At 55.4% G+C, this 54900-nt stretch carries 58 protein-coding genes and 1 tRNA gene (2 of these 59 cut by a window edge); 28 read left to right on the plus strand and 31 right to left on the minus strand.

Going from position 1 to position 54900, the window contains the following annotated elements; all coding sequences use genetic code 11:
- On the plus strand, positions 1-378 hold the 3' end of the coding sequence (locus tag P1U45_RS07115; protein WP_301058416.1) for a carboxylesterase family protein. Its footprint begins 1068 nt before the window's first position; the window shows 378 of its 1446 coding nt (coding positions 1069-1446); its start codon lies off the left edge, out of view; its stop codon occupies positions 376-378.
- 74 nt (positions 379-452) lie between these two features.
- Here the strand turns inward: P1U45_RS07115 and P1U45_RS07120 are convergent, their stop codons facing one another.
- The gene (locus P1U45_RS07120; protein WP_301058417.1) at positions 453-827 is read right to left on the minus strand and encodes a response regulator; all 375 of its coding nucleotides are present in this window, start codon (positions 825-827) and stop codon (positions 453-455) included.
- Between the two features lie 105 nt (positions 828-932).
- On the opposite strand from P1U45_RS07120, the gene P1U45_RS07125 reads away from it, so the two are divergent.
- The 4 genes from P1U45_RS07125 (at position 933) to P1U45_RS07140 (ending at position 5284) form a co-directional block, all read left to right on the plus strand.
- A complete protein-coding gene (locus tag P1U45_RS07125; RefSeq protein ID WP_301058418.1) occupies positions 933-2531 on the plus strand; it encodes a HAMP domain-containing sensor histidine kinase in 1599 nt (532 codons plus the stop codon).
- Positions 2532-2551: 20 nt separating this feature from the next.
- Positions 2552-2956, plus strand: a complete 405-nt coding sequence (locus P1U45_RS07130; RefSeq protein WP_301058419.1) for a response regulator — start codon at positions 2552-2554, stop codon at positions 2954-2956.
- A 190-nt stretch (positions 2957-3146) separates the two neighbouring features.
- On the plus strand, positions 3147-4256 hold the full coding sequence (locus P1U45_RS07135; RefSeq protein WP_301058420.1) for a hypothetical protein: 1110 nt from the start codon (positions 3147-3149) through the stop codon (positions 4254-4256).
- Positions 4253-5284 carry a phosphotransferase gene (locus P1U45_RS07140; protein WP_301058421.1) on the plus strand — a complete coding sequence of 344 codons (1032 nt, stop codon included), beginning with the start codon at positions 4253-4255 and terminating at the stop codon, positions 5282-5284. Before P1U45_RS07135 ends, P1U45_RS07140 begins: the two co-directional genes overlap by 4 nt.
- Positions 5285-5335: 51 nt before the next feature.
- On the opposite strand, the gene P1U45_RS07145 is transcribed toward P1U45_RS07140, so the two are convergent.
- On the minus strand, positions 5336-7642 hold the full coding sequence (locus tag P1U45_RS07145) for an autotransporter outer membrane beta-barrel domain-containing protein (RefSeq protein WP_301058422.1): 2307 nt from the start codon (positions 7640-7642) through the stop codon (positions 5336-5338).
- 196 nt (positions 7643-7838) lie between these two features.
- Between P1U45_RS07145 and P1U45_RS07150 the strand changes: the two genes are divergently transcribed.
- Complete coding sequence (locus P1U45_RS07150) at positions 7839-7982, plus strand: hypothetical protein (protein WP_301058424.1); 144 nt, start codon at positions 7839-7841, stop codon at positions 7980-7982.
- Positions 7983-8396: 414 nt separating this feature from the next.
- On the opposite strand, the gene P1U45_RS07155 is transcribed toward P1U45_RS07150, so the two are convergent.
- The 5 genes from P1U45_RS07155 to rpoH form a co-directional block, all read right to left on the minus strand.
- Positions 8397-8471 (minus strand) — tRNA-Val (locus P1U45_RS07155).
- Between the two features lie 95 nt (positions 8472-8566).
- A complete protein-coding gene (locus P1U45_RS07160; RefSeq protein WP_301058425.1) occupies positions 8567-9379 on the minus strand; it encodes an RNA methyltransferase in 813 nt (270 codons plus the stop codon).
- Positions 9380-9425: 46 nt separating this feature from the next.
- Complete coding sequence (locus tag P1U45_RS07165) at positions 9426-9761, minus strand: RcnB family protein (protein WP_301058426.1); 336 nt, start codon at positions 9759-9761, stop codon at positions 9426-9428.
- 75 nt (positions 9762-9836) lie between these two features.
- Entirely contained in the window at positions 9837-10031 is a 195-nt protein-coding gene (locus P1U45_RS07170) for a hypothetical protein (RefSeq protein WP_301058427.1), read from the minus strand.
- Between the two features lie 71 nt (positions 10032-10102).
- Entirely contained in the window at positions 10103-10993 is an 891-nt protein-coding gene (gene rpoH / locus P1U45_RS07175; protein ID WP_293610166.1) for an RNA polymerase sigma factor RpoH, read from the minus strand.
- Between the two features lie 433 nt (positions 10994-11426).
- Between rpoH and P1U45_RS07180 the strand changes: the two genes are divergently transcribed.
- Positions 11427-13649: a nitrate- and nitrite sensing domain-containing protein gene (locus P1U45_RS07180; RefSeq protein WP_301058428.1), complete on the plus strand. Its 2223-nt coding sequence runs from the start codon at positions 11427-11429 to the stop codon at positions 13647-13649.
- A gap of 59 nt (positions 13650-13708) precedes the next feature.
- Here the strand turns inward: P1U45_RS07180 and P1U45_RS07185 are convergent, their stop codons facing one another.
- Positions 13709-14287 (minus strand): superoxide dismutase family protein, encoded by a 579-nt coding sequence (locus P1U45_RS07185; protein WP_301058429.1) that lies wholly within the window; start codon positions 14285-14287, stop codon positions 13709-13711.
- A gap of 153 nt (positions 14288-14440) precedes the next feature.
- Here P1U45_RS07185 and P1U45_RS07190 point away from each other — a divergent pair, with 153 nt between their 5' ends.
- Positions 14441-14878, plus strand: coding sequence for a hypothetical protein (locus P1U45_RS07190; protein ID WP_301058430.1), 438 nt, complete (start codon positions 14441-14443; stop codon positions 14876-14878).
- Between the two features lie 2 nt (positions 14879-14880).
- Here P1U45_RS07190 and P1U45_RS07195 read toward each other — a convergent pair whose 3' ends face one another.
- Positions 14881-15939, minus strand: coding sequence for an RluA family pseudouridine synthase (locus P1U45_RS07195; RefSeq protein WP_301058431.1), 1059 nt, complete (start codon positions 15937-15939; stop codon positions 14881-14883).
- A gap of 58 nt (positions 15940-15997) precedes the next feature.
- Entirely contained in the window at positions 15998-16615 is a 618-nt protein-coding gene (locus P1U45_RS07200) for a TetR-like C-terminal domain-containing protein (RefSeq protein ID WP_293619329.1), read from the minus strand.
- 280 nt (positions 16616-16895) lie between these two features.
- Between P1U45_RS07200 and P1U45_RS07205 the strand changes: the two genes are divergently transcribed.
- The 3 genes from P1U45_RS07205 to P1U45_RS07215 all read left to right on the plus strand — a co-directional run bounded on the left by P1U45_RS07205 (position 16896) and on the right by P1U45_RS07215 (position 20539).
- Entirely contained in the window at positions 16896-18023 is a 1128-nt protein-coding gene (locus P1U45_RS07205; RefSeq protein WP_301058432.1) for a hypothetical protein, read from the plus strand.
- An 85-nt stretch (positions 18024-18108) separates the two neighbouring features.
- Positions 18109-19845: an alkaline phosphatase D family protein gene (locus tag P1U45_RS07210; RefSeq protein WP_301058433.1), complete on the plus strand. Its 1737-nt coding sequence runs from the start codon at positions 18109-18111 to the stop codon at positions 19843-19845.
- A gap of 34 nt (positions 19846-19879) precedes the next feature.
- Positions 19880-20539, plus strand: a complete 660-nt coding sequence (locus tag P1U45_RS07215; RefSeq protein WP_301058434.1) for an RluA family pseudouridine synthase — start codon at positions 19880-19882, stop codon at positions 20537-20539.
- Positions 20540-20586: 47 nt separating this feature from the next.
- On the opposite strand, the gene P1U45_RS07220 is transcribed toward P1U45_RS07215, so the two are convergent.
- The 3 genes from P1U45_RS07220 to folE all read right to left on the minus strand — a co-directional run bounded on the left by P1U45_RS07220 (position 20587) and on the right by folE (position 22002).
- Positions 20587-20817, minus strand: coding sequence for a dodecin family protein (locus P1U45_RS07220; RefSeq protein ID WP_301058435.1), 231 nt, complete (start codon positions 20815-20817; stop codon positions 20587-20589).
- A gap of 159 nt (positions 20818-20976) precedes the next feature.
- Complete coding sequence (hisI, locus tag P1U45_RS07225; RefSeq protein ID WP_301058436.1) at positions 20977-21366, minus strand: phosphoribosyl-AMP cyclohydrolase; 390 nt, start codon at positions 21364-21366, stop codon at positions 20977-20979.
- A 21-nt stretch (positions 21367-21387) separates the two neighbouring features.
- Positions 21388-22002 (minus strand): GTP cyclohydrolase I FolE, encoded by a 615-nt coding sequence (folE, locus tag P1U45_RS07230; protein WP_027441516.1) that lies wholly within the window; start codon positions 22000-22002, stop codon positions 21388-21390.
- A gap of 263 nt (positions 22003-22265) precedes the next feature.
- Between folE and P1U45_RS07235 the strand changes: the two genes are divergently transcribed.
- Positions 22266-22907 carry a hypothetical protein gene (locus P1U45_RS07235; protein ID WP_301058437.1) on the plus strand — a complete coding sequence of 214 codons (642 nt, stop codon included), beginning with the start codon at positions 22266-22268 and terminating at the stop codon, positions 22905-22907.
- A 57-nt stretch (positions 22908-22964) separates the two neighbouring features.
- Complete coding sequence (locus P1U45_RS07240; RefSeq protein ID WP_301058438.1) at positions 22965-24305, plus strand: DUF2254 domain-containing protein; 1341 nt, start codon at positions 22965-22967, stop codon at positions 24303-24305.
- A gap of 54 nt (positions 24306-24359) precedes the next feature.
- On the opposite strand, the gene P1U45_RS07245 is transcribed toward P1U45_RS07240, so the two are convergent.
- The gene (locus P1U45_RS07245; protein ID WP_301058439.1) at positions 24360-24731 is read right to left on the minus strand and encodes an RcnB family protein; all 372 of its coding nucleotides are present in this window, start codon (positions 24729-24731) and stop codon (positions 24360-24362) included.
- A gap of 89 nt (positions 24732-24820) precedes the next feature.
- The gene (locus P1U45_RS07250; protein ID WP_301058440.1) at positions 24821-25486 is read right to left on the minus strand and encodes a hypothetical protein; all 666 of its coding nucleotides are present in this window, start codon (positions 25484-25486) and stop codon (positions 24821-24823) included.
- Positions 25487-25698: 212 nt separating this feature from the next.
- Between P1U45_RS07250 and P1U45_RS07255 the strand changes: the two genes are divergently transcribed.
- A complete protein-coding gene (locus P1U45_RS07255) occupies positions 25699-27462 on the plus strand; it encodes an ATP-binding protein (RefSeq protein ID WP_301058441.1) in 1764 nt (587 codons plus the stop codon).
- Positions 27463-27521: 59 nt separating this feature from the next.
- Here P1U45_RS07255 and P1U45_RS07260 read toward each other — a convergent pair whose 3' ends face one another.
- From P1U45_RS07260 to P1U45_RS07275, 4 genes are all read right to left on the minus strand, one after another.
- The gene (locus P1U45_RS07260) at positions 27522-28277 is read right to left on the minus strand and encodes an SDR family NAD(P)-dependent oxidoreductase (RefSeq protein WP_301058442.1); all 756 of its coding nucleotides are present in this window, start codon (positions 28275-28277) and stop codon (positions 27522-27524) included.
- Positions 28278-28486: 209 nt separating this feature from the next.
- The gene (locus tag P1U45_RS07265) at positions 28487-29092 is read right to left on the minus strand and encodes a tail fiber protein (protein WP_293610182.1); all 606 of its coding nucleotides are present in this window, start codon (positions 29090-29092) and stop codon (positions 28487-28489) included.
- A gap of 24 nt (positions 29093-29116) precedes the next feature.
- Positions 29117-29725 carry a tail fiber protein gene (locus tag P1U45_RS07270; RefSeq protein ID WP_301058443.1) on the minus strand — a complete coding sequence of 203 codons (609 nt, stop codon included), beginning with the start codon at positions 29723-29725 and terminating at the stop codon, positions 29117-29119.
- A gap of 40 nt (positions 29726-29765) precedes the next feature.
- Positions 29766-30374, minus strand: coding sequence for a tail fiber protein (locus P1U45_RS07275; protein WP_301058445.1), 609 nt, complete (start codon positions 30372-30374; stop codon positions 29766-29768).
- 217 nt (positions 30375-30591) lie between these two features.
- Between P1U45_RS07275 and P1U45_RS07280 the strand changes: the two genes are divergently transcribed.
- On the plus strand, positions 30592-32067 hold the full coding sequence (locus tag P1U45_RS07280) for a dicarboxylate/amino acid:cation symporter (protein ID WP_301058447.1): 1476 nt from the start codon (positions 30592-30594) through the stop codon (positions 32065-32067).
- Between the two features lie 51 nt (positions 32068-32118).
- Here the strand turns inward: P1U45_RS07280 and P1U45_RS07285 are convergent, their stop codons facing one another.
- Positions 32119-33828: a flotillin domain-containing protein gene (locus P1U45_RS07285; RefSeq protein WP_301058448.1), complete on the minus strand. Its 1710-nt coding sequence runs from the start codon at positions 33826-33828 to the stop codon at positions 32119-32121.
- A gap of 27 nt (positions 33829-33855) precedes the next feature.
- The gene (locus P1U45_RS07290) at positions 33856-34530 is read right to left on the minus strand and encodes a YqiJ family protein (RefSeq protein ID WP_301058449.1); all 675 of its coding nucleotides are present in this window, start codon (positions 34528-34530) and stop codon (positions 33856-33858) included.
- A 547-nt stretch (positions 34531-35077) separates the two neighbouring features.
- Here P1U45_RS07290 and P1U45_RS07295 point away from each other — a divergent pair.
- Together P1U45_RS07295 and cysS are read left to right on the plus strand one after the other, a co-directional pair.
- Complete coding sequence (locus P1U45_RS07295; protein WP_301058450.1) at positions 35078-36757, plus strand: reverse transcriptase domain-containing protein; 1680 nt, start codon at positions 35078-35080, stop codon at positions 36755-36757.
- A 37-nt stretch (positions 36758-36794) separates the two neighbouring features.
- On the plus strand, positions 36795-38183 hold the full coding sequence (gene cysS / locus P1U45_RS07300) for a cysteine--tRNA ligase (protein WP_301058451.1): 1389 nt from the start codon (positions 36795-36797) through the stop codon (positions 38181-38183).
- 82 nt (positions 38184-38265) lie between these two features.
- On the opposite strand, the gene P1U45_RS07305 is transcribed toward cysS, so the two are convergent.
- Entirely contained in the window at positions 38266-38430 is a 165-nt protein-coding gene (locus P1U45_RS07305; RefSeq protein ID WP_301058452.1) for a hypothetical protein, read from the minus strand.
- Between the two features lie 98 nt (positions 38431-38528).
- Positions 38529-38699 (minus strand): hypothetical protein, encoded by a 171-nt coding sequence (locus P1U45_RS07310; RefSeq protein WP_301058453.1) that lies wholly within the window; start codon positions 38697-38699, stop codon positions 38529-38531.
- Positions 38700-38847: 148 nt separating this feature from the next.
- On the opposite strand from P1U45_RS07310, the gene P1U45_RS07315 reads away from it, so the two are divergent.
- A complete protein-coding gene (locus tag P1U45_RS07315) occupies positions 38848-39396 on the plus strand; it encodes a phosphoglycerate mutase family protein (protein ID WP_301058454.1) in 549 nt (182 codons plus the stop codon).
- 145 nt (positions 39397-39541) lie between these two features.
- Positions 39542-40891, plus strand: coding sequence for an aminotransferase class III-fold pyridoxal phosphate-dependent enzyme (locus P1U45_RS07320; protein WP_301058455.1), 1350 nt, complete (start codon positions 39542-39544; stop codon positions 40889-40891).
- On the opposite strand, the gene P1U45_RS07325 is transcribed toward P1U45_RS07320, so the two are convergent.
- Genes P1U45_RS07325 through P1U45_RS07335 form a run of 3 tightly spaced genes read right to left on the minus strand, consistent with a single transcriptional unit; the run spans position 40888 to position 43471 of the window.
- Positions 40888-41046 carry a hypothetical protein gene (locus P1U45_RS07325; protein ID WP_022694269.1) on the minus strand — a complete coding sequence of 53 codons (159 nt, stop codon included), beginning with the start codon at positions 41044-41046 and terminating at the stop codon, positions 40888-40890. The genes P1U45_RS07320 and P1U45_RS07325 overlap by 4 nt on opposite strands.
- Positions 41039-42076 carry a cytochrome d ubiquinol oxidase subunit II gene (gene cydB / locus P1U45_RS07330; RefSeq protein ID WP_301058456.1) on the minus strand — a complete coding sequence of 346 codons (1038 nt, stop codon included), beginning with the start codon at positions 42074-42076 and terminating at the stop codon, positions 41039-41041. Before cydB ends, P1U45_RS07325 begins: the two co-directional genes overlap by 8 nt.
- 3 nt (positions 42077-42079) lie before the next feature.
- Positions 42080-43471, minus strand: a complete 1392-nt coding sequence (locus P1U45_RS07335; RefSeq protein ID WP_301058458.1) for a cytochrome ubiquinol oxidase subunit I — start codon at positions 43469-43471, stop codon at positions 42080-42082.
- 171 nt (positions 43472-43642) lie between these two features.
- Between P1U45_RS07335 and P1U45_RS07340 the strand changes: the two genes are divergently transcribed.
- The 3 genes from P1U45_RS07340 (at position 43643) to P1U45_RS07350 (ending at position 45654) form a co-directional block, all read left to right on the plus strand.
- Positions 43643-44086: a MarR family transcriptional regulator gene (locus P1U45_RS07340; RefSeq protein ID WP_301058459.1), complete on the plus strand. Its 444-nt coding sequence runs from the start codon at positions 43643-43645 to the stop codon at positions 44084-44086.
- Positions 44087-44142: 56 nt separating this feature from the next.
- The gene (locus P1U45_RS07345; RefSeq protein WP_301058460.1) at positions 44143-44754 is read left to right on the plus strand and encodes an exopolysaccharide biosynthesis protein; all 612 of its coding nucleotides are present in this window, start codon (positions 44143-44145) and stop codon (positions 44752-44754) included.
- 123 nt (positions 44755-44877) lie between these two features.
- On the plus strand, positions 44878-45654 hold the full coding sequence (locus P1U45_RS07350; RefSeq protein ID WP_301058461.1) for a siderophore-interacting protein: 777 nt from the start codon (positions 44878-44880) through the stop codon (positions 45652-45654).
- A gap of 37 nt (positions 45655-45691) precedes the next feature.
- On the opposite strand, the gene P1U45_RS07355 is transcribed toward P1U45_RS07350, so the two are convergent.
- Positions 45692-46516, minus strand: coding sequence for a DUF2306 domain-containing protein (locus tag P1U45_RS07355; RefSeq protein WP_301058462.1), 825 nt, complete (start codon positions 46514-46516; stop codon positions 45692-45694).
- Between the two features lie 132 nt (positions 46517-46648).
- Between P1U45_RS07355 and P1U45_RS07360 the strand changes: the two genes are divergently transcribed.
- Entirely contained in the window at positions 46649-47695 is a 1047-nt protein-coding gene (locus tag P1U45_RS07360; protein WP_301058463.1) for a helix-turn-helix domain-containing protein, read from the plus strand.
- Here P1U45_RS07360 and P1U45_RS07365 read toward each other — a convergent pair.
- A complete protein-coding gene (locus P1U45_RS07365) occupies positions 47688-49127 on the minus strand; it encodes an AMP nucleosidase (protein WP_301058464.1) in 1440 nt (479 codons plus the stop codon). The two genes, P1U45_RS07360 and P1U45_RS07365, sit on opposite strands and share 8 nt — an antisense overlap.
- A gap of 109 nt (positions 49128-49236) precedes the next feature.
- Between P1U45_RS07365 and rfbC the strand changes: the two genes are divergently transcribed.
- On the plus strand, positions 49237-49815 hold the full coding sequence (rfbC, locus tag P1U45_RS07370; RefSeq protein ID WP_301058465.1) for a dTDP-4-dehydrorhamnose 3,5-epimerase: 579 nt from the start codon (positions 49237-49239) through the stop codon (positions 49813-49815).
- On the opposite strand, the gene P1U45_RS07375 is transcribed toward rfbC, so the two are convergent.
- Positions 49797-50738: a sterol desaturase family protein gene (locus P1U45_RS07375; protein ID WP_301058466.1), complete on the minus strand. Its 942-nt coding sequence runs from the start codon at positions 50736-50738 to the stop codon at positions 49797-49799. The genes rfbC and P1U45_RS07375 overlap by 19 nt on opposite strands.
- Positions 50739-50921: 183 nt before the next feature.
- Between P1U45_RS07375 and cysQ the strand changes: the two genes are divergently transcribed.
- From cysQ to P1U45_RS07390, 3 genes are read left to right on the plus strand one after another with little or no spacing between them, the layout of a single operon-like run.
- Positions 50922-51749, plus strand: a complete 828-nt coding sequence (gene cysQ / locus P1U45_RS07380) for a 3'(2'),5'-bisphosphate nucleotidase CysQ (RefSeq protein WP_301058467.1) — start codon at positions 50922-50924, stop codon at positions 51747-51749.
- Between the two features lie 44 nt (positions 51750-51793).
- On the plus strand, positions 51794-52747 hold the full coding sequence (locus P1U45_RS07385) for an acetyl-CoA carboxylase carboxyltransferase subunit alpha (RefSeq protein WP_293610206.1): 954 nt from the start codon (positions 51794-51796) through the stop codon (positions 52745-52747).
- 6 nt (positions 52748-52753) lie between these two features.
- Positions 52754-53233: a YchJ family protein gene (locus tag P1U45_RS07390; RefSeq protein ID WP_301058468.1), complete on the plus strand. Its 480-nt coding sequence runs from the start codon at positions 52754-52756 to the stop codon at positions 53231-53233.
- A gap of 6 nt (positions 53234-53239) precedes the next feature.
- Here the strand turns inward: P1U45_RS07390 and P1U45_RS07395 are convergent, their stop codons facing one another.
- Together P1U45_RS07395 and P1U45_RS07400 are read right to left on the minus strand one after the other, a co-directional pair.
- Complete coding sequence (locus P1U45_RS07395; RefSeq protein WP_301058469.1) at positions 53240-53908, minus strand: glutathione S-transferase; 669 nt, start codon at positions 53906-53908, stop codon at positions 53240-53242.
- Between the two features lie 67 nt (positions 53909-53975).
- Positions 53976-54695 (minus strand): VOC family protein, encoded by a 720-nt coding sequence (locus P1U45_RS07400; protein ID WP_301058470.1) that lies wholly within the window; start codon positions 54693-54695, stop codon positions 53976-53978.
- Between the two features lie 76 nt (positions 54696-54771).
- Here P1U45_RS07400 and P1U45_RS07405 point away from each other — a divergent pair, with 76 nt between their 5' ends.
- On the plus strand, positions 54772-54900 hold the 5' end (the start) of the coding sequence (locus P1U45_RS07405) for a DUF3137 domain-containing protein (protein ID WP_301058471.1). It continues 1002 nt past the right edge of the window; only the first 129 of its 1131 coding nucleotides appear in the window; its start codon is at positions 54772-54774; its stop codon lies beyond the right edge, outside the window.

Raw genomic sequence — 54900 nt, forward strand, 5'->3', positions numbered from 1 at the left:
TACAACTTCACCCAGCTGCCAATGGGCTGGCGTGAGGAAGAGGGTTGTGTGGCCTTTCACGGTCTGGAGCTGACCTATGTGTTTGGCGCTGTGCCAACCGGTCTGCACTCTGCAACCACCCAGTTCCTTGCGGGCACGGGCGGATGCACGACCCGCGTGCCGGAGCATGATGCGCAAGACCTATGGCTCGCGGAGCGGTCCGCAGAAATCTGGGCGTCTTTTGCGCGTGACGGTGATCCGAGCGTGCCGGGCCTCGTCGAGTGGCCGCAATATTCCGAAGATAACAATGTCTATCTGGATATCGGTGTGCCGCTTGAAGTGCGTGAGAATGTTCAGGGCTCTTACGTGAGGCCGAATGTAGAAAACCCGCGCTTCTAATCGCAAAAAGAAACGGCCTCTTCGGAGGCCGTTTTTCGTTTATGCAGTCGTATCAAGTGAGTGGCCGCATTCGGCTATGATGCCATTGGCGTTTCGAAAGACATTAGCAGTTCATGCAGGCTTCTGGCAGATAGCGCATCCTTTTCCATGCAGGCAGCTATGCGTGAGTCGATTGTCTCATCGCCGAAATCGTTCGGAATTTCGGCGCTTAACAGAACCACGTTTGTGGTCTTGTCGAGCGCCTTCATCATCTCCAGAGATCCGCGAAACTCGAAAGTGGGCGGCACAATATTATCGAGGAATATGACGTCGTATGGTGGATTATTCTCAATGCGAGTGACCGCTTCATCCACGTCCTGACAGAACTCGAAATCTGCCGGAGCCTGGCCCATCGCGCCGAGCATTGTTCTGAAGATCATGCCCATGGCTGAATGATCATCGATCAGCATTATTCTGCTCACAACAAATGCGCCCCCCCGCGCGGTTGCAATTTGTTAAGGTTGCCCTGATTCTATTTATTTATCATAAGTAGCGCTTTCTATACAGAGTAAGATATGAGCTCGAACGAAAGTCAGGATTTACCGGTAGACGGATCGTTGGACACAATGAGTGCATCTGACGTGGGTTTTGCGCGAATGAAGCGTGAAACTCTGGATGCCAGCCTGCTCGGTATTATTACAGCCAAGCCTGTTTTTTCAGACGATGGCGAGGTCATAGATTTTGAATATCTGACCGCCAATCGCGTGTTACAGCGAACGCACGGCATCTCCCCTGAGGACCTGGTCGGCAACAGAATGCTGGGCGTGTTCCCCGAACTCGCTGACCACCACACCTTCCCGTATTATTGCGATGTGGCGCGTACGGGTGAGCCGATTATCTTTGAGTCAGATTTCCAGTCTGACGAGCTGGACATTCATGTGGTTGTGTCGATTTCGAAGCCGAGCCCCGATTACATCACGATCACATTTGTAGAAGTCTCCGAGATTGTTCGGGTTTCGGACGCACTTGCTGAGTTGAACGCGCTCTCCGGCACCGAGATTGATCTGGAGGCCTATATTCAGGGGGCACTGGATATCGGTCGACGCGCTTTCAATGCAAGCCGGGCCTATCAGCTTTCGTTTCATGAACAGGGATATAGCGCGAAAGCTCAGGTCGGCGCCGCGGTTACCCCTGAGGTGAAAAGACCGCTTCCGACTGATGTAGCGCTCGAATTATGCCCGCCCGGTACCGTAAAGACTGTGCGCAACCTCAACACTCACGTGGATGCAGATGCAGATGCCGCTGCCAAGTTGCCGTTTCTGAGCTTTATCGCTGCCTCTTTCATGTCGGATGAGCAAACGGTCGGCGCGCTGGTGTTTTGTTCCAAAGTTGCGCGCAGGCGCGAGCCGACACCTTCGGAACTTAAACTTGTTCGTACACTTGCTGAATCTGTCGGTGCGCGTGCCCGTCTGGATGCGGTAGATAAGGCGCTGAAACAGCGTAATCTGGACCTTGAGCGCTTTGCCAGCCTCGTCTCGCACGATCTGAAAGCGCCTTTGCGGACGATAAGGCTCCTCTCCGAGATGCTGACCGAATATGTGGTCAAAGGGCCGGAGGCGGACGTCATAATGAGCGAGCTGCGAAACAATGCAGATCAGGCGCAGAATATGATCAAGTCATTGCGAGATTTTGCTCAGCTGGGCGCGGCTGGTCTGCAAATCGAGGCGGTGGATGTGGGCAGCGCCGTCGAAGACTGCCTCCACCGTCTTGCAGCAGATATGCAAGACGCCTCGGCGCAGGTGGAGATTCTGGTAGACGCAAAGGTGCTCGCGGACCGGACACTTCTGATCCAGGTGTTTAGCAATCTCATACTGAATGCCATCAAATATGCAGGACGGGACGACCCAGTCATCCGTATCGAGAGCTATGAGAAGTCCGACAAAGACCTCGTCATCTGCGTGACAGATAACGGAAATGGCATAGATTCACGTTATGCAGAGCGGATTTTCGAATTGTTCCGCCGCGTACCGGGTAGTGAAAAGAAATCCGAAGGCGAGGGTGTAGGGCTGGCCGTCTGCCGAAAAATAGTCGAAAGTCTAGGTGGTAAAATCTGGCTTGATACAGATAATACTACTGGAGCGTGTTTTTGTGTTGCGTTACCAAGAGCCGAATAGAAGCTTAGGAGGAAAGAAAGATGACGGATCCTGCACTTTTGCTGGTTGAAGATAATGATCTGGACGCTCTCCTTATGACGTCGGCTTTGCGAAAGGCGTGTCCCGGAATAAGCGTCCAGCGGGCGCATGATGGTGAAGCCGGCCTCGACGCCTTGGAAACAATGAAGCCGGGAATGGTCGTTCTCGATATTTCCATGCCGGGGCTGGATGGCATTGAAGTGCTCGAACGTATTCGCCAGAACGACAAAACATCGGCAATGCCGGTGATTATGTGCTCCAACTCGGACTCACCGGTTGATGTGCTGCGCAGCTATAAAAAGCACGCCAATGCCTATGTGCAAAAGCCCGATAGCCATGCTGGCTATGATGAGCTGGCCGCGTCCCTGACGCGCTTCTGGTTTGATGAGGCGAAGCTGCCTGACTAGGTCTTCTGTGCTTAACAGCTGACGTTGCGGCAGGATTGCGCGCACGTGTTTCGCCGCTTAGCCTTCCGTTAGCGGAAAGTCCGGAGCAGTCCTGAAACGTGAATGCGTTCCTGTGGCTGCAGCAAAGCTGGGAAATAAATAAGCTAAAGCCCCAGTCTGTCCGGACCCCACTCCGCTGGGAGGAAGACAGATGATAACAGGTGCGGACGATTATCCGTTTCACCAGACGCCCGATCCTATGGCGTTTGCCGGAACCGACCGGAATTTCTATGACCGTTTCTTTTTCAACGGCTACACGCCAGACGGCGAGGTGTTCTTTGCCTTAGCCTTCGGCCTCTATCCGCAGCTTGATGTGATGGATGGGGCGTTCTGCGTTCTGAAAGACGGCAAGCAGCACAATGTGCGTGTGTCCCGCAAGATGAATGCAGACCGGTCTGTGCTTGCGGTCGGGCCACTCAGCATTGAGATCGTCAATCCGCTAAAAGAAACGCGTATCCGGCTGACCGACAATGACAGCGGTATTGTTTGCGATCTGATTTGCCATGCACGCCATGAGCCTATCGAGGAGCCGCGCTTTACCCGCCGGATCGGCACGCGCGCCTTCATGGATTATACGCGCCTGACGCAGAACGTCAGCTGGTCGGGCGAGATCAGACTAGATGGCGAGACCATCCGGTTTGATGCGTCCGAAGTGTTTGGGACACGTGACCGAAGCTGGGGTGTGCGCCCCGTCGGGAATGCAGATTCCCAGCCGCCCAGAGAAGGTAGCCTCACCCAGTTTTACTGGCTCTGGACGCCTTGTAACTTTAAAAATGCCGTGGCGTTCTCTCACACGAATGATGATGAGTATGGCCGCCCCTGGAACCGGCGTGCGGGTACGCAGATCATCGGTCAGCCACTTCGTGAGTATGACGAGGTTGAGTATCGCTATGAGTGGTCACCGAATACACGCCGTATCGCATCATTGATTGCAGATATGAGCAGTGAAGCGGGGCGCGCCGAGCTTAAATTCACCCCGTTCAAAACCTTCTACATGACGGGCCTTGGTTACGGGCATCCGCAATGGGGGCATGGCAAGGATCAGGGCGATGACGCTTTCGCCTATGATGTGATGGAGGCCGAGGCGTGTACGCCGTTCGATCCGATGTGCCTGCACATTCAGGCGCTCGCAAAGGCAGAGCTTACGATAGACGGGGAAACGCATTCCGGTATTGGCGTTGTCGAGCAGTTCTTTGTCGGGCGGCATGATCGCACCGGCATGATGGACGGTCTCGCTGTTCTGCCGGAGGGCGAGCGATGAGCGGCCCCGATATTGATGAGCGCTGGCTCTCCAGCTGCCTCGGGCAGGGCGCGAATAATCTGCGCGGCGTGAGCTGGTCACCGGTGGGAACAGGGCAGGTGGCTGCCAGCTATCGCGGGGAACTCGACTGGGCAAAGGGTGACGCGCCGGAGACGATCGTCGTCAAATGCCCGAGCGAGAACGAGCAGAGCCGTGCGACAGGCTTTCACTATGGTCTCTATGAAAAAGAGGTCGCCTGGTATCGCGAGCTTCGTCAGCAATCAGAAATAAACTGCCCGAAATGTTATGGAACGCATTTCGATCAGGAAAAGTCAGAGTTCTTTCTGGTTCTGGAGGACTGCTCACCGGCCCGTCAGGGAGACCAGCTGGCCGGCGCAAGCGCAGATGAGGTGCGTGCCGGCGTGATCGAACTGGCCTGCCTGCATGCCGCATTCTTCGATGATGATAGTATCAATCAAAACCCTGCTACCGCGCTGACGCCTGAAGATATCCAGTTGCGGTCCGGTCTGTTCCTGCAGTTCTGGACGCCTTTTCGCGAGCGCTATGCGACGCGGCTTGATGGTGCGCTTCTGGAGATGGGGGACCGTCTTGTTGCTCGCTACAACCAGTTCGATACGCGGCCGCTCAAACATTTCAGCCTGGTGCATGGTGACTTCCGGCTGGATAACCTTCTCTTCCGCGATGGCGCGCGCCCGTTTGTTCTGGATTGGCAGACGCTGGTCGCGGGCTGTCCGATGAAGGACGTTGCCTATTTTATCGGGACAAGCTTTGCCTCACCGGATGATCGGCGCGATCATGAAGATGCTCTCTTGCAGACCTATTTTGCAAAGCTGCGTGAGCTTGGCGTTGCGGCCGACGAAGACGCGTTGATCAGGGATTACCGGATTGAAGCGCTGACAGGTCTTACAATGGCGGTGGTGTCCAGCATGCTGGTTGAGCGTACCCAGCGCGGCGACGAAATGTTTGCTCTCATGGCCGAGCGCCCAGGCTATCAGGCGCTTGAGCTCGATAGCGTGTCCCTGTTTTAGTGTTGATTGAGGCCCGTTATCGGGCCTCTTCAACGTCATCTGAGCGGCGGGTCAGAATGGAAGACGTGCCGTTGCCATCAGGCCATGTTCAGTGGTTGTTTCTCCGAAAAGGCCGGAATAACCAATCCTGAGTTCAAAGCCTGACGGCGTATGAGACGAGAATCCAAGATCGACTGCCAGAAGGTCCCGGTCAAAAGCCCGACCTTCAATCTGAAAAGAGTTCGATCCGGCTGCATACTGCATTGTCTGGTCTGGCGTTACATCTCCGATTGTGTGGCGCCAGCCCACCGCGCCTGTGATCTGCGTAGCTTTTTCGTCTGTGATGTAGAGATCATGACTGAGGCGGATGCCGGCCGTGGAAAACAGGTTTGAGTGTGTGTCTTCGGACGATTGCAGCGACGCATCATGAGTTCGCTCGGTAAAATCAGAAGACTCCGTGATGATATAGTCCATTCTCAGGAATGGCTGGAGCCGCGTATTTTGTAATTGATAGTTTCGCGAAATGTCAGTCCAGGCATTCGCCGACACTGCAGAGTAATCTGCGGTGAGCTGGCCGGATAGCGAAGCCAATCCCGTAATGCGTCGGGAATCGATCTGGTGAGATGTGATGCCTGCACCGCCGAGAAGCTGAAACGCCTCGGTTCTTTTGCCGGAATAAATCTGGGCACTGAACGATTCTATATCGGCCTGAGAATTGCGGGACTCCAGTCGTACGAACGATTGAGCATAGCCGACTGATCCGCCAATCTGCAGTCCAGAGCCCGTTTGCGCATCGACACCAGCGAAAATGGCAAAATAATCGGTGTCTGATGTTTCAGCCGAGCCTTCCCCATCATATGTTGCTTTGCTTCCATGATTGGTCAGCCAGAAGTTTGCGCCAGCTCTTTCAGAAGAGTTGTGGTCCAGCACCTGTTGCAATCGATCGATGGAGGTTGTCCCGGCATTGAGGCCCTGATCAATCGTAGCAGACATTGCCGTAGCATGAATTTCTCCCGACAGACCATTAAAGGCTGCACGCGAGGACTGTTGAGTGGTCAGAGCGAGAATTGAATCATGAACATCATGGCCCGGGCCAGCGGCCTCAAGAGCCGAACTGACGGCCAGTTCGTTGCTGGTTACGGCATCAGTCGTCAAAGGCGTGTCGTTGCGCGAAAACGTGATGTACATCGTGTCAGAAGTCGTGCTGAGCGTACCATCAATGAACCGGTAGCTCTGGTTAACCTGCGCGCGGTCAGCGTTCAGGCTTCCGTCGTCGACTGTGATGATTGGAAATTGGATATCCAGTTCCGGCTTCGAGCCGTCGGTCGCCGGATTTATAAGGATATTGAATGCGCCGTTATCGGAATGCGCTGGAGCTGCAATTCCATGGCTTATGTGAAGATCAGGCGAGTTATCCAGAATAGTCGCGTCGAATGCCACAGTGCTTCCGGAGGCGAGAAGAAGCATGCCATTGATGGTCGTCGAACGGGTGAAGTAGCGGACGCCACCGTTCTGATCTGAGATGTGGAGTGTGCCACCTGTGAAGGTTAGCGCGCTGTAGTATCCATTTTCTGCATCTCCCGAAAAAGGAGCGTCGATCTGGGCCGCATTTAGAGTTCCGCCGTCACCTACAACGCCAATCATATTCTTTACGACGTGTTGCGGATCCATTGAGAAACTCAATACGGAGACTTCCAGCGTGCCGCCGTTAATTTCAAGTACCGGTTTGTATTCACTCGGTGTATTTGTGATGTAGCCGAGGGAATTCACAGTAAGCCGGTCAGCCTGAACCATTGCCTGGTCTGAAATTTGAAGTTGTTGGAAGCTCGTATCGTTGACGCCAAGGGTGATTTCATTCGCCCTTAGCAAGCTGCCTGCGTCAGAAAGGGATATTTGACCGTTTCCCCATCCTCTGGCGATTTTATCATCATAATAACCGCCGGTCAGAACAGTATCAGCGTACACCACGCCACCCTGATTGATAATCAGCTGGCCTGATCCTCCGTCTTTTCCAAGATAGATGGTTTCTTCCACGTTCAGGCCCGCGCCGGCACCCGTCACCTGCAGAACGCCCTCAGACTGAAGTATGGCGCCGTGTCGGATGTTACCATGCACACCGAGATATAGGTTATCTACCGGCATAATGTTTACGCCAAAGTAATCGCCACTGTAGCCCGCTCGAATGCTGATGGCGTAGCGCGCAGGTGTGTCGGGAAAATCTGGGTAATCTTCGCCGATAACAACGACGCTGCCTCCCTTGTGATCTGGTCTGTCTTCATCATGCCAGCAACGTTCGTTCTCCCAATTGTCGTTGAGGTCGTCGCAAATAACGAAGTGGTCGGCATTTGCCGGAAATGCGATCAGCGATGCAGATGACAACAAGCACGCCGAAATCAGCCCAGTGCTTTCTGATTTGGCAAAGGAGAAGAAACGTGAAGGGAGATTGGGCGCTGTTGTCTGCATGAGATGGCTCGCTTTATGGGTCTGCTTTTTGCAGATTTCCCGAAACGAATACCGTGCAGGACTTTAGATTTGCCGCTGTAAATTCAACAAATTTCACCCATGAGGTAACACTTTGCCGGTGAAAACCGTTATCGAACAGGTCGCACCGAAGATGATGAAAGTTTTAACCCGTGCAGCAGCAGACCTGCCGCCGGGCTTTGCCCGCCTGCCGGAGCCGCTGCGCGGCGTGAGGCAATACAAACACAATTTTCCTTAAAATCGATCCACTGGATCGATTTTCATTTTCGTAGTTTTGAATTTGGGAAAAACCAGCCTTGAGCGCGCTCTATGTGAGCGCAGCGAAACGAGAGCAAAAAACACACACGATTCATTCCTAAATTCGTGCCACCGGCACGAATGATGAGCGGCCAAATCCATACAGCGGCAGGCCTGCCGTCGGGCTTTGCCCGCCTGCCGGAGCCGCTGCGCGGCGTGAGGCAATACAAATACAATTTTCTCTAAAATCGATCCACTGGATCGATTTTCATTTTCGTAGTTTTGAATTTGGGAAAAACCAGCCTTGAGCGCGCTCTATGTGAGCGCAGCGAAACGAGAGCAAAAAACACACACGATTCATTCCTAAATTCGTGCCACCGGCACGAATGTTTTTGCGAAGCAAAATCGGAATGAATGGTGGGCGGTACAAGGATCGAACTTGTGACCCCTACGATGTCAACGTAGTGCTCTCCCGCTGAGCTAACCGCCCACTCTGGCGAAGCACGGAGAACCGTGTTTCGGGAAGCGGTCATAAATCACAAAGCTTATACGCTCGTCAATTCCAAACTGCGTGGAAAATGCAGGCTAGGCCGCAGTTTTTGAGAGCCGCTGTGAGAGCACTATGGCGAGGCTGGTCGCAACATTGAGACTATCGACCTCGTTGGACATGGGAATACGGATCGCATTTCCGCGTGCGATCAGGTCATCCGGCAAGCCCGGCCCTTCCGGCCCGAGAATAATGGCAAGCTTTTCAGGCCGTTCAGCCTCGTAGAGCGAGGTTGCCGCGACACCGGGCGTAAGCGTCCAGAGCGTATAGCCGGAAGCGTCCAGCGCATTGAAAATCTGCCCGGCCGTCGCGCCATGATGAAAAGGCAGCCAGAGCGCGGTGCCGGCTGAAACACGGATGGATTTTCGGTAGAGCGGATCGCAGCTTGTCTCATCGAGAATTATGGCGTCGCCACCGAGCGCCGCGCTATTGCGAAACAGCGCGCCCGCATTGTCGTGATTGGAAAGACCGATAGCAACAACCAGCGTGTGGCGGTTGTTTGTCTCGAGCCAGTCTGAAAGCGGTGCGGCATCATCCTTGCGCCCGCAGGCGAGTATGCCGCGGTGGATCGGGAAGCCGACAATCTGGTCCATGACGGGCTGGTCCGCCGTGTAGACTGGAATATTGTCCGGCAGCTTCTCAAGAAGAGGGGCCAGAACGGGCAGGCGTCCGGTTTCGAGAAATATGCTGTCAGGTTTGAAGTGTGACCGGCTCAGAAACACATCGAGTGTAACCTTGCCTTCGACGATAAACTTACCGTCGCGTCCTGTGAGGTCCCGTTCGCGCACGGATGTATAGTCCGCTATGCGTGGGTCCTCCGGACTTGTAATTCTGACAGGCGCTAAACTCATGAGAGGCTTATGCGCCGCGTCAGACTATTGGGCAATATTCGTCGGATTATGAGATAGCTGCGCCACCTGCGATGTTGCGAATAACCAGCTCGACCAAGCCGCTATCAGGGCGCACGAGATAGGCATCATCATCAATGAGAACCCATTCCTGGCCGCGTGGGGCAGAGGGCAGGCCATATGCGTAATAATCCTGCCAGTCGCGCACGCCAAATTCTACGGGAATGACGTCGCCGCGGGCATAAGTCATGCTGACGTCAGGGGCTTGCGGGGAGAAGTAATCAGCCGGTTCCGGCTGGATTGATGTTGCCGGATCTTCGGCAAAAGCCATCGGGGAAAGTGTGAGAAGGGCCATTGCTAGGCCGAGGTTCATGAGGGGGCGCATGTGAATATCTCCGTTGCTTAATCAACGGAGAAACCCGCAAACGGTTCCGCATTTTCTGGTTGTTGTGCCTGGCGATTATTCGCTGGCAGGCTGGTCAGCAATGCCGCTCAGATAGCTATCGTCATCGATACGGGGATCGGCCTGCGAAAGAATAAGGTTCGGGCATTTGTCCGAACCAGCCTTTTCAATGGCTTCGCGGCTTATCTTAGCCACTCCGGCATCTGAACCAAATTGCAGATGCCGTGAGTCGCGAATGTTTGACTGTGTCATGTGTTCTCTCCCGGAGAATGCGTGTTGTCCCCACGCCTATAGGGAGAGAATGGAGCGAAATTCTAAAAAAACTATGGCTTAAGCGGGAGGCCTTCTTCTTTTGCCGCCCGAACCATAGCTTTTTGCAGTTTTTCAAACGCGCGCACCTCAATCTGACGGATACGCTCGCGGGAGACATTGTAGACCTTGGAGAGGTCTTCCAGTGTCACCGGCTCGTCTTTCAGACGGCGCTCCGTGATGATGTGCTTTTCGCGGTCATTCAGATCTTCCATGGCGCGTTCCAGCAATGTCATGCGCGCATCGAATTCCTGACGGTCCGCAAATTCGCGCGCCTGACCTGGATTGGTTTCATCTTCCAGCCAGTCCTGCCATTCGCCATCGCCTTCCGTGCCGCCAATCGGGGCATTGAGCGAGGCATCGGACGCAGACATGCGCCCGTTCATGGAAATAACTTCGTCTTCGGAGACGTTGAGGCGGGTCGCGATTTCTGTGACCTGCTCCGGACGCAGATCACCGCTTTCAATCGCGTTGATCTCGCCTTTGATGCGGCGCAGGTTGAAGAAGAGTTTTTTCTGGGCGGCGGTCGTGCCGAGTTTTACCAGCGACCAGCTACGCAGAATGTATTCCTGAATAGAGGCGCGAATCCACCACATCGCGTAAGTCGCGAGGCGGAAGCCCTTATCCGGATCGAATTTCTTGACGGCCTGCATCAGGCCCACATTGCCTTCTGACACGACTTCAGCCATTGGCAGGCCGTAGCCGCGATAGCCCATCGCGATCTTGGCGACGAGGCGCAGGTGAGAGGTCACCATCTTCTCCGCAGCTTCAGAGTCTTCGTGCTCCTGCCAGCTTTTGGCGAGCATGAACTCTTCTTCTTTGGCGAGCATTGGAAATTTTCGGATTTCGGTCAGATACCGAGAAAGGCCCTGTTCAGGTGACAGAGCGACTGAAGTTCCAGCCATGTAATTACCTCCCATGAAAGACTCGCCTACTCACTAAGTGACGTTTGCGAACGTTCCAGGTTTCAAAAAAATCGCCCATCTGAGATGCAGCAATCAACCCTGCATGCCCCGTCAGCATCGGCAGCACACCTACGCTATGTAGGTACAATTTAAGCCGATTGAACCCGTTTCGGCCAAAAAAGAAACGCAAAATTTGGTAACTTTAAGCTGATGTGTTCGTGAGCTTTCTCTCCTTTCAGTAGAATAAAGTTAACCAGAGTGCGGTATCTGTTAGCGATATTCACAACCTTCGCGGGAGACGCAGGTGCTGCAACGAACATTATCATCCCTTCCTATTAAATGGAAAATGGGTCTGGCGGTCGCATTACCGATCCTGGGCCTCACATTTTTTGCACTTATTTTTTGTTATAGTCAGTGGAAAACCGTCGAAAGCATGCGCCATACCGTGCAGCTGACAGGCTTCTCCCGGTCTGTCAGTGAGCTCGTGCATGAATTGCAGGTCGAGCGAGGGCGTACGGCGGCCTTTATCGGCTCGGGTAAATCTGCGCAGGCAGGTTCGCAGCTGGAAACGCAATCGCGCCGGGCTGATCAGTTTCGCTCTAACTTTATCTCGGCTGCTGATGACTTTGCCGGACAGCTGACGACTGATCTGCAGCGTGAGCACGTGCAGCATGCTCGCTCCTCTCTACAGGCTCTGGATGCGCATCGCGAACGTGTGCGCCGTGAAAACCTGCCAGTACCTCAGGCCGTTGGCCCCTATACAGAAGTCATCAACCGTCTGATTACGCTTATCGCGGATGAGGCAACGCTTGTGGGCGATGCTGACCTTGCAGGCGCGCTTCAGGGGTTGCTTCAGCTGACATATGCGAAAGAAGCGGCCGGTCTCGAACGCGCACGTGGGAGCGCTGTGCTCGCCTCCGGGGCGATCAATGATGCAGCGCATGAGGCGCTGATTACTCTGAACAGCCAGCAGCAGCAAATGCTTTCCAATTATCGTTCTGCCATGAGTGACGACTGGACTTCAGTGCTGGACCAGCTGGAAGGCAATGCGACCAGCCAGCGAATTTCCGATATTCGCGAGAACCTGCATCGCGCAGGCTATGATGGTCAGCTGCCGGATGTCACGAGCAATGAATGGTTTGATCTGACGACGAGCCGCATTGAGCAGATGATGGATATCACTGATGCGGTATCCGAACATATTCTGGCTGTGGCGACAGAAAAACAGAACCATCTGACCATGGTCGTCTGGGCCGTTGTTGCAGGTTCTGTGCTGCTTACCCTGCTGACGATTGTCGTATCTTATGTTCTGGTGTCCAGCATTGTGAAGCCGATGGCGAGCATCACAAATTCTTTGGACGAACTGTCTAAAGGCGCAACCGATCTCAAGATTGCGGGTACAGACCGCGGCGATGAGATTGGCGTTCTGGCACGCGCCGCACGTCAGTTCATGGAGATGTCACGCCAGCGCGAAGCGCTTATGCGGCAGAATTCTGAGAACGAACAAAAAGCGCTCGTTGAACGCCGTGAGGTGCTGGACCGCATGGCGCATGAAGTGAAAGAGGCGACGCATGCGACGGTGTCCAAAATCGTGGTGACGGCTGAAGACCTTGCATCCAACGCCGATAGTATGCGTACACGCCTGTCCGACGCGTCTTCGAATGCAAGCAAGGCCAATCAGGCGACATCTGAATCACTTGATGGCACTCAGCGCGCTTCTGATCTCGCTGACGAACTCAATGCGGCTATTGCCGAAGTGGCTGAAAGCATTATGCGCGGTGATAAAATGGCGCGTGATACGGTCCAGCTGGCGGTCGATTCACGTCAGACGGTTGAAGAGCTGGACGAGGCAACCCAGCAGATTGGTGACTTCGTTCGTGTGATCACTGAGCTTGCCGAGCAGACAAATCTGCTAGCTCTCAATGCCACGATCGAATCTGCGCGTGCTGGCGAGCATGGCAAAGGCTTTGCGGTCGTTGCCTCCGAGATCAAGCAGCTGGCCTCGCAGACCAATACATCCGCGACGCAAATTACCGAGCGTGTGGGGCAGATCCAGTCGCGCACCCGTACGGCTGTTGATGCAATCAACCGTATCTCGTCTTCTATCGAACAGCTGGGCGGTGTGACATCGTCTGTGGCGGCGGCCGTTGAAGAACAGCGGGCTTCGACGGACTCCTTTACCGGTTTCCTGAATAGTAACCGCGCGGCGATTGAAGATGTGGCGCGTCAGGTTGCTGATCTGACACGCATCACGCAGGAAACTGCCGATAATGCGACCACAATGGCCCGTCAGGTCGATGATATGACGTCAGCCTCACGTTCTGCCAATGAGGAGATTCCGCAAATCGTCCAGCGCGCTGTTGCGGCTGCGGATAATCGCGGTGCTCCACGTACGAAGACGGATCGGCCGGTTACGGTGACGCAGAATAACGCGTCGCGTCAGGCCGTGATAAAGGATCTGTCTGCAAGCGGCGCGCGTCTGGACCAGCCAAGCCGTGGACGATTCAATGTTACGCTTCCTGACCATATGGGCACGGTCGAAGCGCAGACGGCCTGGTCCAGTGATACAGAGTCCGGTGTGAAGTTTGATGAAAACCTCTCCGGAAATCTGATGGAACGTCTTATCGCAATGGCTAAGAAAGACAGTGCCGCCTGATCACGGCTGTAGAGCGCTGAAATGAAAAACGGGGCCGTCTGGCCCCGTTTTTTGTTCGTTCAGTTGATGACTGCGCAAGCGACCCTCGGGCCGGCTCCGCCAATCGGCTGGGACATATGATCGTCCTCATCAGCATGAATGATCAGCGCGGCACCATCATCATCCAGCAGTTCTGCGCCGGTTGTGAGCGTTGTGAAGGCTTCATAGCCAGCCGAACCGTTCGCCGCGACCCAGATGTTCGGAATGTCGCCGCCTTCCGGGCCAGCTGGATTGAGAAGGCCGTGACCGCCTTCAACTTTGCCGATATGGCCGCCAGAATTCGTGAATGTGCCGATGTCAGAGCAATCGCCAACCTGGTGCAGGTGCAGGCCATGCCAGCCCGGCTCAAGCGACCCTGGCTGCACGGTAACGCGCAGCAGAACGCCGTTCGGGCCTTCAATGAGGTTTACGCCGCCAATCTCTGCGCCATCAACGCCGGTCAGCGTGCCGCGCGCGTTCATCATGCTTGGCAGGCTCTCGCCGGATGTTTCTGTCGGCAGCGGCGTTTCAGGTGCTGGGTCTGTTTGTGGGGTTTCGGCCTGTGAGCAGGCGGTCATGAAAAGTGCAGTAGCTGCGGTGAGCAGCAGTTTGTTCGTCATGTCTGGTCTTCCCTTGTTGGGTGCTAAACGCAGACTGACAGGCCTGGTTCCGAGATAAAGCTAAAAAAGATGTATTCGGGTACAGACCGAAATATGCGCGTTTTTCAGTCTTGGCTTCTCATGTGCTAGATTGGGGCAAACCGGGAGGGATGGATGAGCTTTCTATCACGTCGAGGCGTTCTGGCCGCTGCAATTGTGTCTTTGGTGTTTGCTCCTGCTGTCGTCGCGCAGGAAGGTAGTGAGATCGACTTTCACGTCGAGGTGACGATTAACGGTCAGGGAGTGCCCGTCATCTATGTATCAGGCGGGATGCCATTGGATGAAGGTCGCCGCGCGGAAAATGGCAGTGTCATGCATTCGGAGGTTTCGCCTCTCACACTGGGCGCTGACGCTGAAGGTATGAAGGAAATACTGGAGCTGATCGAAGAAGCGCTGACAGCGCGCCGTGGTCCGCTCATCGAAGTCACGCGAGAAACGCGCGCTGGCAAAGTCAGTCAGACATTCATCGGCGCTGATCCCGGATCAGTCGAAGCGGATGAGAGCACAGGCGAGATAACGATCAAGCCGATGCGGCTGGAACTGAATGCCTAGGCCTACATCGCCCGCAGTTTGGCGATGAGGTCGGCCATGTCATCAGGTGGTGGCTGTTCAAAGTGCAGGGCCTCGCCTGTGACAGGGTGTTCGAACCCAAGAATATAGGCATGGAGCGCCTGACGGCGGAACTGGCGCGCAGCAGTGGTAGCCTCAATGAAGGCTTCGCCCTCACCAAAGGCTTTGATGCCCTTGTGCTTGCCATAGACCGGATCGCCGATCACCGGCGTATTGATGTGTGCCATGTGTACGCGGATCTGGTGAGTACGGCCCGTTTCCAGACGGCATTCGACCATCGCTGCAGCAGGCAGGCCTGATTTCTCGTCCAGATGGCCGAAGCCTTCCAGCGTCGTGTAATTCGTGATGGCGTGCTTGCCTTTTTCGACATATCCGTCGCCGCCTTCTGGTTCATGCCAGTCGGCAGACGGAGCACGTACGCTTTCGCGGACGACTTCCATCTTCTTTCGGTCGGATGAGGACCGGTCGATGCGCGTCTCGATACGGCCGATCAGAGGACGCGGCGCACCGCGTGTGATGGCCAGATAGTGCCGGTCCATGTCATGCGCCTGAAAACGGGCGACAAGGCCGGTATGGGCGACCTCTGACTTTGCCACGACCATAACGCCGGATGTGTCCTTATCCAGTCGATGCACAATACCGGGGCGCGCAACGCCGCCAATGCCGGAGAGGCTGTCGCCGCAATGGTGCAGAAGCGCGTTAACCAGCGTCCCACTCCATGCGCCGGGTGCCGGATGCACGACCATGCCGGATGGCTTTGCGATGACGATGAGGTGCTCGTCCTCGAACAGAACGTCCAGCGGAATATCTTCCGGCTGCGGCGTGGCAGGTTCGGGATCTGGCAGGGTGAGCGTGTAGGTCTCGCCCGCGCTCACCTTGAATTTCGGGTCGATCGGTTTGTCATGCCCGGCGATGACCTGACCGTCGTCGATCAGCCCTTTCAGGCGCGAGCGTGACAGGTCGGTAAGCTGGGTTGTGAGCCAACGGTCAAGACGCGTTCCGGCTGCGTCGGCCTCTACGGTAAAACTATGTGTGCTGGGCATGGGGCGTCTTTACCGCGAGTTCCGACAAAAGGGAACTCGCTTGACGCAGGGCGGAGGTTTATCCGCGAAGGTGATCCATCAGGCCCGTTACAGCATTGATGCTGGTGGACTCAGGGAAGGGTGCGCGGAGTACGATCAGGCGGTGCCAGAGCGGGCCGAAGAGAATTTCCATCGCCATGTCCACGTCATAGAGCTGGCGGATTTCTTTCTTCGCGCGGGCAGTTGCAAGAACCTGTTTAAGAGGGCGCTTGAAATGGTCATTGATATGCGCGCGGAACAGCTTGTTGGCGTCTGCCTCATCGGCTGCGGCCAGAAGGGCGCTACGCATGAGGATGGCATCGCTACCAGAGCGCGCCATGTCGACGACCGGGTCGATCAGGCGTGCCAGTTGTTCATTCAGCGGATGGTGGTCGCTGATAACGGGCGTTTCGAGAACATCAAGAACCGCGTCAACAACCAGGCAGGCAGTCGACGGCCAGTATTCTTCAATTTGCGCTGTCGGGGCTTTTACATGATTGAGGGCGGACTGAAGGTCAAAGCCTCTCCAGCCTGAACGACGAATTTCTTCGCGTGCCGCAGCCATGATTGCATTGCGTGATGCCGAGCCCTGCGAAAAGCGACGGGTATCCGGCTGGATGTTGAAGTCGACGACTGTTTCTGCGTGGGCGGCGGACATGAGCGGGGTTCCATTTAATGATGTTGAAGTCTGGAAGGTAAACGTCCGAAACTGGCAGTTTGGTTCCATTTGAAGGTGAAAAAACTGTGCTGGCCGCTGAAAGGTTTTATCGTTTTGTTCTGTTGGAGTGGTGATAAACTGTATGTAATCAGAGGTTTGGTAGGGTGCGGAGATGCCCTGGCTGCTTGATGCGCCGAAGCCGGGCAGGATTGAATGGTGGCCGCATTTTCGCCTTTATTTGTAAGTAAACAATCGCTCACATTTTGTGTGAGGGATGTTTATGACCGAAAATTCTCGTAGACCGCAGCAGATTTACTCTGTCGTGATGTGGCTGATTTCCATTGTTTTCGCCGGGTGCCTGATCGGTCTCGGAAGTCTGGTAATCCGTGATCTGCCGACGATAACCGACCAGAGATCCATAGATAGCTTTATAGACAGAGAGGAAAAAGCAGAGCTCGATGCTGAGCTGGCGATGGTCGATACGGCTATAAACGATGCCGTCATTGCCGTTGAAGATCATCAGACCCGCGTTGAAATTGCTGAAACCGAGCTTGCGTCAGCGACGGATGCGCTGAACGCCTGGTTTGATAACCGCACGGTTACGGAAGCCTTCGACCAGAACCCGGAAGTGGCTGCGCGCACGCTGAACCTTGAAGTCGTCCGCGACCGCCTCGCCAATGTTCAGATTGAACAAGCCGCGCTGGAGCGCGATGTGAGCCAGTTGCGCCGCGAACGTGTGGATGTTCAGCAAAGGCTGGGCCGCCTGCGTCTTGAGGCGCAGCCTGAATACGATGCGTATTTCACCGGTGTTGAGACGCGCGTATTTCTCTACCGCCTCATGCTGACCCTGCCACTACTCCTGATTTCGGGGTACCTCGTAGTGAAGCATCGAAAGGGGAATTACTGGCCGCTCTATCGGGGCTTTATGATTTTCTCGGCCTTTGCCTTTTTTGTAGAGCTGGTGCCCTACCTTCCAAGCTATGGCGGTTATGTGCGCTATGGCGTGGGTGTGATTATTGCCATTGCGGTCGGCCATTTCACCATTCTTGGTATGAAAGCCTATCTCCAGCGCCAGAAGGCGGCCGAAAAACGATCTGAACCAGAACGTCGCAAAGCTATTCCGAATGAATTGGCGCTGAAGAAGCTGAGCTCAGGTGTGTGTCCGGGTTGTGATCGCAGCGTGTCGGTTTCCATGTCTTCTGGAAGTGATTTCTGCCCGCATTGCGGCCTGCGCATCAAAGCTGATTGCGGCGGGTGCGGTGAGCACAAGCTGGTCTTCTATCAATATTGTAAAACCTGCGGGCATGACTGTACGCACGACCATGATGAGGCGATGCAGCCGGATCATGATCACGCTCATGATGACGGCCCTGAACCGTCCGGAGGTCTCCAGCCTTCCCCCGCGTAATCTGGACCAGTCTCCTCCTGAGTGTCACAACCTCGTCGCAGAGCTGAGCTAAGCGAAGCGGAACGGGCTCTCAGGAGGACATGCCATGGATATTTCTCGTCGTAAGGTATTTGGACTGATGGCGGGCGCCGCCGGTGGATTAAGTCTCGGCGCATGTGCGTCAGGCCGTTCTGTTTCAGAATATAGCCGCGAGAAAAGCCCGGTCGGTGTCAGCTTTGATCACGGTGTAGCCTCCGGTGACGCGACACACGATTCGTTTGTCCTCTGGACGCGGGTCACACCTGAGCGCAATACCAACGAACCGATCTGGGTGACGATTTTTTACGGCACGGACCGCGCTGCAATTGAGGCGCTCGAAGACGGCACGATGGGCGAGGGCGTCGACTTCCTTCCGGTAAACACAGGTATCAACCGCGATTATACGGTGAAGGCGGACTTCCAGAATTTGCCGTCTGATGCGGTGTATCACTACCGGTTCGCCGTCGAGACAGATGCCGGCATGGTCTATTCGCCGGTCGGTAAAACACGCACGCTTCCGGCAAGCGGCGGAGAGCAGGCAAACCTTGCGGTAATCTCCTGCTCGAACTGGCCGTTCGGCTATTTCAACGTCTACAAAGCCATTGCCCAGCGCGATGATGTGGACGCTGTCATCCACCTTGGCGACTATATCTATGAGTATGGCGTGGAAGGTTATGGCGGTCAGGTCGGCGAGCAGATCGGCCGCCGTCATGATCCGGTGACAGAGATCGTTACGCTTGAGGACTACCGCACCCGACATGCGCAATATAAGTCCGATCCGGACCTGCAGGACGCCCATGCGATCGCGCCGTGGTATTGCACATGGGATGATCATGAGAGCACGAATAACTCCTATCGTTCGGGCGCTGAAAACCACAATCCGGAAAACAATGAAGGTGACTGGACAGCCCGTAAGCAGGTTGCGGTTCAGGCCTATATGGAATGGATGCCAGTGCGCGAGCTTCAGCCGGGCCGCGCGGCAGAATCCATCTATCGTAGCGCAGACTGGGGTGATCTGGCGTCTATCTTCATGCTCGAGTCACGCCTGACAGGTCGGTCTGACGAGATTTCATGGTTCACCGAAGTGCGCGGCGATATGGCGCCGGAAGAGATTATGGCGACGGTTCAGGATGTGAACACACGCGTGAATGCCCCGTCCCGAACAATGCTCGGCGGCCTTCAGGAAAGCTGGCTGGCAGATGGCATGAAGTCTTCGGTTGAGGGCGGCAAGACATGGCAGCTTCTGGCAAATCAGGTCATCATGGCGAATGTAAAACTGCCGAATTTGACCGAGACGCTGACGCCGGATGAGATCGGCATGTTGCCGGCTGGTTATGTGAATATGCTTGTGCCGTTTTCCACGCTCGGCCAGTCATTCAACCTTGATGCATGGGATGGTTTCCCTGCGGCCCGCCAGCGCCTCTATGATGCGGCGAAGGATGCCGGCGCGAACATGCTGGTCATTACGGGTGATACGCATACGGCATGGGCGAATGACCTCAATGACGGTGGTGATCTCGTCGGCGTCGAATTCGGCTGTACGTCTGTCACGTCACCGGGCATGGGCACGAGCGCACCGATTGACCGCCTTGGCCAGCTCATGGCGGACGCGAATGATGATGTCGTCTGGTATGACCCGTTTGGACATGGCTACACCATGCTGAAACTGACACCTGAAAAGGCAACGGCCGACTATCACAAAGTCTCTACCGTTCTCGAGCGTGAGTTCACGACCGAGAAGGTCGCGACTTATGAAACAACGCTCGGCCCGGACGGCGTGACGCCACTGCGTCCGGTCGTTTGATTGCAAGCGAACTGATTTCTGATATGGGCGGGGCATGAAAGCCCCGCTCGATTATCGCCCTCCGGCAACTGACCCGCTTCCGGTCATCCATCTGGATGAGGCGATGATCGTGGTCGACAAACCGTCCGGGCTGTTGTCGGTTCCGGGCAGACTGCCCCAGCACAAAGACAGTATGATCGGCCGGTTGCAGGCTGCCTATCCTGACGCGCTGACCGTGCACAGACTGGATATGGATACGTCCGGCCTGATGGTGTTTGCCCGCGGGGCAGATGTGCACCGTACCCTCTCCAAAGCCTTCGAGGCCAAAACCGTTATAAAGCGTTATGTGGCTCTGGTGCATGGCGTTATCTCCCAGGACGAGGGCGAGGTTGATCTGCCTATTCTGAAGGACTGGCCGAACCGCCCAAAGCATATGGTGCATGAGGACGGCAAGCCCTCGCAGACGCGCTGGAAGGTCTTGGAGCGGCTGGATGGAAAAACGCTGGTCGAGCTCACACCGTTAACGGGCCGAACGCATCAATTACGAATCCATATGGCGGAGCTGGGGCACGGCATTCTGGGGGATGGCTGGTATGGCAGCCCTGAAAGCATGGCAGGTGCAGACCGGCTCTGCCTTCATGCGGCGGGTCTGTCTTTTACTCATCCGGCGACAGGTGAGATGTGTTCGTTCGAGACGGACGCCTCTTTCATGTAGAAACGGCGCCCTTACGAGCGCCGTCATCCATGGCCTGAGTGTAAGGCCTATTTCTTTTTCTTCTTTGGTGGCGTCGGCTCTTCAACTTCAAAAGTAAGCTGGAGATTGACACGGTATTTCTTGATTTTACCGTCTTTGATGACCGTGGACATGTTGTTCACATTGGCAGACGCGAGGCCGCGAACGGTTTTTGAAAACCGTGCAACAGCTTTCTCGATCGCGTCTTCGAAAGACTTTGTGGATTCTGCGAGCACCTGCTCTGATTTCATGATTGCCATGACGTTACGCCTCACATTTCGATTTTAAGATGTGAAGAGTGTCATCCAGCGTTGAGTGATCGTCTAGGGCTGAGCGCAGAAAGATCGAAAAATCAAAGCGTTATTCCCGCGAGACGGAGTGTTCCGGCATGGGCTTCGCGTGATTGGAGAGGGTTTTGCTCAGCTATCCGTCTTGACGAGACGGTTCGTTCCGTCAACGCGCCGGTAGAAACAGGACTTGCGTCCGGTGTGACAGGCCGCGTCTGTCTGGCGGATTTTCATAACAACGGCGTCCTGATCGCAGTCTGTGTAGACTTCGATGACGTCCTGAAAATGTCCTGAGGTTTCGCCCTTGACCCAGAGCTTGCCGCGCGAGCGTGACCAGTAGGTAGCGCGGCCTGTTTCGAGCGTAGCAGTGATCGCTTCGGCGTTCATCCAGGCAAGCATGAGAACATCGCCGGTATCAGCGTCCTGCGCGACAGCGGCGATTAGGCCATTGGCATCAAACTTAGGACGAAACTTTTCAGTTTCGTCCTGTTCTTTTCCGGAAAAGGGCGGTTGAAAACTCATAGCCGCCTTATGCGCTAAGGCTTATTTGCCTGCAAGACGCAGGAAGCGGTCGCGCTTATCTTTGTCTGTTTTGAACACGCCAGTGAACTGGGTTGTGATCGTAGAGACGTCTGGGTGGTGTACGCCGCGTGTTGTCATGCACTGATGTTTCGCGTCGATCAGAACCGCGCAGCCTGCTGGTGCAAGGCTTTCTGTGATTGCGTCACAGATTTGCGCTGTCATGGTTTCCTGCGTTTGGAGACGCTTTGCGAAAATTTCGACAACACGTGCGAGCTTGGAAATGCCGACAACAGCATCTGTTGGCTGGTACGCGACGTAAGCTTTGCCAAGGAATGGCGCCATGTGGTGCTCACAATGGCTCTCTACGTCGATTTCGCGCAGCATGACGAGGTCATCATAGCCCTGAACGTCATCGAATGTGCGTGAAAGATAGGCAACCGGATCTTCTGTATAGCCGGAGAACCATTCTTCATAGGCTTTGACGACACGCTTAGGTGTATCAATAAGACCTTCACGTCGTGGGTCATCACCAGCCCATGCGAGCAGTGTCCGGACCGCGTCTTCCGCTTCTTCACGGGAAGGACGTGTAAGTGGTTCTGTGCGCTCGTAAGAGCCAGGTGTTGTGATCTTGTCCATGGTCATGGAAATCCTTGGTCTGAGGGACGAGGGTCGAGCCGGCTTGCGCCGGACTTAACGCCCGCCCGGGTGAATACCCTCAGGGCAGTAGAGGTTTGATATAGGGCTTATCCGTGCCCTTTACCAGCGTGCTTACGTTGGTTTTAGGAAAACGGATTTCAGAAAAACGTGATTTCTGAATCATTTTTTCCAGCTTGCCGCAGCGGGGCGCTGATTTGCCGTAACGTCAATTAGCCCGCATAATGACTAGAATGGGGGACGCTATGATCAGAAAATTTTGCACATTTGCCGTCATTTCCGCCTTCAGCGCATCTGGACTTCTGGCGTGGGCGCAAAGTGATGCGGTGACGGGTGTTTTTCCGCGCGAGCGGATTTTGACCCAGTCGATTGGCGACGGGAATATCAGCCTGTCCATGGAGTATACTCGCATTGCTGACCAGTTGGAGCGGGCCGGATATGTTTCCGACGCCTCGACGGATCCAAGAGAGCTGAACTTTCTGGCGCAGGAGCCAAAACTTTGCGAACTCGGAGGGCGTGCGCCTGCGGCGCTCAGTTTTGCTTACACGCGCAGGCAGGATGGTGGGTACACCCGTTACATACTCAATTGGGCACCTGACGCGGAGGGGCGTTACGTTCCGACGCGGATTCAGTACGTGCTCCGCACCGAGCGTCCATTCGGACGTGCCCATTTCTATCAGTTCATTCCGGGCATGGAACGAGGCGCCTCCCTTGAGCCCTATTGTGGAGAATCTCGCCCAAGATCGTGCAATGTCTTTTCCGTGCCGGAGGGGCAGATTGAATCCCTGCGCTATGCCGATACACGGATATATATGAACCACCAGAATGATAGCGTTCAGGCAGAGCGCCTCGATATGCCTGAGCCAGAGACGATTTGCCGTTTCTAAGACCCGCGGAACCAATCACTGTTTTGAACGCTTCTTTCACTGAAAGAAGAGGGTCTCTTGAAAAGTTATATTCTGAACACGCTGGATGATATCCGGTCGAGCTATTGGTTCATCCCGCTGATTATGGCGATTATTGCAGCGGCGCTTTCCTATATTGGGATTCGCGTCGATAGCGCGATTGGCGATACAGCGCCTGAGTGGCTGGGCTGGCTTTTTGATAACCAGCCGGAAGGAGCACGGGCTGTGTTGTCCACGGTCGCCGGGTCCATGGTCACGGTCGGCGGGGTCGTGTTTTCCATCACATTGGTTTCGGTTTCGAACGCAGCCTTTCAGTTCGGGCCACGTCTTCTGACAACCTTCATGCGGGACAGATCCAATCAGATCACGCTCGGAACCTTTACCGCCACGTTCCTTTACTGTCTGCTGGTTCTGCGCGCCGTGCAAAGCGCGCCAGCCGATGCCAGCGATGAAATGGCGTCCGAGTTTGTGCCTCATATCGCACTACTGGGCGCGATCGCATTGGCGATCTGCTCAATTGGTGTCCTGATCTATTTTATTCACCACGTCCCGCAATCCATCCATGTCTCGCGTCTGGTCGCTGGTATTGGTAGTGAACTTTGCAGTCAGCTCGATGAGCGGTTTCCAACGCCACTCGGCGAGGGCAGCGAGACGTCTGATCGGGACGCGTTGGAAGAGAAACTGTCTGACGGGCGTGCGATACGGGTGAATAAATCCGGCTATATCCGGATCATTGACGGGGAGAGCCTTATCGCTCTCGCGAGCAAGTATGATCTGACGATAGAGCTTTTGTGCCTGCCGGGCGGTTTCATCACATCCGGAGACGCGGCCATGCGTGTTGTCGGGCTGGAGGCGCACGAGGATAGTGACGCCATCGAGAGCGAGCTTCGCGCCGTTGTGGCTCTCGGGGCCATGCGTACCCCGATGCAGGATGCCGGCTTTCTGGCTGAAGAGCTTTCCGAGATTGCATTGCGCGCGCTATCGCCCGGCGTAAATGACCCTCATACCGCTATCACTGCCATGCACTGGATGGGCGCAGCGCTTACTTTGTTGGGCGAGCGCGAGGATCTGTTTTCGGTACGACGCGATGAGAATGATGCGCCGCGCGTGCTCGCGCCCGTTGACGGGTTTGATAATCTGATGCGCGCAAGCCTGTGGCGCGTACTGCCATTCGCGGCGCGCAATGTGACCGCGGGCGAACAGTTTGTCGCCATGACGGAGCATTTGCGGGTACGCCTCGGCGAGGAGCGACGCAAGCAGTTGGATGATTTAATGGAATGCTTCTTTGAAATCGCGCGTGAGAGCCTCACCGCAGAAGAAGTGAAATACCTGACGGCCAAGGCGCAAACCTGCCGAGAAAAAGCGCCAGAGCGGGTATAAACTCTGGCGCCATGGGAGCGGGGGAACGGAACCGCCCCCAGGTGTTCCTGAGAGTTAGTTCAGGAACTCCATAATAAGCTGCGATGCTGCAGCAACGAGGACGACCTCGTTATTATCTACCTGTGCATAGTAATGGCCGGACGGGGGAGGGGTCAGTCCGTACCGGTCATAGTCACGGATCACACGGTAGTCGTTATATGTGCGGTCGCCGTAACGGATCGCGTCGCGTTGGCCGTCTTCATAACCTTCCTGATAAGCTCTGCGTTCATCATCGCGGTCGCGCCAGTCCTGGCGGTCGTTATCACAGCGTCCCTGCATTTCATGTCCTGGTGGACAGTGTGGCGGGTCGGCAAAGGCCGGTGCTGAGGTGCCGATCAGGCCAAGGGAGAGCGCTGATGCGGCAAACATTTTAGTTATGGGCATCATATCTGCCTCCTTAATTGGTATGCAGACTCAACGCAGCTTTGTGGGCGAACGTTCCGAGGATTACAGATATTTCAGGCAGGCGCCGCCGGTCAGTCCGGGCTGGTCACATAACGTGTGGCGTATGTGTGCGCTTCTTCAAAGCCGTGTGCCAGATGGCGAATGACGACCCTGTCCTGCGAGCCTTCGGGGACAAAGCTGAACTCACAATCGCGGGTTTTCATCACGTTCAGGAAGACTTGCGAGGCCCGCTCGTCCAACAGTGCGCGCCCGTTAAGGCCTTCACCGATCTGGCGGGTGCGGTTGCCGCATGCAAAGGCCCAGCCTGTGCCCTCCTGCGCGCTATGGATGACGAGGGTGATCGTTGGCGCGCGTCCTGAGCGATGCTCTGTGACCGCCATGTTGGGAACCGGCACGGGATGTCCTGAAAGGATTTCGCCGGAGAATGGCGCGACATCACAAGCGGCATGTTGGCCATTCCCGTTCCGGGAATACTGGCAGCTTGCCATCCAGTTTCCTGTCGTGATGACGTGATTGCGTGAATAAAGGCCATCACGTTCCTGAATCACATTGCGCATGGTCTGTAGTTCAAGTGGCAATGGCTCCGCAGACGGCGTGACGCCAGCGCCGCGAATGCGTTCTATGCGGGCAAGTTCGTCAGCGCCGGGAGACGGGCAGGCCGCAAGCGTGAGGGCACCGCCCAAAAGGGCGAGTGCGCTAAGCCAGGCTTTATTTCGAACTCGTTTCACACCGGTCATGTCTGATCACTCCTGCAGACAGTGTCGCGCAAAGCGTTTTCCGGCCTGCAAACGGCGGCGGCGAAATTTGAAAGAAATTCCCCTCTGGTTAGTCTTTGTTAGACCCTTCCCGCTATAGGGATGCTCAAATTGATCGCGAGGGCCTGCGGGCTGGGTGATCATGTTAGAGGGGGGTGATCGTTGGGAAAGGTCATCTTCGTTCGGGGTGGAGCATGACATTAATCCAGCGATATGAGCGCCTTTTGCGGATTGATCCGGAGACGCCAACCGAAGACCTGATCCGGTATCGTGCGATCTGGCTCGTCGGGCTGATGTTCGTCGTCATGCAGCTGATCAATCTGACCGTCATTTCCATCGATCACGGCGAGTGGACGTACGACCACACCATCTGCACCGTCACCGTAGTTTGTATCGCGACAGCCGTTCATTCGCTGCGCTGGTACAAGAATTACGATGTTTATGCCGTCATCTTCTCGGCCATGTTGTTTCTGGGGATGATCGCTTCGGCTCTGCCTCAGGATGCGGGTATCAACTCTGCGCTTGTGCCGCTACTGATCGTTGGTCCGCTCCTGTGCGGGTATATTTCGGGGCGACGGGCGGCGATTATTTTCTGGGCCGTTGGGACGCTGGTGATTTGTTTTCTGGCCTGGGTGACGTGGGACGCTCCGGTGCAATGGGCATCGGGCGAGCGACATCGTGACCTGAACCGGGCAACCAACGCATTTTACTTCATGACGCTTTCCGCCACTTTGTCAGCCATGCTGACGGGGCGCACATTCATGGCGCTTCGTAAAATGCGAGAGAATGCCGAACGTGCCGCGCGGGCAGAGGCAGCCCAGTCCGAGTTTCTGGCCAAGATGAGCCATGAGCTACGCACGCCATTACATGGCATTATCGGGCTTACAGACGTTCTTATCCGGTCTGATCTAAACCGGCGCGAGAAGGAACTGACGGAGACGCTGCGCGAATCCGGTGACTCGCTCCTGTTGATCCTCAATGACCTGCTCGACCTTTCTAAAATCGAAGCGGGTAAGATGACCATCACGCTTCAACCGGCCAATTTGCGTTCGGCTTTGGAAAAAGACGTTCAGGGCTGGGCAGAAGTCGCTGAGGCGCGTGGGCTTGGTTTTGTGGTCAGCCTTCCGGACGAGCTGAATATTGGTGCCGAGCTGGATGAACTGCGCTTGCGGCAGGTCGTGCATAATCTGGTCTCCAACGCAGTGAAATATACTGATGCGGGTGAGGTGCGCTTTGAGGCGGAACTCACCGATTGCACCAATGACAGCGCGGTTCTCAAAATGCGGGTGAGTGATACCGGAAATGGTATCAGCCCCGAAGCGGTGCCACGTATCTTTGAAGCCTTTGTTCAGGGTGATGTGAGCGGGGATAATGTTGAGGGTGGCACGGGCCTCGGTCTGCCGATCTCACGTATGTTGATCGAGCTAATGGGCGGTGAGCTGACGCTTGAAAGAACCGGTCCGGAGGGCAGCGTGTTCTGCGCCTGCCTGCCTTTGCGCTGTGTAGAGCAGCCGGAAGACGAAGAAGACGATACTGTCATGCTCTCCGAGCTTGGTGAGCTGCGCGCGCTTGTCGTGGAGGACCATGAGGTCAACAAACTGGTGCTGGGCGAGTATCTGAAAATTCTGGGTGTGGACTTTGAAATGGTGGCGGATGGCGTCGAGTGCCTGAACAGGCTCGAAAATAATGCCTTCGATGTCATTCTTATGGATAAGAACATGCCGCGCCTGAACGGAGTGGAGGCGACCCGCGCCATTCGCGAAAGCGGTAAGCATTTCGCCAACATCTATGTGGTGGCTGTGACAGCGGACGCGATGGTGGGAGAACGAGAACGTCTTCTTGCGGGTGGTATGGATGATTTTATCTCCAAGCCGCTTCGTATCGAGGAGCTGTTGCGCGTTATGCAGGAAGCCCATCTGCGAAAATTCAATGCGCGCGGTCGCCCCGCAGTAGACTAAGGCCGGTCGCATATCGGGAGAGGCAGCGTGCCACCCCTCCCGATATAGGAGACACCCGCTTATTGCGCCGTGAAGGCACCGTCTACGAGGTGGTAGGACCCTGTAATAAAGCTTGCCTGATCAGATAGCAGGAAGGCGACGAGGGCTGCGACTTCCTCAGGCTTTCCTAGCCGTCCCATAGGGGTGAGATCGATCAGCCCCTGTTTTTCATCCTCAGTGAAATTATTGTCGACCAGGGGTGTCTGGATAAATGCTGGTCCGACAGCGTTCACGCGGACCCCTTCTTTCGAGTGTGCGAGTGCGGCTGATTTCGTGAGGCCGGCGACCGCATGTTTTGATGCGACGTAAGCCGGGGATGCATCAATCGCGACAGATCCGAAAATCGATGACATGTTGACGATCGCGCCGCCGCCCGATGCCTTGATGGCCGGAACGCCATAACGCACGCCGTAGAATACGCCGTGAAGGTTCACATCGATGACTTTATTCCAGGCGTCGACGGGATACTCGCCGGGTGTCGCGTGTGGTCCGTCAATGCCCGCATTGTTGACGATATAATTCAGCCCACCCGCCGCTTTGCGGAAATCTTCAATCGCAGCCTCGACAGCCTCTGCGTCGGACACATCGAGTTTGTAAGGAAGAGCATTGCCGCCGTTGGCGCGGATCTCGTCGACTTTCGCATTTATGGCGTCTTCATTGAGGTCGGCGATTGCGACGGTAAGACCGGACGTTGCTAATGTGTCTGCGATGGCTGAGCCGAGGCCGGAGCCGGCGCCTGTAACGAATGCAGTTTTGCCGTTAAATGTAAGTTCCATTGTATCAATCTCCTGAAGTATTCGAAGTACTCAGAAGATTTATGTGCGGCTTTTTCTGCTACTATACGCACCAAAAAGTGACTTACACAAAATAAAGGTAATGGCAGATATGCCTGAATGCATGGAACTTTGTGTCAGATTTGGCGTTGCGGAGCGTCTTTGAAGTATCCGGCCTGTATCAACGATAACAGGCCGGAATACGAGTGTTTCTATGACCGTGGCGGGAAGGCGCCGTCGACCGCAATACACCACATCATTGTGAGAGATGGCTGGGTGTTAAAGACGTCTGTATTTCCAGCGCCCTCAGTGGTAATGGCGTCCGAGGCAAAGTCCGGCCCATTATTTGTTCCGAGATCCGTGTATGCCAGCGCAGTGCTCGGGAATTGAGCCATAAGCGCGCCATCGAATGAGGCGCTGTTCCGCTGGTCCGGAGACGCTTGCAGCGTGTGCGAGTGCTCGGGAAAGTTAGATTGGGAAATGTATGAGGTATGCGAACCGTAATACATCCCCCATGGATAATTGTTCTGGAGTCCCAGTCCCAGTCCGTAATGCACCGGCACGCGTCCGTTCAGGTTCGGAAGTGCCATATTGATCCGTCCGTCGCCGCCATAGGTGGTGCCGATTAACGCGTAGAGTGCTGAATACTGTGCGATTTGCAGGGTCTGACCACTCGCTTCCATAAAGTCGCGTGGGCAGAAATTGTACGAGGTGAGGATCACGTCGCCAATATATGGATCAGAACCAGCATTTGCGGTTCCTGTCGTGCCGAGCAGTGCAGCGGCAGACGCTATTGCGATAGAAAGCTTCTTTAGCATGTCTATTTTCCTTATTTGATCTGCTTAGCTGCGCGGCGGATAGGAGCCATTCACCGTGATGCAGTAACGCATCGCCAGAATCGGTTGCACATTTTCGACAGGGTCGGGCGAAACGCTGCCGCTTGGACCGATCTGCGTTGACGCAAAATCATAGCTCGTATTGACGCTTGAGCCTGTGACCGCACGCAGTGGGGAAGATGCGCTTGCCAGATGTGCATCGTCCGGATCGTTCGTGTTCGGCGGTTGCGACGTGGTCAGAACATTGTGATTGTGTGGTGGGATGTTAGCGACCGTCAGGTAATTGTGTTCAACACCTGTCTCTGCACCCCAGGGATAATAGGTAAGCCCCGGGCCTTGTCCATAATGGACAGGTGCTCGTCCGCGCAGGTCAGGCATGCCAAAGCTGGTCGTACCATTTCCCCCATATGTTGTGCCGTATAATGAAAACAGCGCAGGATTGTCGGCAATCGCCATCAGCTGACCCACCGCTTCGACGGTGTTATATGGGCAATACGATGCTGCCGTAACAATGATTTCACCCATATAGGTAGAAGGCCCCGCATGGGCGGTTCCAGACAGGGCTGCGCTGAATGCCGCAATACCCATGGATTTCAGAATTTGTGAGCGACGCATATTCGTCTCCTCTTACTCGTGGAATTTCGGGATTGCTGGTTTAGCTGCGCGGTGGATAGTCGCCATTAATGTAGATGCACCAGCGCATCGCGATGATTGGCTGTCGGTTTTCGAACGGTTGGGACTGACCCGTCGTTGAAATAGAATCTGTGTCGAGCATTTCGTCCGGCGCGACTGGACCCGCGTGGTAATAGTGCGCGGCAGACGGTAACGAGCTCAGATCGCCCAGCATTGCATTCGTCGAGTCGCCGGTATCTGTGTCTTCATTCGCTGACTGGAGCGCATGATTGTGCGTATACAGATTGGCGCCGCTGAGTGCGCGCGTTTCTGTTCCATCTGTCTGACCCTGGATGAATGTTGGCCCACCGCCCATTGTCGTGCCTCGGCCCATAGGAATGCGGCCTCGCAAATCTGGTAGGTTGAAATTGCTTATCCCATTCCCGCCATACATGACGCCGATCAGTGAATAGAGCGCCTGGTGAGAGGCGATGTCCAGCGTCTGACCTTCGGCCGGCATGCTGTTCCGGGGGCAATAGCTCGACCCGTTCAAAATCACGTCACCAATGTACTGATAGTCGCCGGCGTCAGCGGCTCCCAGACACGTGAGTGAGATAGCGGCCAGAGCGGCCCCTTTAAGCGTTTTCCTCATAATGAAACGTCCCTTCTTTGTGTGCTCTTTCGAGCAAAGGCAGGGTCTCGTAGAAATTGAAATTTCGCCAGATGCGAGAATCAAAAATATCGAACAGAAATAGAAATGTGATTATTTACAGTGTTCTGTCTATATATTAATGTGTTTAGTTGGGCGCATTTTTGGAGTCCGTTTTCCCTTTTGGGTTGAGTCCTTCTGATTGATTTTTCAGGAAAAAATGAAATTAACTATGTGGCTGACGTCTGCCCCGATCCGACTGGCGACAATCGGTCCGCTGTCGCTTTTGTGGCCGAAAGTGTATTTTGCTGCCTTCGCAGAGCCTGCACATCAGAGCCGTATGACCATGCCACAAACACGCTTTACCTATCGCCGCCTGAGCCACCGACTGGACGCGCTGATCCGTGGCCGTTTGTGGCTGCAGGTGATCCTGTCGCTCGTGTTCGGTATTTCCTTCGGGTTGATGCTGGGGCCTGATCTTGCGCTTATCTCGCGCGAGACCGCAGAGCTGATTGGCAAATGGGTAGCTCTCCCAGGAAAGCTGTTTCTCGCAGCGATCCGGATGGTCATCATTCCGCTGGCGGCGAGCTCTATCATTCTCGGTATTGCGGGCACGGGCAGTAGTGATGCTCTGAAATCTATCGGCCGCAAACTGCTTTTGTTTATCCTGTCCACGACGGTCGCCGCGTCGGCTATCGGCCTTTTTCTGGCCCGTTTGGTCAGGCCCGGTGGGGCAGGTGATGTTACGGCAGCAGTGCCTGCCGCGCCGCGCCTTCCTTTTGTGACGCCTGATGCGCCGGAGCCAAGTTCTACACTGCAGGATATGACGCGCGATATTCCGGACATGATCACAAATCTGATCCCGCAGAATATTACGGCCTCTTTGCTAGAGCAGGACATGCTGGCGATTGTGGTCTTCTCGCTTTTCGTGGGCATCGCCGCCGTGATTGCCGATAACCGCGAGCTGACCCGTCCACTGGTCGCGCTCTCTCAGGCTATGCTCGAAATCAGTATGACGGTGATCCGCGTGGCCATGCGCTTTGCGCCGCTGGCTGTGTTCGGCCTGATGGCAGAAACCATGATGGCGAGCGGCGTACAGACTTTGACTGATCTGGCGGTGTATTGCGCCATCGTCCTGACAGGTCTGCTGGCTCTGCTTGTGCTTTATCTGATGATCGCTGCGGTGTTCGGGCGTATCGGGGCCGGCGCATTTCTGAAGGCGGTCGGCCCAGTCCAGCTGTTGGCGTTCTCGACGTCCAGTTCTGCCGCGGTGATGCCTCTGACGATGAAAACAGCTGTCGACAAGCTGAAGACGCCTACATCGCTCGCAGGCGCTGTCATCCCGCTGGCGTCTACTGTGAATATGGCGGGCACTGCGCTCTATCAGACGGTGGCGATTGTGTTTCTGGCCGATATCGGCGGGGCTAGTTTGTCCTTCGGGGATATGGCGCTGGTGATGATTACGCTCACCGGCGCCTCCATCGGTGCACCAGCTGCGCCGGGCGCGAGTATCGCCATACTGTCTGCGACAGCTGCGAGCTTCGGTATTCCGCTGGCGGGCCTGCCATTGGTTCTGGGTGTGGACCGTATCCTCGATATGGCGCGCACCGCGGTAAACGTGACGGGCGATCTGGTGCTGTGCCGGATATTGTCGCCAAAAACGGACAGTGAGCCGGAAGGGAACTCACCAGAATAAGAAAACCCCGAACGGTCTGTCCGGGGTTTTGCGTTCAAATGGACGGTAAAGTTACGCGTCGCTGGCCGGTTTATCCGAACCATTCACCGCCCCAGTGAGGTGGTTCAGAGCATCACCTTTCAGGCCTAGCTCTGCCATCAGGCTATCCAGAAGTGGTGCTTGTGCGCGGTACTTCAGGGCAGCACTTACCGCCTGATCCGCCACGCTGCCACCTTCGGAGCTTCCGCCGCCGCCCGCGCCATTAGCGACACCGTTCAGGCCCTCAACATTGAGGATTTTGATGGAGTCGATCGCTTCCATCGGCTTGACGGACTGTTCGATGATCGCAGGCAGAGACTCGATGAGCGCCTGCTTGATCTGCATCGCAATCTGCTCAGGGCTGAGCACGTTAGCCGCTTCGTTGACTGCGCGCTTACCTTCCGCTTCGACACGATAAACCGCTTCCAGGGCTTCGGCGCGGAGTTTTTCTGCGTCCGCATCACCCTGCGCTTCGATACGCAGACGAGCGGCGTGTGCATCGGCTTCAACGCGTACAGCTTCAGCTTTGTCAGCCGCAGCAGCCTTCTCGGTTTCAGCCGCAACCTTGATGGCAATAGCCTGTTGCTCGGCGATCTTTTTCGCCTCGATCAGTTCGATAGCCTTGTCACGTTCTGCGATTTCAGTCTCACGGGATGTGACAACTTCCTCAGCAGCTTTTGCAGCAATAGCGCGTGCGCGGTCAGCTTCGGCATCAGCTTCGGAATTGGCGCGGGATTTCTCGGCAATCGCAATGTCGCGGTCCTGACGGGCCAGTTCGATCTGCTTTTCCTTCTCAACCTGAGCGGCTTCAACCGCCTGGTCTTTCTGAATATCCTGCTCCTGAACCACGCGGTCAGCAGCAATGGCAGATTCCTTCACCTGACGGTCGGCCATAATCGTGGCCTGCTCGGCTTCACGACGGCGCTCGGCCTGTTCCTGCGCGATCTGCGCAGCCTGACCGGCACGGCGTACTTCGACTTCGCGTTGCTGCTCAAGGTTTGCGTATTCGCTATCTCGCGAGATCTGCAGGCGACGCTGTTCGGCGTCGAGGTTCTTGAGCTGGATTTCGACCTCGGTCTCCTGCTCGATATCGTTACGCTTCTTACGACGCGCTTCAATTTCCATAGTGAGCTTGGTGAGACCTTCAGCGTCGAACGCGTTGTCCGGGTTGAAGTATTCTTTTGACGTCTGGTCGAGACCGGTGAGGGACACAGATTCCAGCTCCAGACCGTTCTTCAGAATGTCTTCAGATACCGCAGCCTGTACCTTCTGAACGAAGGCGACGCGCTGTTCGTGAAGTTCTTCCATTGCCATTTCGGCAGCAACCGCACGAAGGGCGTCAACAAACTTGCCTTCGATCAGCTCGCGCAGATGTTCCGGCTGCATAGTGCGGCGACCGAGCGTTTGTGCTGCGTTCGCCACAGCTTCCAGCGTCGGCTGGACGCGGACATAGAACTCGGCCTGAACATCAACACGCATACGGTCGCGGGTGATGAGCGCCTGTTCGTGATGGCGACGCACTTCAAGGCGCAGCGTGTTCATATTGACCGGAATGATCTCGTGCAGGATCGGGTAAACCAGCGCGCCGCCATTCATGATGACTTTCTGGCCGCCAAAGCCGGTTCTGACGAATGAGACTTCCTTGGACGCGCGCCGGAAGAGGCGGGCGAGCACGAAGCCGGTGACGATAAAGAGCAGAACAACCGCACCGGCGATGGTGCCATAATAAGTCCAGCTTTCCATATATTGCATCCTTTCCTGGATTTATAATCAGATGTGCGCAGCCGGGTGCGGGTTCGTGATGGCAAGGAAGGTCGCCCCGTTCTGTTGAACGATCAGCACCTCCTGTCCGGGCTCGAACTCCGTGCCTGATTCCAGAGGCGCGACGAGTAAGTAATGAGTGAGGCCTTCGCTATCTTTCAGCTTGGCTTCTGCGGGTTGGCCTTCACGGGCGATGCCGCGAATGATGGTGGCAAGCCGGCCGACAAACGTCTCCGTAGATACGGCGCTTGTTTCTTCCTTTGGCATGACACGGGCGAGGCCGAGGCCGATATACCGTGTGACCGGAAGCGCCAGCACGAAAGCCGGAATAATGGCCAGCCATGGCGGCATCATGAGGCCGAACATGCCATACAGCGTGTTCTGAAGCACAAGGCCGATTACACCAAAACCGAAGAGAAGCGCGGCCAGAATAATCAGCGTCGGAACCCTGCCGACGGATAGCCAGGCCAGAATGGCGACAATGACGTTTCCGCCGCCAATATCCGGCAAACCCTGATCGGGCGCATCCACATCCATGTCTACGTCTATGTCGGGCAGGGCACTATCAAGCAGTCCCGAAACGCCGGCGCCCATCAATACCGATATCACTTCGGCGACCGCAATCAGTGCGAGAATGCCGAGTGCGATGGTAAAAGGTGCCAGCTGTGGGGCTAACAGATCCATTCGTCTTCCTCTCCTCATGTGTGCAGGCATGTCAGTAGGGATTTACTGGCATGTGGCTACACGGTTTTTCCTCATGAGCGTCAAGGAAGCGTGAGCTTCAGGCATCTCTTGGTGAACATGTGCAGCAAGGCAAGACAGTTCACCAGTTCGTCACGATCTCATAGCGACTTTCTACCCATAGGGGTATTATTGCATATATGTAATGTTTGCCGCTATTCAATAAATTTTCTTGAGGCAAAATTTCTTTTATGAAAACCAGAATGATCACTGAAATAGGCTGCCGAACTGATGCTTCTGTCCAGGAGTAACTCGTTAGTGGGCTTATTATTCACAACTTTATATCTAGCGATTCGGCTGAGGTGAGTTGTAATCGATAACAAATGGACTAGGTTCTTCTGGTGTATCGGCGCCTCGAAATCAACCAAGTGTTGTTGTACCTGCGACACCTGCGAGAACGTGAAGGTATACCCTTAACGTAGCTCCATATTGAACCTAGCGTTTCAGACTTTAAACGGAAATGCGAGATTTAAGGGGAATCGATACACACATGACTTTGCGTTCAGTCCTCACGACGCGGCAGTTAGCTTCGGTGCTGGGTCGTGATTACCGTAAACGCTTGTCTTACATAGCTTATGGTATGCCGATTGGACTGAGGTATAGGATATTTACTATTCCCAAGAAGTCGGGCGGTGAACGAACGATCTGTGCGCCTTGCCCAGCACTTTTGACCTTGCAAAGAGACATTCTCCATCTGCTGAAGCCCGACTACTCGCCTCGTCATCAAGTCCATGGGTTTGTTTCAGAAGCTCGGCGTGGCATCGTTAGTAATGCAGAAGCCCATGTTGGAAAGCGTTGGGTTCTGAACATCGATTTGGAAAATTTCTTCGAAACAATTCACTTTGGAAGAATAGCAGGACGCCTTCAGGCTCCTCCGTACAATTACACAAAGCAAGTTGCAGAGTTTATCGCTCACGTATCTTGTTTTCGAAAATCTATAACGGTTGGCGATAATGAAGTTCCTACTAGTGTGCTCATGCCGGGTAGTGCGCTTTCGCCGATACTCTCGAATATGGTATGCGATAAACTGGACGCGGAACTTGCAAGGTTTTGTCGCCAATTGGGATGTACCTATACTCGGTATGCCGACGACATTACAATTTCTTCGGATCGGAGGACGTTCCCGGGGCAAATAGGAAACTTTGATCCCCGGTTTGAAAATATGCGGTTTTTTCTATCAGAGGGGTTGCAAGATTTAATCGAGAGTAATGGCTTTTTCGTAAATCATTCGAAGACGCGAGTCCTAAAACGCACTGTTCGGCAAGAAGTCACGGGGATCACGGTAAACGAAAGAACCAACGTTCAACGAAAATTTGTAAGAAACATCAGAGCGATGCTCTACGATTGGGAAAGCCGTGGTTATGCTCAAGCGAGTGATCGTCACTTCAGCGAGAAGCGAGCTGGTCGGGGCCGAGTTCGAGATGCAAGAAACTTCGAGTGGGTCGTTAGGGGTAAAATTGAGTTTGTCCGCAACGTGAAAGGATCGACCGACCAAGTATTCCGTAGTCTAGCTGCCAAGTATAACCGCCTTTGTTCAGGTGGGAAGTTTGACATTCCACTCGTCGAAACGGACGAAATATTGAGAGAAGCGGTTTGGTACCTTGAGAACGATAACGACGGCGGTGCGGTGGGCACCTGCTTCGCCATCGGTGAAAACCTTTTTGCGACCTGCGATCATTGTATCGGCGACCAACTAAGGGTTTTTTCGCCCCACAATCCACAGTTCGAAATGTTTGCACATGTGATTGGGCGTGATGAGCACAATGATTTGGCTCTATTGTCAGTTACGTCACCTATTGCTGCCTTTATGCCCAGAGCGTGTTTGAGAGTTGCTTCTAGAAGCGGAGATGAGCCATATGGCATACGAACACCCGTTCAGGTGGCTGGATTTCCATCAAATTTAGATAGGCATTCTCTAACCATTAGATCGAGCGAAGTTAGCGGTTATTCTCGGCAAACGTATGATGGGTTGCCAGCATCTAAGGATAACTCGGTTGAACTGACGGCGGGGAGTTACCAAGGCATGAGTGGAGGGCCAGTTCTCTGTGATGGCGAGGTTATCGGGGTCATAATACGGGGGCCCGGTCCAGAAGACCTAACTCGAACACCGCTGGCGGTTTTATCCGAGCATTTGAATGCGCTGATTAATCGAAGTGGTCGCGAAATCTAATTTCCCTCGCCGCAATATCCGCTTATAAGCCCACCCCATGACACTTCGCATCTATGACACCATGGCGCGTGAGAAACGCGTGTTTGAGCCTCAGGACCCTAAGCGCATCACAGTCTATGTGTGTGGGCCGACGGTTTATAACTATGCCCATATCGGCAATGCGCGCCCGCCTGTGGCGTTCGATGTTCTGCGCCGTCTTCTGAAAGATGTTTACGGGCGCGGCTCTGTCGTGTTTGCGCGCAACATCACTGATGTCGAAGACAAGATCATCAAAAGCTCTCAGGAAACCGGTGAGAGCATTGCCGATATCACGCGCAAATATGCCGATATCTACAATGCTGACATGGCGAGCCTGAATGTGCTCGCGCCGGACATTGAGCCCTGGGCGACCAACCATATCGACGGCATGATCCGCATTGGCGAAAGCCTGAAGCGCAAAGGCTATGCCTATGTCACCAAAGACGGCCTCTATTTTCAGGTCGACCAGATGGAAGACTATGGAAAGCTCTCCGGTCGCCGTCAGGAAGACAATGAAGCCGGTGCGCGCGTCGCTGTAGACGAAGGCAAGCGCAACCCGTCCGACTTTGCTATCTGGAAGTTTGCCAAAGAGGGCGAGCCGGAAGACGCGATCTGGGATAGCCCGTGGGGCAAAGGCCGTCCCGGCTGGCATATTGAATGCTCGGCCATGATCAAGGCAGAGCTTGGCGACACGATCGACATTCATGGCGGCGGTATCGACCTTCAATTCCCGCACCATGAAAACGAGATTGCCCAGTCCGAATGCGCGCATGGCGAGACGCTGGCCAATTTCTGGATGCATAACGGCTTCCTCGACATGGAAGGCGAGAAAATGTCCAAGTCGTTGGGCAATGTGAAGTTGGTGCATGATCTGGTGAAGGACTGGCCGGGCGAAGTGCTGCGCTATGCGCTGCTGTCTGGGCATTACCGCGCGCCGCTCGACTGGACGCGTGACTTGCTGGAACAATCCAAGACGACGCTCGACCGGATCTATGGCGCGTATCGCCGCGTCTGGGGTGATGGCAAGCCTGTGGCCGATAACCGTCATGGCGTGCGTGACAAGCTGATGGATGATCTCAACACGCCTCTGGCACTGGCTGAGCTCAATGCTCTCGCATCTGAAGCGAATAAAGCGGCTGACGAGAAGAACGGGCAGGCGATGGAAACCGTCCGCAATATGATGTTCGACGCCGGTCAGGCGCTTGGCCTTCTCTCCAAAACGCCTATGGAGTGGGAGCAGGGCGGCGACGGGGATGACAATGCCCGCATTGACGGCCTCGTTCAGGCGCGTCTGGATGCCCGTAAGAATAAGGACTGGGCTGAAGCCGACCGTATTCGTGACGAGCTGAAAGCCGAAGGTATCGAAATTATGGACGGCGCAGGCGGCGCGACCTGGAGACGGGTTTAGTTTTCAGTTGCAGTCGATCAAAACAAAAACACCCGGCCATTTGGCCGGGTGTTTCTGATTTGGGGTGTATAAAATTTTTCGCTCAGGCAAAGAAGCGCATCAAAACATACGCGAGACCGCCCCAGAAAAGTCCGTTCACCAGAAGGCAAAAGAACAGGGTACGGCGGACGCTCCATTTTCCATCAGCTTTGCGGTCGTCTGCGCGACTGACGGATACATATGCCGGAGGGGACGCTGTTTGGTTCATTGTTTCCTCCGCCTCTTGTGTGAGGTGTGTATGTTTAGCGTTATGCGCGAGTTTTACCAAAATGTCAAATAAGCACTAAGTCTTATGCGTTTCAGGGATTAAGCGCCCGGAAGGCCACCAGAAAACATCAGGCCAAGCAGACCCCAGACGGCAAATCCGCCTGCAACCATGATGATTGCGGTCGCCCAGTCTTGCACGGTGATCGGGTCATCTATCCGTTCTGACGTTTTGCGTTCGGTATGTACGTCAGACAGTGTCACGTCGCTCATTGTATCCTCCTCAGGCTTTATCTATTCTCACATGCGGGACGGCCCGCACATGGGTGCTTGAAGGTCAGGATAACCGAATCTGCCTAATAATGGAATAATGCTTATTCATTTTAGGCATGAGGATTAACAGAAAAGTCGGGGCATTTACATGATCGCGAAGATAAAACGTGCGGGATTACAGGTTCTGCTTGCAAGCCTGGTGCTCGTGGCAGCCTGTACTGCGCCCGGTTTGCAAAACGCCTTTGCAAGCGGTCCAACGATTTTTCTGGTTCGCCATGCCGAGAAAGAGGCGGGGGTTGACCCGCTGCTTACCGCAGAGGGCGAAGCGCGCGCCGAGCGCCTTGGTGAGATCATGGATGAACTGGGCGTAGACGCCGTATGGTCGTCAGATACACGTCGCACCCGCGCAACGGCCGCGCCGTCGGCGAACGCAGAAGGCCTTGAAGTCCAGATCTATGATCTCGATGCGATGGAAGAGTTCGCTGATACGCTTCGCAATTCATCTGGTACCATACTGGTGCTCGGCCATTCCAATACCACGCCAGTGCTCGCAGCCATGCTGACAGGGCGCGACGAAGGCCCATGGTTCGATGAGGCTGATTATGAAAGCCTTTTCCGGATCGAATTTAACCGTCGCGGCGAGCCCCTATCATTCCAGATGAGTTATGACGCGTTGGAACGTTATGCCTTTGACTGATAATTACGCGCTTCGGATTTAACCTTACCCTGCCAGAAATGAGGCATATGCGTTTTGTGACTGTCTCTGACACCCCCAGAGATTGCCGTGACTGAGTGAGTCCGGCGATGTGAAACCCTCGCGCGAATAGTGGGTGGTTTCGCAAATGGCAGTGCAACACAAAGCGGATATGACTTACGGGCTGGATGTTCTGAAACATTCCATCCAGCGTGAAGAACAGGTCTATCGCACTCGCAATCCAGGCAGCGAGGAACAGTTCCGCCGCGCCAAGCGCTGTATGCCGGGCGGTACGACACGCTCTACCGTCTACTATCCGCCATTTCCGCTAACGATCGAACGTGGCAGCAAAGGCCGCGTCTATGACGTAGACGGGCACGGTTATCTGAATTTCGTTGGCGAGTACTCGGCAGGTGTTTACGGCCATGATGATGGCATGACGCGGCGCGTGCTCGATGCCATTGCGCGCCATGGCACACTGCTCAGTGGTCCGACGCGGCATGAAGACTTGCTGGCGCGCCTGCTTTGCTCCCGCTTCGGGTTTGAGCAGGTTCGTTTTTGTAATTCAGGAACGGAAGCCAACCTTCTCGCGCTCGGGCTTGCACGCAATGCGACAGCGCGCGCAGGTGTTCTGGCGTTTTCAGGCGCCTATCACGGCAGCTCTCTTGTGCTGATGGAAGGGCGCGATGCGCTTAATATCTCGATTGATATAACGCTCGCCGAGTATAACGACATTGAAGGCACGCGCGCGCTGATTGAGGCAAACGCGTCCGAGCTCGGCGCAATACTGGTCGAACCGATGCTTGGCGCAGCGGGCTGTATTCCAGCAAAGACCGAGTTTCTTCAAATGCTGCGGGAAATGGCGGACAAGCACGCCATCGTTCTGATTTTTGACGAGGTGATGACCTCGCGTCTCGGTCCTGCTGGTCTGCAAGGCGTTCTGGGTGTTCAGGCCGATCTCACTACGCTCGGCAAATATATCGGGGGTGGTTTCTCTATGGGGGCGCTGGCAGGGCTGCGCGATCTGATGGCGCGCTTTGATCCGGCTTCAGGTGATGCGTACCTTCCACACGGCGGAACGTTCAATAACAACGTGGCATCCATGGTTGGCGGGTATATCGGCCTGTCTGATTATTTCACTGAAGAAGAGGCGGTTCGCCTGAATGCGCGCGGCGATAAGCTGCGTAAAACGCTGAACGAAGCTGCGCGAGGCCTTGGTGTGCCAGTGCAGGCGACCGGGCGCGGCTCGATCATGAATCTTCACCTGAAAGACGGGGATATCATCCATCCTTCAGATCTGGATGTCGCAGGAGCGAGCGAGTTCAAGCGCCTCTTCCATCTGCACATGCTCAATCGTGGGATTTACGTCGCTGCACGGGGTATGACGACGCTCAACCTCAATATGCACGAAGCGTATATCGCGGCATTTGAGGATGAGTTCTCCCGCTTCATTGAACTCTATGGCAAAGACCTCGCGGCCTGCGTGGACGGGGCTTAGAGCCCCAGAAGTCCGCGCAGAATGTAAGCGGCGAGGATAACCACCGCGCCGCTTGTCACGGCGATGCCCATGAACCACGCAAGACGCGGCGCGATGGGGGCTGGTTTGCTTTCTGTGTTGTCTTCGGGACCAACAGGCTCAAAGATCTTAGTCATGATAACTCTCTTCCGGGTCTACTTTTCCCCAGAAGAGGGAGTAGACGTAGATTGTGTATGCCAGAATGACCGGCAGCATGATTGATGCGCCGACCAACATAAGTTGTAACGCATTATCCCGTGCTGCGGTTTCCCAAATTGTGAGCTCGAACGGCACAAGATACGGGAACAGGCTAATGCCAAGGCCGAGATAGCCGGTCAGAAAGAGCGCTGCAGACAGCACCATTGGACGCCAGTCAGGCGCTTTGTCACCAAGAATGCTGAGATCCCGCCAGAGCGCGACAAGCAAGAGACCAGCAAGCAGAGGTATAGGCGCGAGAGGCAGGAATTTGCCAAACTCGATCGCCTGCATTGTCACGCCCCAGCGTTCGGTCACACGCGGATCGATGGAAAGCGTTGCCAGGCTGATCGCTGCCATGGCCAGAGCGACAAACAGGGAAGACCGGCGTGCCCAGGCGCGTGACCATTTTTGCAGGCTGCCTTCCGTTTTCAGAACCAGCCAGGATGAGCCGAGAAGGACATAACCACCGGCCACGGAGACTGCGACGAGCAGTGTGAAAGGTGTAAGCCAGTCGAATGTGCCACCCGCAAAGCTGCGCCCATCAACGCTGACGCCCTGAATGAAACCGCCAAGGATCAGGCCCTGCGCAAAGGCTGCGAACAGAGACCCATAGGAAAAGGCGCCATTCCAGAAATGGCGTGTCGTTTTACGGACGGCCTTGTGGCGGAACTCGAACGCGACGCCGCGGAAGATGAGCGCGGCGAGCATGAGAAGAACCGGAATATAAAAGGCCGGCATCAGAATGGCGTAGGCGAGCGGGAAGGCCGCAAACAGGCCGCCGCCGCCCAGAATAAGCCAGGTCTCATTACCGTCCCAGACGGGCTCGATTGTGGCCGTCATCAGATTGCGTTCTTCGTCAGATTTCGCAAATGCCGTCAGAATACCGATGCCAAGGTCGGACCCGTCCAGAAGGACGTAGAGCATGACCGCAGTGGCGATGAGAAAAGACCAGATAAGTGGGTAATCCATGGCTCAGGCCTCCTCTGCCTTGTCTGTGACGGATGCAAGCGCAGAGCCGGGCGCGCGGTGTTCGCGAACCGGTGGATCGGTCGGGTCGTCGTCGAAGCCGCGTGTTGCGATGCGGGCCATGTAAATGACGCCTGCGGTGAAGATGATCGCATAGACCACCATGAAGACAATCAGCGATGTAGCAACGGCTGCCGGTACGACGGGTGAGATACTGTCTTCGGTTCGAAGGAAGCCATAGACGGTGTAGGGCTGGCGACCGACTTCGGCGACGATCCAGCCGGTGATAACCGCCACAAAGCCTAGCACACCGCTTGGAACTGCCAGCCAATGGAAGAGGCCGGGCTTCTCGATACGCTTCATAGCCCAGAGCGCGACGCCCCAGCCGCCCATGAACAGCATGATCATGCCCGCGCCGACCATGATGCGGAAGGACCAGAAGACAGGGAAGACAGGTGGCCGCTCATCTTCAGGGAAGGCGTTCAGCCCCTGAAGCGGTTCATCAGTATTGAAAAGATAAGGACTGGTGCCGGGGATCATGATCTCGGCAATATTGCGCTCGTTCTCTGCATCCGGAATCGCAAACAGGATGGTGCCCTGAACGTCGCTGGTTTCCCACCAGCCTTCCATCGCAGCCACTTTGGCGGGCTGGTAATGGTGCGCAACTTCGCCAGACCAGTGACCGGCCCAGATTTGCAGCGGCATGAGCAGAAGCAGCGTGCCGGACGCCATGCGGATTTGCCAGCGGGTCGGCTCCGTCACGCGGCCACGGATCACCTGATACGCGCCGGCGGCCAGAACAACGGCTGCAGTCGTAATGAATGCGGCTAGCATCATGTGAATATAGCGGGACGGGAAGCTCGGGTTGAAGATCACCGCCCACCAGTCTGTCGCAAAGAAGTTGCCGGTCTCAGGATCAATGTCGAAGCCCACAGGTGTCTGCATCCAGCTGTTCGCGGACAGGATCCAGAAGGCAGAGATAGACGTACCGATCGCCACGGCGCATGTGGCGACGAAGTGGAGTGTCGGGCCAACGCGTTTCCAGCCGAACAGCATCACACCAAGGAAGGTCGCTTCGAGGAAGAAGGCCGTCAGGACTTCATAGCCGAGAAGCGGGCCGATCACGCTGCCTGCCTTGTCTGAGAAGACGGCCCAGTTCGTGCCGAACTGGTAAGACATGACAACGCCGGAGACGACGCCGATACCAAAAGCGAGGGCAAAGATTTTCACCCAATGCAGATAGAGGCGCTTGAACACCTCTTTCTTCGTGAACAGCCACAAGCCCTCGGCGACTGCCAGAAAGGCTGCCAGACCGATGGTGAAAGCAGGGAACATGATGTGGAAGGCGACCACAAAAGCAAATTGCAGTCGCGACAGGATCAGCGCGTCGAATTCCATAAGAATAACTCCTCACCGATCTGAGTAACATATTTTAGAGGCCTCTAATATGTTACAGAGTGCCACTGAGGCGGAATATCTCACAAACATAGTGGGGTATTTCGGCTGGAAATAAGCTGTAAAGGAATCATGCTATTGCTTCATGAGTGAAGCCTTTTCAGGAGCACACTAATGTCCTCAGCCCGTCGCGCACGCGTTTATCAAAAACTGCAGGCCGCAAGCCACTGCGTTCAGAAAACCGCAGACCGGCTTGTGCAGGAGGCAGGACCGCTGACCACATCTCAGGCTGCGGCGCTTTCCGTCGTTGCAGGGTTCGCGAGCTGTAACCAGCGTATGATCGCCAGCCAGCTTGGCCTGAATGAATCTGCAGTGACAGCAATGGTGACGCGGCTCATTCGGGACGGATTTCTGACGCGTGCGCGGTCCAAGACGGATGCGCGCACATGGCTTCTCACGCTGACAGACGCGGGCCGAGACGCACTCCAGTCTGTGAATGGCCCGTTCGCCGAGATCAATGACCGGCTTGAGGCGGTGCTGACCGAAGCTGAAATCAACCAGCTCGCTGATATGTTGAAGCGCGTTGCTGACACCTTCGGCGAAGCGGAGCAAAGCTGACGGCATTCAGGCTCGCCCGGTGGACAGAGCCTTTCAAATCTGAACGAAGTGGGTTCATGAGCGCTACAAATCCTTCCACGCTTTGCCGTTTGTTTGATCGCCTTGTCGAAGAGACTGAGGGCGATACGGTGTCTGTCGTCCGTCTGATGAAGATTGTGGGGCCGCGCTCATATGGTCCGCTGATCATGCTGCTGGGGTTTATCTCGGTCAGCCCGCTCACAATCATTCCGGGCGCAACATGGCTGGTGGCATTGCTGACGCTTCTGATTACCGGCCAGATCGTTCTGGGCTTTGAGCGTCCCTGGGTGCCAAAGAGGATCCTCGAATTCAAATTTAATCGGGAACACCTTCTGGCTGGTGCGAAAGGTGCGCGCGGCTGGGCTGAAGTATTCGACCGAATTCTGCGCCCACGCCTGTCTTTCCTCACTCGAAAACCGTTTTTGCAAATCGTTGCGCTTATGTGCGTTGCCGCAGCTTTGGTGACATTTCCGTTGGGCTTGGTGCCGTTCGGGCCGGTTCTGCCGGGGCTGACCATTCTGGTATTCGGTCTCGGCCTGATGGCGCGCGACGGTATTGTTATTCTGCTCGCCAGTTCAGGCCTGATCGGGTCGTTTATTCTGGTGACACGTCTTGCATCCCGCTGGCTCGATCTCGGCTGGTTTTCCTGATCCCAGCGCGGCATCGGATGTGAGGTTTTCAATTTTTAAGTTGAGAATGACTTGCAATAACGAATTGCTATTACTAATATTGGTTTCTGACGACCGGCCATGACCGCATGCGAAAGGAACCCAATGTCTCAGCTGATTGACCCTCAAGACCGTCCGACACCTACTGTAGAGCGCGTGCGTCTTGAACCGGTGAAGCGCAATCTGATTGTGTCTGAGAAATATCATGTTAGCCCGAACATGCTCCGCATCGTTGTGAAGGGTGATGAACTCGTAGGGTTCAACGCGCCGGGCGCCGACGATAACATCAAAATGATCGTGCCTGATGAGGCCGGGAACATGGTAATGCGCAGCTATACGCCGCGCCGTTATGATCCTGTAGCCGGTGAGCTGGAGATCGATTTTGCGCTTCATCTTGCAGGGCCTGCTACAAAATGGGCGCTGGATGTAGAGGTCGGTGAGACCGCCATTGTTGCAGGGCCGCGCGGGTCGAAACGTGTGTCTGGAAACATTGACCGCTGGGTGATGGTCGGTGATGAAACCGCCATTCCAGCCATGGCGCGCCGGCTGGAAGAGGCCGAAGCGGGTGAGCGGATTACCGCAGTGATCACCATCCCTTCCAAAGAGGACATGCAGCAAATAGAGAGCGCGGCCGACGTTGATTATGTCTGGGTGTGCCGTGACGAGCTGGGCGTCGGCGCAACTGATACATCGAGCCTGATTAGCCAGCTTGAGCCGATGGATATCCGCGCGGGCGTGTTCGTCTGGCTGGCGGCAGAAGGCGGCGTGGTGCGCGCCCTTCGAACCTATCTGACAGATGCAAGAGGCCTCGACCGTCGCTGGATCAAGGCCTCTGGCTATTGGGTTGAGGGCGAGGCCGACACAACGGCCAAATTTGAGTAACCCTTAGCGGAACGGCGGCTCGTCCTGGTCGTGCGAACTATAGATAGGGTAGCCACATCATTTTAATGGTGCCGAAAACGCCGGTCGCCATAAGTCCTGTCGCAAAGAGAATGAGCAGCGCGACTGAGGTTTCCATCATACCCGACGGCGATGCACGTGCAGCGCGCCAGAGCCCCAGAAGCAGAAGCGGGATCATATAACTCCCAAACTCAAGAACGGGGTCTATGAAGGGTTGAAGGTCCGGCGAGGCGTTGAACATGCCACGCCCGATCAGAGACCATGCCATGATGAATACTCTGAAGAACCAGACCCCCGCGGCGACCATGAATAGGCGCAGGGCCCAGATTTCATGTTCTCTGATTTGGCGACGAACCGCGTGGCGAATGGTGAAGGCCGAGAAGACCAGAATGAGCACGCCATTCAGGCTGACCGCGATTGCCGAGTGGAATGAAGCCTGAGACCCTCTGATCCATGTCATCCAGATGCCGGTCAATGCCAGAATGACCGCCAGCAGGAGAAAGATACGTCCGCTGGTTCTATGGAGCCTTGGTGCGGATTTCCGGATGTTCGGGATTAGCTGGATCAGGCCTGACAACGTCATAACTGCCGCCAGAAGGACGTGTGCAGCGAATACAATATTCCCTGCGAAATCCCCTTCAACATGCCCCGTCAGTAAGGGCTTGTCATTCCATGCACTGAATTGTCCGGTAATGGTGCGTGTGCCGTAAAATCCGAGAATGAAGAGAATGAAACTTGTCTGGCCCAGCAGAGCCGTTGCAAACCATAGACGGGTTGCGGCCTTCAGGAACAACGCGCCGGATGATTGAGGGCGTGCGCGCGTGGGTGAAATTGAGACGGACATGCTCATCTACCTTTTTGCTATCGGTAGCGGCAGATGGCGGATTATGACCTGTGGCGTCTTGCCGATTTGGAATTCGGCCATGTTTTCCGGTAATGATACTTATCTTTCCCATCCTGGGCGCGTGTTCGCTTTATGCTTCAGTTGATCATCATTGCCGGATTTCTGGTTTCCGTCGGCCTCGTACTGGCGATGGCCAGAAAACGTATATGGGGCGATGACCAGCTTCTAAGATTGGTCTGGACCAGCTTTGCCATAGCGATACTGAGCTTTGGTGTGTACGGGCTCTCTGAGGGCAGGCTGGGATATGCGGGCTGGATATTCGGTGTTTTAAGTTCGGTCACGTGCGGTCTTGCATGGCTTTTGTCGCGTGCATTGTTTCGAACGTCCGTCAAGGCAGACCGCTGGCCCTTCATGGTTGTGGGGGTGCTCCTCATTACGGGGCTGGCCGCGGATGTCTTCGACTATCTTGGTGTCACCAACTCCCTGACTGGCGCGTTGAACACGGTTCATACGCTTTTGAGTTCGACGGTTCTTTTGATGGCGCTGATCGAACCCTTAATTGGCCTGCCAAAGACTGCGAAGCAGTCTGAGAAAATGTTCCGGATCATTTTTGCGGGTGGCTACGGTCTTATCCTTTCGGTCGGGTATATCTGGCTGAGAGGCGCGGTTGAGGGCGATTTTGCGCTCCAGTGGTCGCGTGAAATTCGCCTGATCTGCGCACTCATAGCTTTGTTCGCGGGTGGCGCTGCCGTCTGGTACCGTAGTCGCAATCCCTATTTGTCCAGATTCAAAGGAGACGCCGCGGCCGATGATGAGAAGCGTCTTGCAGACCGGATACGCGGCGCCCTGTACGGCGATGACAGGTTTACCATCGCCGACCTTAAGGTCGCTGATATTGCGGCACTCCTCGGTGCGCCCGAGCACAAGATCAGCCGTGCGGTCACTATGCATCTGGGCTTTGCGAACTTTAACCGGCTCGTGAATCATTACCGGATCGAACGGGCATGCAATATGCTTTCCGATCCGCAGTTTCAGGACTTACCTGTGCTCACAATCGCTATGGATAGCGGGTTTGGCTCGATAGGGCCGTTCAACCGGTCGTTCAAAGACGCGACCGGTATGACACCATCTGCCTACCGGCGCTCCAAATTACCAGCAACGACCGCGACGGCTACCTGAATGGCGGTTCGTCGAAGGAGCGTAGCTTACGAGAGTGCAGGCTTTCTGCGCCTTCATCCGCCATGCGTTCCAGCGTGCGAATACCGATCTGGATATGCTCGCCAATCGCGCGGGCGTAGAAAGCGTTCGCCGCACCCGGTAGCTTGATCTCGCCGTGCAGCGGCTTGTCCGAGACAACCAGCAGCGTTCCATAAGGCACGCGCAGGCGATAGCCATTGGCCGCAATCGTTGCGCTTTCCATATCGATGGCGATCGCGCGGGACAGGTTGATACGCTTGGCTGAGGCTGTGTAGCGAAGTTCCCAATTGCGGTCGTCTGTTGTGACGACGGTACCCGTACGAAGGCGCTTTTTCAGGCCTTCGCCGCTTTCGCCGGTAACATCGACAGTCGCCTGTTGCAGCGCGACCTGAACTTCGGCAATCGGCGGAACCGGAATATCCGGCGGCAGCATATCGTCAAGCACATGATCATCGCGCAGATAGGCGTGGGCGAGGGCATAGTCGCCAATGCGCTGCGAGTGGCGCAGGCCCCCGCAATGGCCGACCATGATCCAGCACTGCGGACGCAGAACGGCGAGGTGGTCTGTAATCGTTTTGGCATTGGACGGGCCAACACCGATATTCACCATAGTGATGCCCTGACCGTCTTTGCGGCGCAGGTGATAGGCCGGCATCTGGAAGCGGCGCCACGGCGCGTTCTGGATTTTCTTCATCGCGTTTTCTGTGTCGGCGAAAACCTCTACGCCGCCCGCTGCAGACAGGCTTTCATATTTATCGTCTTCCTTGAGACGCTCGACGGCCCATTCGGCAAAGGCGTCGATATAGCGGTGATAGTTGGTGAACAGCACATAGCTCTGAAAGTGCTCGAATGGCGTTCCGGTATAGTGCTTCAGACGCTGGAGCGAGAAGTCGGTGCGCGGAGCATCGAACAGGGCGAGCGGCTTGGTATCGTCGACATCGAAAAAGTCCCCGTCTGCGATTTCGTCGCCAATGGAGACAAGCTGCGGGGTCGGAAACCAGCGCGCAATATCTGCCGCCAGCGACATATCAAGCCCTTCGCCTTGGGAGGCTTCCCAGACATAAGGATAAGGAATTTCCTGTTTGGACGGGCGCACTTCAAGTTCGACATCATAGTCGCGCAGGATCGGTTCCAGCTGCTCGCGCAGATAGGTCTCGAACACGGCAGGTTGTGTGATCGTTGTCGTGTAGGTGCCGAAATCGGAAAACTTGCCGAAAGATCTGGAAATCTGCGGGACCGCGCTTTCCGAGTAATATTTTACGACAAGTTCAGGGTAGCAGAACAGGCCCTTGGCGCGGGCGGCGCGATCCGGGATCGTGCCATTCTCAGCGAATTCGGTGAGGGCTATTCGAAGGTTTTCGCAGGCTGTCGTATACAGCCGGTTCAGTTCATCAATTACAGTATCAATCTTCATGTATGGCTTTTAGTGCGTTCGGAGGATTCGGGCAAGAATGCGCGGGTTTGAAACTTTGTTCAGATGGGGCAGATAGGGTCGTCAGAACGCATTCAAACGGGAGCATTGCATGGAAATCGAACATCTGGACCTTCCAGGATTGATGCTTGTGACGCCCCGCGTTTTTGAAGATGGTCGCGGAAGCTTCTCAGAGATGTTCAACGAACGCGAGTTCCAGCGTCGTACCGGCGTGGATTTTCGCGTGGTGCAGGTGAATCGGTCTGTCTCTGCGCAGATCAACACAATACGCGGTCTGCACGCACAAATGCCGCCAGATGCGCAGGCCAAGCTTTTGCGCGTCGAGCATGGACGTATTCTGGATTGTGTTGTCGATATACGTCGTGGGTCGCCGACCTATCTTGGCTCTGTTACGGTCGAACTGTCAGATGAGGACGATACTCAGCTGTTCGTGCCGAAAGGCTTTCTGCACGGGTTTCGCACGATGGAGCGGAATACGCGGGTGATCTACAAGGTCGATGCCCATTACAGCCCGCAGACCGAGCGCTCTGTCCGGTTCGATGATGCTGATCTTGGGTGCGACTGGCAGCTGGTAGGTGGTGAGGAGCTTCACCTGTCAGACAAGGACCGTGACGGGATGGCATTTGCCGATCTGGACAATGCGTTCACCTATCAGCCGGTCCGGATGTAGGCAGGCGCTTTTTCGCTGCGTTCGGTCGCGGCTGCCTGCTGCGCCAGCCATTCGCGACGGATATCCTCGCTGCAGGAATGCTGACCGTCCGGTGACCAGCCCGGCGGTTTGATAATGCGCATGAACCAGCAGACCGGCGCAAACCCGTCAGAGGCGCAGTCACGGATCAGGGCAATCATTTCGTGATAGGCAATCCAGATCGGGTTGTATGAATTGATCGGTTTGACGATGCCGTAGACGGGCTCTTCGTCAGGGTCTTCTTCGATGAACGTGCCGAACATTTTGTCCCAGATGATGAAGACGCCCGCATAATTCATGTCGAGATATTTTGGGTTCGTCGCGTGATGCACCCGGTGATGGCTCGGCGTATTCATTACCGCTTCAAACCATGCCGGCATGCGGTCGATCACACGGGTGTGGATCCAGTACTGATAAACCAGATTGAGACCGGCCACGAAGAATACCATAAGCGGGTCAAATCCGATCAGAACGAGCGGGATACCAAGGAAGGTCAGCCCCGATAGTGGGCCGAACCAAGGCTGGCGAACTGCCGTGGTCAGATTGTATTCCTCGCTGGAATGGTGGGTGACATGCTCCATCCAGAACCAGCGCATGCGATGCGCGAAACGGTGTTTCCAGTAATAGACCAGGTCGTACAGCACGAACGCCAGCGCCAGAGTCCACCAGGTCGGTGGCAGATGAAATGTGCTGAACTGGCTGAAATACATGAAGACGGCGAGGCCGATCGCGCTGGTCAAAGCATTGATGGCCACATTGCCAAGTCCCATGGCGATGGATGCAAACGCATCTTTTGTGCCGTAATGGCCGTTCAGGCGTCCAGTGCGAACAGCCCACCATTCACCCAGAATTGTGATGATGAAAAAGGGAACGGCGAACAGTACCGGGGACGGAAATTCAGTCATCCAAAACCTCTACTCACGATTCCGTGAGTTTTAAAGAGCGGGCGAGTGATCCGGTCAGCATTGGCACGAAACGCTGCATAACTATTCGCGGCTGGGAAATATCAGATTTCATGATCTGGTTGGCTTGCAGCACTCGGCAATTCGCGCTTAGTGCCGGTAAGTTGTTTATTCAGGGGACAGAAAATGGGTGACATTATTTCGCCGAGTGCGGAGCTTTCAGACAAGCTGGTGAAAGCCGCTATCGATGCAGGCGTTGTGATCATGGAGGTCTACAACGCGGCCGACGGCATCAGCACCGATACAAAGAGCGATGATTCACCCGTCACAATCGCGGACCAGAAAGCTGAAGACCTCATTCTGAAAGTGCTGAAAAAGGTGACGCCAACTGTACCTGTGCTGGCCGAAGAATCAGTCGCTGCGGGTGTCATCCCTGATGTGGGAGAGCAGTTCTATCTGGTGGACCCGCTCGACGGCACGAAAGAGTTCATCAAAAAGGGCACGGACTTCACGGTAAACATCGCGCTTATCCTGCATGGCCGTCCGATTATGGGCGTGGTCTATGCCCCGGCGCGCAATCATATCTGGGTTGCTGAAGGTCCGGCGACGGCGTGGGAAGCTGATGTTGCACCGGGCGGTGATGTGCCGTCTGAGGCTGACCGTAAGCCTTTGAAAATCCGCAAACTGCCGGACGCGGGCGTGACCGCTGTTGCGTCTAAAAGCCACCGCACGCCGGAAACAGACGAGTTCCTCGGCAAGTTCAATGTCGCCGAACTGGTCTCCATGGGGTCATCTCTCAAATTCTGCATGATCGCAGCAGGCGAGGCGGATCTCTATCCGCGCCTTGGCCGCACAATGGAGTGGGATACAGGCGCAGCGCATGCGGTGATCTCCGCTGCAGGCGGCCGTGTCTTGACGCTTGAGGGAATTGACCTCACTTACGGAAAAAAAGAGCGCGGCTATGACAATCCGCATTTTGTCGTTTATGGTGATCTAGAGCCGCCGACAGCGTGATTTGGTCTGGCGGCGGATCAGGAATTTAGATCAAGGGCGTTGAGTTGAATACGTATCTGGATTTTGAAAAGCCGCTGGCTGACCTCGACCGCAAGATTGCGGAACTGGAAAACCTTTCCGGTAACGGTGAAGGTCCGTCGCTTCAGGATGAGATTTCCCGTCTGCGCGAGAAGTCATCCAAACAGCTTCACGAGCTCTACAAAAATCTGGATCCGTGGCGGAAAACACAAGTTGCCCGCCATCCGGAACGCCCGCACTTCAAAAATTATATCGCTGAAGCATTTGAAGACTTTGTCCCGCTCGCCGGTGACCGCGTCTTCGGTGAAGACGAAGCGATTGTTGGTGGTCTGGCAAAATTCCGTGGCCGTAGCGTCGTCGTTATGGGCCATGAAAAAGGCCGCTCCACAGAAGGCCGTATCAAGCATAATTTCGGCATGGCGCACCCGGAAGGCTATCGTAAAGCGGTTCGCCTGATGGATATGGCCGAGCAGTTTGACCTGCCGGTTGTGACACTCGTCGACACGGCTGGTGCTTATCCAGGTAAAGCCGGTGAAGAGCGGGGTCAGGCTGAAGCCATTGCCCGCTCAACAGAGCGTTGCCTCACACTGCCAACACCGATGGTGTCTGTAATTGTGGGTGAGGGCGGTTCTGGCGGCGCGATTGGTATCGCGGCAGCGAATAAGGTCCTTATCCTCGAACACTCTATCTACTCGGTGATCTCGCCGGAGGGCTGTGCGTCTATTCTCTGGCGCGATGCAGCACGTGCGCGCGATGCGGCTGAAGCGATGAAGATTACGGCTCAACCGCTCCTGTCGAACAAGATTGTCGACGAAGTGATCTCAGAGCCACTCGGCGGGGCGCATCGAGATCCGGCGAACACGATCCGTTCTGTGTGTGATGCGATTGATCGCAACCTCACTTCGCTTGAAGGCCTCAGCCCGAAAGAGCTGCGCCAGCAACGCAAAGAGCGTTTCTACGCCATTGGCCGGATGAACTAATCCATCATGACTTGCCCATGTGGCACGGGCCGCGACTATTCCGACTGTTGCGGCCGCTTCCATGCGGAGCTGGCCGTTCCGGAGACCGCTGAAGAGTTGATGCTGTCTCGCTATTGCGCCTATGCCAATCAAAAAATCGATTACTTGGTCGCCACGCACGACCCTGAAAGGTTGGATGATTTTGATCGTCTACAGGCAGGCAAATGGGCGCGTGATGCCGAATTTACCCGTCTCGATATTCTCTCTACCGCGCGCGGCAAAGCGGGCGATGAGACCGGTATGGTCGAGTTTATTGCCTGGTTTCTGTTAGAGGGTGACCTGACCTGCTATTATGAAAAGTCCAGCTTCCGTCGCCTGGACGGGAAGTGGGTCTACACAGATGGCACGAGCAAGCCAGCCGCCAGCATGTTTGCCTCGCTCGGGCGGAATGATGCCTGCCCTTGCGCCAGCGGTAAGAAATTCAAAAAATGCCACGGAGCGGGTTAGGGAAACCTAACGCACAATCTCCTGCGCGCCGCCTTTCTGAACTGCGGCCTTATAGGCAGGGCGTGAGTGAATACGCTCCAGCCAGGCAATCGTGTTCGGCATGGCAATGCCCGTATTGGCGCGCGCCATACCGGCTTCGAGCGGAAAGCTCATCATAATGTCAGCGCCGGAAAGCGTGTCGCCTGCGAAATACTCCGACTTTCCAAGCTCGGCCTCAACATAGGACATGATGCCTTTCAATGATGGCGAAAGGTAAAGGTCGCGTACCTTGCCGGTGACCGCCTTCACGATCTGTTTGATTGGAAATGGCGGCGTGGTTTCCATACGCGTGAAGAAGAGCTGCATAATCAGCAGCGGCATCAGGCTGCCTTCGGCTGCATGCATCCAGTATTGGTAAGGTACACGTTCAGGTGTGCCCTGATCCGGGCGCAGGCCACTTTCAGGATGTTTGTCGAGGAGGTATTCCACGATGGCACCCGTCTCTGCCAGTGTGACGCCATCGACTGTGACGAGAGGAGCTTTGCCGAGCGGATGAAGCGCGCGATAGTCTTCCGGCGCCAGATTGGTCTCCGGATTACGGTCATAGACCTTCAGCTCGTAATCGAGCCCCAGTTCTTCCATGAGCCAGATAATGCGCATGGACCGCGAATTCTTCAGGTGGTGCACCGTAATCATATGAGCGTGTTCTCCCTTCCAGAGGCTTTAACCTAGAGCGTTCCATCAAAAGGAAAGCGATGTCATTTCAGCTCACGCGAAATGTTACGCCTGCGAGGTCAAAGCCTGTTTCAGTGACTGAAACGCCGTGGGCGCGTGCACGTTCCAGCGCCGCGTTTTTATCTTCTACACGGACGTGAAATTCAGGGATACCCGGTGTCTCCGACTGTCTGAAATTTACATGGCCATCCCGCGTTTCTATGCGTCGGATTTCCAGATAGGCCGTTCCAAGAATAGTGGCCCATTTCAGCCCCATATCATCGGGCTTGGGTGACTGGGCCAGCATGCCCGTGATCGCTCCCGGCACAGAGTTCCCCTCCCAGTCCGGCCCGCCCCAGCGCCAGCTTTCCGGCGGGCGAGGTTCATCGACGGACACAATCGCGCCGCCGACATCGGCAGGGTGGAAATGGCTCGCTGCGATCTCGTCACTGTCATAATTCCAGACGCGTCGGAGCTTCATGTCGTCGCCGCGGGCGCGAACGCCTTCAATATCGGGGGTCTGGAAGATGGCCATATAGCCGCCTTCGCCAAAACGGTCGATGAAGCGGCGGGCAGGGGCATCCGGCGTCACGGGCACGATGACTTCCAGAAACTGGTCGCCCAGCGCAAACACGGCATTCTTCAGGCCGAACTCACCCACGCCCGGATCGGGGTATGGCTTGCCAAGCCCCAGTATGTCCTGCAATTTTTCAGCAGTGTCGAGCGAGTTGGCAGCGATGACGAGTTGTCTTATGCGCGGCGGTGTCATTTTCTCTCCCTTTTTTTGAAGGCAGGGTAGAATGAAAACGGGGATCACGTCGAGGCACTGACGAAAGGGGACGTAAATGACGGCAAGCTGGGACGAGCTGGCAGACCGGCTGAAGGATAAAAGCCTGAAGGTCTTCAGTGATCGCGCTGTCGCCGGACCGCTTTATGAGGTCACGCGCCAGAATGATGGCGACGCGGCTAAAGCG

Origin of the sequence: Ponticaulis sp., assembly GCF_029210165.1 — a bacterium.
Classification (GTDB): Bacteria; Pseudomonadota; Alphaproteobacteria; order Caulobacterales; family Hyphomonadaceae; genus Ponticaulis.

Bases quoted from the DNA above. Each gene is read 5' to 3' on its own strand.
- P1U45_RS07120 (WP_301058417.1), bottom strand. From the start codon at position 827: ATGCTGATCGATGATCATTCAGCCATGGGCATGATCTTCAGAACAATG.
- P1U45_RS07125 (WP_301058418.1), top strand. From the start codon at position 933: ATGAGCTCGAACGAAAGTCAGGATTTACCGGTAGACGGATCGTTGGAC.
- P1U45_RS07130 (WP_301058419.1), top strand. From the start codon at position 2,552: ATGACGGATCCTGCACTTTTGCTGGTTGAAGATAATGATCTGGACGCT.
- P1U45_RS07135 (WP_301058420.1), top strand. From the start codon at position 3,147: ATGATAACAGGTGCGGACGATTATCCGTTTCACCAGACGCCCGATCCT.
- P1U45_RS07140 (WP_301058421.1), top strand. From the start codon at position 4,253: ATGAGCGGCCCCGATATTGATGAGCGCTGGCTCTCCAGCTGCCTCGGG.
- P1U45_RS07160 (WP_301058425.1), bottom strand. From the start codon at position 9,379: ATGAGTTTAGCGCCTGTCAGAATTACAAGTCCGGAGGACCCACGCATA.
- P1U45_RS07165 (WP_301058426.1), bottom strand. From the start codon at position 9,761: ATGCGCCCCCTCATGAACCTCGGCCTAGCAATGGCCCTTCTCACACTT.
- P1U45_RS07170 (WP_301058427.1), bottom strand. From the start codon at position 10,031: ATGACACAGTCAAACATTCGCGACTCACGGCATCTGCAATTTGGTTCA.
- rpoH (WP_293610166.1), bottom strand. From the start codon at position 10,993: ATGGCTGGAACTTCAGTCGCTCTGTCACCTGAACAGGGCCTTTCTCGG.
- P1U45_RS07180 (WP_301058428.1), top strand. From the start codon at position 11,427: ATGCGCCATACCGTGCAGCTGACAGGCTTCTCCCGGTCTGTCAGTGAG.
- P1U45_RS07185 (WP_301058429.1), bottom strand. From the start codon at position 14,287: ATGACGAACAAACTGCTGCTCACCGCAGCTACTGCACTTTTCATGACC.
- P1U45_RS07190 (WP_301058430.1), top strand. From the start codon at position 14,441: ATGAGCTTTCTATCACGTCGAGGCGTTCTGGCCGCTGCAATTGTGTCT.
- P1U45_RS07195 (WP_301058431.1), bottom strand. From the start codon at position 15,939: ATGCCCAGCACACATAGTTTTACCGTAGAGGCCGACGCAGCCGGAACG.
- P1U45_RS07200 (WP_293619329.1), bottom strand. From the start codon at position 16,615: ATGTCCGCCGCCCACGCAGAAACAGTCGTCGACTTCAACATCCAGCCG.
- P1U45_RS07205 (WP_301058432.1), top strand. From the start codon at position 16,896: ATGACCGAAAATTCTCGTAGACCGCAGCAGATTTACTCTGTCGTGATG.
- P1U45_RS07210 (WP_301058433.1), top strand. From the start codon at position 18,109: ATGGATATTTCTCGTCGTAAGGTATTTGGACTGATGGCGGGCGCCGCC.
- P1U45_RS07215 (WP_301058434.1), top strand. From the start codon at position 19,880: ATGAAAGCCCCGCTCGATTATCGCCCTCCGGCAACTGACCCGCTTCCG.
- P1U45_RS07220 (WP_301058435.1), bottom strand. From the start codon at position 20,817: ATGGCAATCATGAAATCAGAGCAGGTGCTCGCAGAATCCACAAAGTCT.
- hisI (WP_301058436.1), bottom strand. From the start codon at position 21,366: ATGAGTTTTCAACCGCCCTTTTCCGGAAAAGAACAGGACGAAACTGAA.
- folE (WP_027441516.1), bottom strand. From the start codon at position 22,002: ATGGACAAGATCACAACACCTGGCTCTTACGAGCGCACAGAACCACTT.
- P1U45_RS07235 (WP_301058437.1), top strand. From the start codon at position 22,266: ATGATCAGAAAATTTTGCACATTTGCCGTCATTTCCGCCTTCAGCGCA.
- P1U45_RS07245 (WP_301058439.1), bottom strand. From the start codon at position 24,731: ATGATGCCCATAACTAAAATGTTTGCCGCATCAGCGCTCTCCCTTGGC.
- P1U45_RS07250 (WP_301058440.1), bottom strand. From the start codon at position 25,486: ATGACCGGTGTGAAACGAGTTCGAAATAAAGCCTGGCTTAGCGCACTC.
- P1U45_RS07255 (WP_301058441.1), top strand. From the start codon at position 25,699: ATGACATTAATCCAGCGATATGAGCGCCTTTTGCGGATTGATCCGGAG.
- P1U45_RS07260 (WP_301058442.1), bottom strand. From the start codon at position 28,277: ATGGAACTTACATTTAACGGCAAAACTGCATTCGTTACAGGCGCCGGC.
- P1U45_RS07265 (WP_293610182.1), bottom strand. From the start codon at position 29,092: ATGCTAAAGAAGCTTTCTATCGCAATAGCGTCTGCCGCTGCACTGCTC.
- P1U45_RS07270 (WP_301058443.1), bottom strand. From the start codon at position 29,725: ATGCGTCGCTCACAAATTCTGAAATCCATGGGTATTGCGGCATTCAGC.
- P1U45_RS07275 (WP_301058445.1), bottom strand. From the start codon at position 30,374: ATGAGGAAAACGCTTAAAGGGGCCGCTCTGGCCGCTATCTCACTCACG.
- P1U45_RS07280 (WP_301058447.1), top strand. From the start codon at position 30,592: ATGAAATTAACTATGTGGCTGACGTCTGCCCCGATCCGACTGGCGACA.
- P1U45_RS07285 (WP_301058448.1), bottom strand. From the start codon at position 33,828: ATGGAAAGCTGGACTTATTATGGCACCATCGCCGGTGCGGTTGTTCTG.
- P1U45_RS07290 (WP_301058449.1), bottom strand. From the start codon at position 34,530: ATGGATCTGTTAGCCCCACAGCTGGCACCTTTTACCATCGCACTCGGC.
- P1U45_RS07295 (WP_301058450.1), top strand. From the start codon at position 35,078: ATGACTTTGCGTTCAGTCCTCACGACGCGGCAGTTAGCTTCGGTGCTG.
- cysS (WP_301058451.1), top strand. From the start codon at position 36,795: ATGACACTTCGCATCTATGACACCATGGCGCGTGAGAAACGCGTGTTT.
- P1U45_RS07305 (WP_301058452.1), bottom strand. From the start codon at position 38,430: ATGAACCAAACAGCGTCCCCTCCGGCATATGTATCCGTCAGTCGCGCA.
- P1U45_RS07310 (WP_301058453.1), bottom strand. From the start codon at position 38,699: ATGAGCGACGTGACACTGTCTGACGTACATACCGAACGCAAAACGTCA.
- P1U45_RS07315 (WP_301058454.1), top strand. From the start codon at position 38,848: ATGATCGCGAAGATAAAACGTGCGGGATTACAGGTTCTGCTTGCAAGC.
- P1U45_RS07320 (WP_301058455.1), top strand. From the start codon at position 39,542: ATGGCAGTGCAACACAAAGCGGATATGACTTACGGGCTGGATGTTCTG.
- P1U45_RS07325 (WP_022694269.1), bottom strand. From the start codon at position 41,046: ATGACTAAGATCTTTGAGCCTGTTGGTCCCGAAGACAACACAGAAAGC.
- cydB (WP_301058456.1), bottom strand. From the start codon at position 42,076: ATGGATTACCCACTTATCTGGTCTTTTCTCATCGCCACTGCGGTCATG.
- P1U45_RS07335 (WP_301058458.1), bottom strand. From the start codon at position 43,471: ATGGAATTCGACGCGCTGATCCTGTCGCGACTGCAATTTGCTTTTGTG.
- P1U45_RS07340 (WP_301058459.1), top strand. From the start codon at position 43,643: ATGTCCTCAGCCCGTCGCGCACGCGTTTATCAAAAACTGCAGGCCGCA.
- P1U45_RS07345 (WP_301058460.1), top strand. From the start codon at position 44,143: ATGAGCGCTACAAATCCTTCCACGCTTTGCCGTTTGTTTGATCGCCTT.
- P1U45_RS07350 (WP_301058461.1), top strand. From the start codon at position 44,878: ATGTCTCAGCTGATTGACCCTCAAGACCGTCCGACACCTACTGTAGAG.
- P1U45_RS07355 (WP_301058462.1), bottom strand. From the start codon at position 46,516: ATGTCCGTCTCAATTTCACCCACGCGCGCACGCCCTCAATCATCCGGC.
- P1U45_RS07360 (WP_301058463.1), top strand. From the start codon at position 46,649: ATGCTTCAGTTGATCATCATTGCCGGATTTCTGGTTTCCGTCGGCCTC.
- P1U45_RS07365 (WP_301058464.1), bottom strand. From the start codon at position 49,127: ATGAAGATTGATACTGTAATTGATGAACTGAACCGGCTGTATACGACA.
- rfbC (WP_301058465.1), top strand. From the start codon at position 49,237: ATGGAAATCGAACATCTGGACCTTCCAGGATTGATGCTTGTGACGCCC.
- P1U45_RS07375 (WP_301058466.1), bottom strand. From the start codon at position 50,738: ATGACTGAATTTCCGTCCCCGGTACTGTTCGCCGTTCCCTTTTTCATC.
- cysQ (WP_301058467.1), top strand. From the start codon at position 50,922: ATGGGTGACATTATTTCGCCGAGTGCGGAGCTTTCAGACAAGCTGGTG.
- P1U45_RS07390 (WP_301058468.1), top strand. From the start codon at position 52,754: ATGACTTGCCCATGTGGCACGGGCCGCGACTATTCCGACTGTTGCGGC.
- P1U45_RS07395 (WP_301058469.1), bottom strand. From the start codon at position 53,908: ATGATTACGGTGCACCACCTGAAGAATTCGCGGTCCATGCGCATTATC.
- P1U45_RS07400 (WP_301058470.1), bottom strand. From the start codon at position 54,695: ATGACACCGCCGCGCATAAGACAACTCGTCATCGCTGCCAACTCGCTC.